Genomic DNA, 55,473 nt, shown 5'->3' on the forward strand with positions numbered 1-55,473 from the left:
GCAGCACGGATTGGTCACCGCTTGCGCGTAACCGACCGCCACCGCGGCGTCCACCGCGTTGCCGCCTTCCTTCAGGATGTCGACGCCGATTTGCGACGCGAAATGCTGCGAGGACACGACCATGCCGTTCTTCGCTTCAACCGCGGGGTCCGAAGCGGCGAACGCGCACACGCTCATGGCCGACAACAGGGTGAGTACTACGAGCCGCCTCATGACGGAATCCTCCAGACAAATAAACCGGGCCAGGCCGGGATGCGCCGCCGCGTCATCGCGTGCCGGCGCTGCCAATCCGGCATGTAATAAACAATACATTCCGGCGAGGCCGCGATCATAGCACTCGCTTTTTTGCGCTAAAACCTAGGGTAATCACTGAATATAAGGCAGTTGTTCCCGGGGAGGCTTTTCGATGTATGTTTGTTTTATTACATAGACAGACGCATCCGGCGATCGAATGATGCGTCCCTCTAATTTCGAGCCGCAGGCGGCCTGCCGTACGTCGATCGGCTAACATGCATGAAGTCGCCGGCAGACACCCGTCTGCCGTTTGTCATTCAGATCAGAAAGCTGGAGTGCCCGATGGGGACGAGCATCAGGGCGTTGCTGTTATCCCAGATGGATAGCTTCACGCCGTCGGAACAGAAGGTCGCGCAGGCGTTGCTGGATCGTTATCCCAGTCTCGGGCTCGGGCCCATCGCCCAGTTTGCGAAGCAGGCGGAAGTCAGCGACCCGACCGTGTTCCGCTTCGTCGTCCGGATCGGGTTTCCCAACTACTCGTCGTTCCAGCAGGCGCTGTATGGCGAGATCGACACCGCGATGAATTCGCCGCTCGCGCGCATGGATGCATTCCACTCGGAAATGGGCATGCGCGACAGCCATGCGGCGATTTTCCAGCGGCTGTCCGAGTCGCTCGCGACCACGATCGACGGGCTCGATGCGGCCGCATTCGACGCGGCCGTGGCGCTGCTGGCCGATCCGGATGTGCGTGTCTTTTGCGGCGGCGGGCGTTACACGGCGCCGCTCGCGTCTCTGTTTTCGTTCACGCTCGCCTACGCGCGGCCACATGTTCAGTATATCGAACCGAATGTGAATCTCGCGTCGGTCTCGCTGGCGGACATGGGACCCGGCGACGTGCTCGTCATCTTCGATTTTCGCCGCTATCAACGGGACAGTATTCGGTTTGCGCAGGCCGCGCATCGGCTCGGCACGCGCGTGCTGCTGATCACGGACGAATGGCACTCGCCTATCGGCGAGTTCGCGGAGATCGTGCTACGCATCCGGGGGCAGCCGTTCGCGATGCTACAGACCAACGTGCCGGCGCTCGCGCTCGCTGAGGCGCTCGTGATCGGCGTGACGAACCAGCTGCCGGAACTGGCGCGGCAGCGGATGGAGAAGATCGAGCATCTCAATTCGGGGGGAAACGAGCCGGATATCAGTCAGCGGGATTTGCCGGAGTGAGGGGTGGTTAAGCTGGGGCCGACACGGGTAGGCCGCCTCACCAAGCAGAAGAAAGATTGGTCGCTCCGCCTAACAAGCGGCAATCCTTCACGGCATGTCGAGTGACGAAGTCGGTGCACTCACTCCACACAAAAGCTGTCATCCCCTTCGATCAACACGCCACCGTGACTCGTTCGGTCACCCACTCGGGCAGCTTGTCGGTCGCCCAAATCGAAAGACGACGCGCCGCTGGTAATCACCGCGCCACAACTAATCAAGTCGCCTACGCCCGCCGCAGCCCGGCCGTTGATGATCATCCCCGTCGAACCGCTCACGACAACACCCTCGCCGTGCTCCGGGCACATGTGCCGATGGCCAACCAAAACTATTGCTCTCATCGTAGCTCCGTTGAATGATGTTTGAGGCTGTGTTGTTGACTTCAGTTAGCGTCGGTTGCCAATTCGTGGCATGTTGATTCTGCAGGGGCCGTTCGTGATTCGATGTCCATTTCCGTAGGCCATTTCACTTTTGGGGCCAGCAGGTACGCTATGTTCAATGTGCGCTCGTCGTCGTTGTCACGCGGCTGGTAGTCAGGTGATGGCAGCGCACCCGGACCTTCTTGCATGTACGTACAGATATAGGCCCAGGTTGCTTCACCGTCTCCTTTGGCCCTCAACTGGAATCGGTCGATCACCTCGTTGGTGCCGGGTTTGACTACCGACAGCACCACGCCCCACTTCATTACGTGGCCACCATTGATTGCGCCTTGTTGCAGCCAAGCTTCGGCTCGAACATCGTCCCAATCGTAGGCAACCGCCCGGACCGGCCAGCGGATGAACGGGTTCCACCACACCGCATCGATTTCGTACGCGTACATCCTTCGGCGCAAGCGATTGAACCGTAGTGGAAGATCCCGCGGGGGAGAGATATCTGAGCGAAGAGTGAATAGCACTACCCAAATACAAATCAAAGCCGTCAAGATCACCACGAAAAATATCGCTCCCCTTCCCCACAAACCACTGATTCCAAAAAATGAATCAAACAGCATTGGCGCAAAAAATATATTCACCCAAAAAAAACAAGCCTCTGATTTTCATATAGGATCGAGGTAGTTCCAAATACACATCATCAAGATGATTTGGCGTGCAGTCATCCAGACTCGGCTCGTCGTTCGGAGAAGCGTTCGGCGCGGGCAAATCCGCCTGCCAGCCACGCGTGGGAGGATTCAATTTCGGTCGAATCATCGTGACAGTCAATCTCGAGAGAAACAAACCATGTTCGATAATGCATTTGGTTCGACTGCCATCGTCATGCCTCGCCAGCAATCGATGCACGACCGGTCGAATCTGCCGGGGCCGTCCGCGATTCGATATCCATCTCGGCAGGCCATTTCACCTTTGGGGCCAGCATGTACGCTATGTTCAATCTGTGTTCGTCCTCACTGTCGCGCGACGGATAATCTGGCGGCGGTAGCGAGTTCGGGCATTCTTGCATGTAGGTACAGATATAGGCCCACGCTGCCTCAGCATCACTTTTCGCCTCCAGTTGGAATCTGTCGATCACTTCGTTGGTGCCAGGTTTGACAACTGATAGCACCACGCCCCACTTCATCACGTGGCCACCATTGATTGCGCCTTGCTGTAACCATGCTTCGGCCCGAACATCGGCCCAGTCATAGGCAATCGCCCGAATCGGCCAACGGATGAACGGGTTCCACCAAACCACGTCGATCTCGTATACGTACATCTTTCGACGTAGGCGATTGAATCGCAATGGCAAATCGCGAGGAGGAGATATATCCAAGCGTAGCATTAGCATCACAGACCAAATGCACACCACGAAGAAAGCCCCAGAAATCAAGAAAGACTCAACATCAACCAATGTTAAATTAAATAAAACAAAAATAGAAAACAATGCAGAACCCAAACCCAACCACAACAAAACTCCCTGCACCCGCAAATAAGATCGAGGCAACTCCAGATAAACATCACTTAGTTGGTTCGGCACATAACCATCCAACACCGGCTCCTCGTTTGGAACAGCATTCGGTTCCGGCAGATCAGCCTGCCAGCCACGCGTGGGAGGATTCAACTTCGGTCGAGTCATCGTGACAGTCGCTCCCGAGAGAAACGAGCCAAGCCCGATAAAGCATTTGGTTCGACCGCCATCGTCATGCCCCACCAGCAGTCGATGCACGACAAGCCGAATCCGCAGGAGCCGTCCGCGATTCGATATCCATTGCGACAGGCCATTTCACCTTCGGAGCAAGCAGACGCGCAATATTAAATGTCCGCTCGTTGTTGTAGTCGCGCGCCAGATAGTCAGATTGAGGCAACGAACCCGGGCCCTCTTGCATATACGTACAAATATAGGCCCATGCCGCTTCGCCGTCTCCTTTGGCCCCCAACTGGAATCGGTCGACCACCTCGTTGGTGCCAGGTTTGACTACCGACAGCACTACGCCCCACTTCATCACGTACCCGATCCGCCTTGCCACTGTTTAGGTGCAAGACGTTGAACGATCGTGTCGCGCTCGGCGACGACCGCGTTGCCCGCCTGCTGCGCACTGGTGAAATAGACGCCTCGAAGGCTCGAATGAAGCTGCGTGCTGTCATAGCGCGAATCAAGGAACACACGCTCGATCAGGTCGACCAGCGGCTCGATCAGCGCAGAGAACTCCTTCGGCAACAGGATGAGCCGGCGATTCTTCCTGGCCTCGTCTTCGTCCTGAAGACGCGTATGAACCGCGCTCGACAACTGGCCTGCCAGTTGAGTCAATTCATCGCGGCAACGCGCGCGCAAACCTTCCTTCGCAATCGCCCCATTGCTCTGCGGAAGCGTAAAGCCCCATGCCTGTGCGCGGCTCTCGGCCGTCAACGCACCGAAATACTCGGGAAATCCCGGCAGGCGATCCATCTTGGTCACGAGCAGGTAGACGGGGAAGCTGATCCCCAGCTCCTGGCGCAATTCAGCCAGGCGCGCCCGCAGCGCGGCCGCTTCGGCAATGCGCGCCTGCTCGTCCGCGCTCGCCAGCGCGGTCAGCTCGATGGTCAGCAGCGCACCGTTGATGGGGGCACGAGGCCGATGCCTGCGCAACATTCCGAGAAAGCCCAGCCACTCGGCGCTGTCGAGCGATTCGCGCCATTCGCGCGTATCGGTCCGAAACTGAAAGACATTTCCGTTCGACGCCGCCCCTGCAGCGGCCTGCACGGTCGACGCCTTGCCTTCTCCGGCCGTTTTTGTCCCGTCACCGTCCTTGACCGCCCGTGGATCCGGCAGATCGAGCGGAGCGTCCAGCTCCGTTGCCAGCGATGTACCGTGACGCGTGTAGTAACCGGTCGTATCGATCAGCACCGCTTCATTGGTAAACCACCAATCCACGGCATTCGCGTCCCCCGCGGAAGCAGCGGCCGAACGTTGCATCTGTTCCGCGATCGGGAACGACAAGCCGCCATTGAGCAACGCACTCGTCTTCCCCGTCCCTCCGGAGCCCAGCGTGATGTACCACGGCAATTCGTAGAGGTAACGCTTTCCCTGAAACAGCTTGCCCGGCCCTCTTGCACCGGTGCGCATCGACTTCAGTCGTACCATCGCACTCGTGACGATGGCGTCGACCTTCTGCAGCCGTCGCGCGGCAGGCGACTGCGCCTTCTTGCGGCCGAAGTGCAGCATCTTCTGCAGGAATGCCTCGTCCTCCTGCGCGCGCTGCCAGAACCGGAACAGCCGGTAGACAACGAAGACTGAAACCACCACCGCAATCGCAACCAGCCGTACGGAAGCCGGTTCGAACGGCGAGGTTTGACCGAATGACAGCAACGGCGACGCGTACCAGATCAACAGACACGACAGTGCAACGAATACGATGCGCGTCGACCGATCCGCAAGCCAGAGCAATACGCCGACGAGCAGCAAGCTGATCAGCAGCACACGCATGCCGGCGCCGGCCAGCGGCTTGAGGCCGCCGAACGAAATGAACGGCCCGACGAACCAGATGACCAGCGCCGCGACAACCAGCGCGAGCAACCCGAGAAACTGCCGGGATGCGAGAAACAAACGAAACTTCTTCATATGCGTTTCCGGAAGCGGACCCTGCGCTATTGCGCGACGACGATCTCGACGCGCCGGTTCTGCGCGCGCCCCTGGGCTGTACGGTTGTCGCCGGTTGGATCGGTATCACCCTTGCCGACCGCTTCGAGGCGACCGGGGGGGACGCCCGCCGACTGCAACATCTGCATGACCTGCGTTGCCCGCTCCTCCGACAACACTTCGTTCGACGGGAACTGACGGCTACGGATCGGCACGTTGTCCGTGTAGCCAAGCACGGTGACCTTGCCCGGCACCTTCACGATTTCACCGGCGATCTTCGCGACCAGCGGTGCCATGGCGCTTTTTATCGTGACGCCTCCCGGCTGGAACATCGCATCTCCCCTGAACGTCACCGCGCTGTGACGTGCATCCTCGTCGACACTGACCGTGCCCGCGGCAATCTCGTCCTTGAGGAGCTGTTTCAGATGCAATTTCGGCGGTGCGGGCGGCGGTGTCAGTCGACCGATCTCGGCGATCTGCTTCTGTACCGAGGCGCTCCGGCTCATCAGCTCATATTTGAACCAGCCGAAGATCGCGAGCAGGATCACCGACAGGAACGCGACACTGATCCATACCGGAAAATCGTGGAAAGACAGTCGCTTGCCTTTCGCGTCCGACTGCCAATGCGGCGACAGCTTCGCGGGCGCCGAGCCGCGCCGCACGGTGATCTCGTTGTAGAGTCGCTGACGAATCACTTCATGCTTGCGTTTGCCGTTCGCTTCGTGCCGGTAACGTCCCTCGAAGCCGAGACTAAGAATCTCGTAGACGACTTCCAGGAGATACAGATGCTCACCGGGCTCACTGAGCAGTCGGGCGATCAACAGATAGACCTTGTCTCCGCCATCGCGATCCTCATGGAACGTCGTGGCGAGCCCGTCCTGGATCCACTGGATGCCGAACGAACCTTCTTTCCCCCACTCGGTCCGCCCGGCAGCCTCGTCGAGCGCCGTGCAAAGGCAATACCGGGCACCGATCACATGATCGCGACGAACGTTGGCTTGCTCGCAAAGCCTCTGGAAGGTACGCACCTCCTGCGTGAGCAGATCGTGCAGCATGAACGTTTCACCCGCATCGAGGTGATTCGGCATCTCGGCAAGTGCTCGAAGAAGAGGCCATGCCGCTTCGCGCAGTGGATTCGATGCCTGCTCGACGGCACTCAGGCGTTCGCGGAAAGGAATACCCGATCCGATGAACGCATTCGATTCCCGAGCGATGGAATCGGGTGCCGCTCCATTCTCGGACTGGCCCGCTCCGGTAGATTGATTGCTCATGGCGATACGTCGCTGATCGCGATTCCGGAATTCAGGGAGAGCCGTTCGGTATTCACGCGCGCACACCCCACAGTTCAAGCTTGAGCGACGGGAAGTCGCCCGCTACGTGCAATGCGATCCCCCCGTGACGTACCACCTCCTCCCACAGCCCCCCGCCCTGCATCAGCTCGTAATAGATATATCCGGCGTTGAACGGAATCTGCCGCGGCGGCACCGGAAGGACCTGCATGCCGATACCCGGCAGATGACTGCGCACCAGGCTTGGCAACTTCTCCGACGGCCCCGCCTTCGCCTGCGCGAGAAACTGCTGACGCAGCGCATCGGGGGGCATCGCCGCATGCACAGCCAGCACCAGCGAAGCAAAGCCCTGCATATCCACCGGATCGACCACCGCATTGCGCATGCCATGCCCCTGATCCTCGAGCACGATGCTCTGCGCGCTCCGCACCAGTACGGCGTTGAGCAGACGATGCGTATCGTCGACCACCGGCTTCAGGCAGAGATGCGGGGTCGTATGCCGATAAGGCGGATGCGTATCGAGCGGACGACGCGTGTTCGTGCGCAAATGAGTCGACAGCTCGCCCGCCATCGCGATCAGCAGCGTGTACACGTCGGCAGGCGACGTGGTCGGCACGCGCAGCATGTGTTGCAGCAACGGCTCGTACCGGTTCAGGATCTGCAACAGCAGGTAGTCCGTGACGGTCGCCGCACTCGCGGTCGTATCGTCGGTACCGGCCAGCCGTTGCGACAACGCATTCGCGCGCAGGTGAGCGAGATCGTGGATCTTCGTGACCCAGCTCGTCAGCAGATCGCTCGCGCCATAGCCGGACACGGGCGGCACGATCGTGTCGTCCAGTTCGATGCTGCCGTCCGCACGGATGGTCTTCACACACGTCAGCGCAAGGCCGATCCATGCATCGCCCAGCTCCTTCTCGGGCACGAGGCGCAGCCGCAGGTTCGACAGCTGTACGGATTCGGGCGCAAGGCCGACCGAATTCGAATCGCGCAGTTCGGTGTCGAACACCTGATAACGCGCCATCGAATCCGCCGTGTTGGCGAACGTCGTTTCCTCGCAGTTCGGCAAGCGCACCGGCACCGCCAGATAGATCACCTGGTCGAGGTGTTCCGGACGGATCGTCAACGGCGGTGGCAACGGCGTATTGCCCGGCGCATCGAACGGCGTGCCGTCGGCGAACACGCCGGCGGCCGACTTGACGATCACCTTCCCGAGCGCGAGCGACTCCAGATCGAGCCCGTAATGCGCGAAGCCGAAGAAAAACGGCGACAGCGGCGCCGCACGCAAGTGTGCGTACTTCTCGAAGTAGCGTTCCTGTTGCTGGAACAGTTGCGGTCTGAAAAACAACCCTTCCTGCCAGGCGACCTTGGCGTACCAGCTCATACGTATCGTCCGTTGTGTTGCGCGACGTGTTTCATTTCTTCTTCGCTTCGTCGATCCTGACGGCCTTGGCCTCGAGATCGACAGTCAGTTTCACCTTGGGTGTGAAGCGGTACCACGCCTTGTCGGGCGCGGCCGGCATCGTGTAGACCGACCGCCACACCGCGTTCGGCAGGTCTCGATAGGCCGCGATCACGCCGATGGCGGTCGTTTCCGGATCGGGCCGCCTGACGACTTTCCGTTGCTCGCCGGGCCGCAACTGGAACTCGTCGCGCTTGACGACATCGTCGGCCAGCACGGTCTTCTCCTGGTTCTCCAGCGTGAAGAAATCCGCCGCCTCGAACGCGTTGTCGCTCTTCAGCTCGTAGATGCGGACCACGATCGGCGCTGCGCGCCCGCGATCGTCCGGATTGACGTCGGATGCCGCCTTGACGGCCAGTTCGAGCCGAACCGGCTCCTTCGGCTTCGGTTCACCGCTCGCGCAGGCCGAGAGCAGCACGACACCGGCGAGCGACGCGGCAGTCAGAATCGAACGCATGCAGAATTCACCTCGATGAAGCGCGAAATGCGCCGCGCGCGGAGAGCACGAACACTCGGCCGCACGCGGCACCCCGCACTTACGCTTCCTTGTTGCCCTTGATGTCGAAGCTCGCCGTGACGGCACCGCCGCTGCCGCCCTGCGCGTTCTGCACGACGTACTCCTGCTTGACCTTCGAGAACGACAGCGACACCGTCTCGCGGCTCTTCTCTTCGCCGACCTTGCTGCCGGACGGCTTCACGCGCGTGACGATCACGTCGCTCATCGTGAGCTTCAGGTATTCGAGCGGATTGCCGCCGGCCTTGCGCATCACCAGCACAGCCTGGTCGATGTGCTTGCCCGTCAGCGCGTACTTCATCAGGTTCGGGCTCGCGCGATCGATGTTGTGTTCGAACGTGAGATCCTTGACCGTTGCCTTCCCGGCACCGCCGCCGCTACCCGAATGCATCGACGATTCCTGCTGGATCTCCCAGTCCCAGTTCAGGATCTCGATTTCGTCCTTGTGCTTGTCGTCGAGCGATTCGCCGTTGATGCCGTCGATCTTCAGAAAAATGTCCTGTGCCATGTGTAGTACTCCTTTTATTTAACGATTTGAAACTGGCCGATCGTCGGTTGCCAAATCAAGCCGATGTCCGGCCCTACGGGACCTACCGTGCGGTCAAGCGGCTTCCTTGATCGACGGCAGCTTCGTCACGAGCCGCAGCGAAACGGTCAACCCTTCGAGCTGGAAGTGCGGGCGCAGGAAGAACTTCGCCTGGTAGTAGCCGGGATTGCCTTCCACTTCCTCGACGAGCACCTCCGCCGCCGCGAGCGGCCGGCGCGCCTTCGTGTCCTGCGACGAGTTCGCGGGATCGGCGTCGACGTAATGCATGATCCATTCGTTGAGCCAGCGCTGCATGTCCTCGCGCTCCTTGAACGCGCCGATCTTGTCGCGCACGATGCACTTCAGGTAATGCGCGAAGCGCGAGCACGCGAACAGATACGGCAGGCGCGCGGACAGATTCGCGTTGGCGGTTGCGTCGGGATCGTGATACTCGGCCGGCTTCTGCAGCGACTGGGCGCCGATGAAAGTCGCGTGATCGGTGTTCTTGCGATGCACGAGCGGGATGAAACCGTTCTTCGACAACTCGGCCTCGCGGCGATCCGAAATCGCGATCTCGGTCGGGCACTTCATGTCGACCCCGCCGTCGTCCGTCGGGAACGTATGGCACGGCAGGTTCTCGACCGTACCGCCGGATTCGACGCCACGAATCAGCGAGCACCAGCCGTACTGCTTGAACGAGCGATTGATGTTGACGCCCATCGCGTAGGCCGCGTTGGCCCAGCCATAGCGGCTGTGGTTCGAGCCGTTGGTGTCTTCCTCGAAATCGAACTGGTCGACCGGATTGGTCTTCGCGCCGTACGGCAGCCGCGCCAGGAAGCGCGGCATCGCGAGACCGACGTAGCGCGCATCCTCGGTATTGCGCAGCGAATTCCACGCGGTGTATTCGAGGTTCTGCGTGAAGATCTTCGTCAGGTCGCGCGGGTTGGCCAGTTCCTGCCAGGACTCCATCTGCAGCACCGACGGAGCCGCACCGGTCACGAACGGCGTGTGCGAAGCCGCCGCCACCTTCGCGATCGAGCCCAGCAGGTCGACGTCCGGCGGCGTATGGTCGAAGTAATAGTCGGCCACGATGCAGCCGTATGGCTCACCGCCCAGCTGACCATACTCCTGCTCGTAGATCTGCTTGAAGAGCGGGCTCTGGTCCCACGCCAGCCCCTTGTAGCGGCGCATCGAGCGATGCAGCTCGGTCTTCGAGACGTCCATCACGCGGATCTTCAGGTGTTCGTCCGTCTCGGTGTTCGACACGAGGTGGTTCAAGCCGCGCCATGCGGATTCAAGCGCCTGGTAGTCGTCGTGATGCAGGATCAGGTTGATCTGCTCGGAAAGCTTGTGATCGATCTGCGCGATGATGGCCGCGATGCTCTTGTAGGCGTCGTCGCTGATCGTGATCGATTGCGTGAGCGCCTGCTCCGCGAGCGTCTGCACCGCATGTTCGACCGCCGCGCGGGCCTGGTCCGTTTTCGGCCGGAATTCCCGCTCCAGCAGCTGCGTAAAGTCGGACTGGGTGGTCGCCTGGGCCTCGACGGCCTGTGCTTGCTGTTTTGCCATGATGGTCATCCTGGATCGGTTGGTCGGTCAGCTCGCGTCGCCCGAATCGGCCGCGCCTTCTTCTTGCGACTCGAGCCGCGGCGCCGCGGCCAGCGACTTCAGCAGGGCCGGGTCCTGCAGCAACTGGGTGACGAGCGCTTCGGCCCCCGACTTGCCGTCCATGTACGTCTGCAGGTTCGCCAGTTGCGTACGCGCCTGAAGCAAGCGGCGCAGCGGCTCCACCTTGTCGGCGATCGCGGCCGGCGAGAAGTCCTCCATGCTTTCGAAGGTCATGTCGACCATCATCTGGCCTTCGCCCGTCAGCGTATTCGGCACGGCAAACGCAACGCGCGGCCGGATCGCCTTCATGCGCTCGTCGAAGTTGTCGATATCGATTTCCAGGAACTGGCGATCCGATACCGCGGGCAGCGGTTCGACCGGATGCTTGCCGGACAGGTCGGCAAGCACGCCCATCACGAACGGAAGCTCGATTTTCTTCTCCGAGCCATACACTTCGACGTCGTATTCGATCTGCACGCGCGGCGCACGATTGCGCGCGATGAACTTCTGCGAACTGCTAGCGGACATGAACAGTCTCCTGACAGTGGTTGACGGATGTCGAGCTCAACGGCACGGCTCGACACGATGAGAAGGGGTCGCCTCGAACGTCAGCGCCTGGGCAGGCGATGCGGAGGCATCGGCCACGCCGATCGCGATGCGCGCGAGCGGCGCGCGTGATGCAAACGCGTCGAGCCAGAGCGCGGAAAGGCGTGGCAGCACGTGTTGTTCGATGAAGCCGATGAGCACGCGCGCACCAGTCTCCTGAACCAGGCAACGGCCGACGATGTAGTTCACGAGCGTGTCGTCGTAGACAAGCGGGATGTCGTGGCTGTCCGCCACGCGCTTCACGACGCGATCCAGATGCAGGCAAACGATGCTGGCAAGCGCGTTGTCGGCAAGCGGCCGGTACGGCACGACCGTCACACGCCCCACGAACGCCGCCGGAAATGCCTTCAGCAATTCCGGGGCAAGCGCGGCCCGCAGGCCGTCGAGATCGGGCGACAGTGCCGGATCCGCGCATAGGCTCGCGCTCAGGTCGGCACCGACGTTGCTCGTCAGCAGGATGGTGGTATTGCGGAAATCGATATGGCGGCCGTCGCCGTCTTCCATGTATCCCTTGTCGAACACCTGGAAGAACATTTCGTGCACGTCGCGATGCGCCTTCTCGATCTCGTCGAGCAACACGACCGCGTAGGGACGACGACGCACGGCTTCGGTCAGCACACCGCCCTCGCCGTAGCCGACATAGCCGGGCGGCGCGCCTTTCAGGCCCGACACGGTGTGCGCTTCCTGATACTCGCTCATGTTGATCGTGATCAGGTTCTGTTCGCCCCCGTATAGCGCCTCCGCAAGCGCCAGCGCGGTCTCGGTCTTGCCGACGCCGGACGGGCCGGCAAGCAGGAACACACCCAGCGGCTTCTTGGGATCGGTCAGACCCGACCGCGCGGTCTGCACGCGTTCGCCGATCAGGTGCAGCGCGTCGCGTTGCCCGATCACGCGCATGCCCAGCGTTTCCGGCAAGCGGCGAACGGCGGCGATCTCGTCGGTGACCATGCGGCCGACCGGGATACCGGTCCAGTCCGAGACGATTTCGGCGACGATGGCTTCGTCGACCTCGGGGAAAACGAGCGGCACATCGCCCTGCAGCGTGGCCAGCGCACGTTCAAGTTCGCGCAGTTGATCGACCGACACCGGCGAATCCTCCGCGTCCGCGATCGCGGCGTCTCTTCCTGCGAGCAACGCCTGGGCGGCCGACACCTGCTCGCGCCAGCGAGCCGTGAGCGCCGCCTCCTCCTCCGCCAGCGCGTCGATGCGCGTACGCACGCGATTCAACGCCTTGTCCGCATCGAGACCGATACGGGCCTCCTGCAGCAGCAGTGTCTCTTCGGCACGCGCGGCTGCCACGCGCTGCCGCACGTCGTCGAGCTCGCGCGGCGTCGTGTGCTGCGACAGCGCGACGCGCGCACACGCGGTGTCGAGCAGGCTGATCGCCTTGTCGGGCAACTGGCGAGACGGAATATAGCGATGCGACAGCGTCACTGCGGCACGGATCGCTTCGTCCCGCACGACGACGCCGTGATGCGACGAGAACGTCGGCACGAGCCCGCGCACCATGTCGGTCGCGGCCACCTCGGACGGCTCCGCGACCTGCAACACCTGAAAGCGCCGGGTCAGCGCCGGGTCCTTCTCGATATGCCGCTTGTATTCGGCCCAGGTCGTCGCACCGATCGTGCGGATCGTGCCGCGCGCGAGCGCAGGTTTCAGGAGGTTGGCGGCATCGCCGGTGCCGGCCTGCCCGCCCGCGCCGATCAGCGTATGGATTTCGTCGACGAACAGGATGACGGGCGCCGCCGATCTTGCCGCCGCCTCGAGCACGCCCTTCAGGCGAGCCTCGAACTCCCCCTTCATGCTCGCCCCTGCGAGAAGCGCGCCGACATCGAGGCTCAGCAATCGTACGTCCGCAAGATTCGGCGGCACGTTGCCCGATGCGATCGCACGCGCCAGCCCCTCCACCACGGCCGTCTTGCCGACGCCGGCCTCGCCGGTGACCAGCGGGTTGTTCTGCCGCCGACGCATCAGCACGTCGATCATGGTGCGGATCTCGAGCTCGCGGCCGATGACGGGATCGATTTCGCCGGCGCGGGCCCGCGCGGTGAGATCCAGGCAGTACTGCTCGAGCGAATTGCCTTTCGACGTGACCGGCAGCGCACCCGAGGTCTCGCCCGGCAGCGCCGGCGCGAGTTCACTGTGATCGTACGGCCCGTCGGCGGCTTCCGGTGACCCGTCGATCCACGCGGGAAGCACATTGCCAAGATCTTCCACTGAAATCTTGCCGAATTCCGGGGAAATGGCGAGAAGTACACGCCGCAGTTCGGGGGTCGACACGAGCGCCGCAACCAGCCATGCACCGCGCACGCGACAATCGCCATGACCGAGCGTTGCCAACACCCAGCCGCGTTCAATAGCCGCTTCGATATGCCAGGAAAAGTCGCTGATCGAACTCGCGCCGGCCGGCAACGCAGCCAGCGCCCGCGCAAGATCGCGCTCGAGCGCATCGTGATCGATCTCCGCATGGCGAACGATCCGCTGCAAATCGCCGTCCGGCTGCTGGAGCAGTTGGTGCAGCCAATGGACGAGTTCGACGAACGGGTTCCCGCGCAGTTTGCAGAAACTCGTTGCCGACTCGATTCCTCGGTAAAGCTCGACCCCGAGCTTGCCGAACAAGGTCTGGCGTGAAATGTTCATGGTGGTCTTGTTCTGTTCGTTAGCGCGCTGCGGACGATTCCGTCACGGCAATCAGGAGTCCTTGATGGATGCCTTGCCAGACAGGACCTCGAATATTCGAAACACGCCTCTCTCTCCGATTCGGAAAATACGGCCACCCCGAATCATGAGCCGAATTATCGACACGAAACAATAATTACGTCAATGCATTAATTTTCAATTCACCTGAAATGAAAAATTCAGACAAGTCCTATTTCGCACTGTATCGAAATCCATGCAAACGGCGCCGGCCAACCTTGCACAAGTCACGGACGACCCATCAACCACCCACCCTCAAGTCATTGTTATTTCGAGATAAATTGAGAATCAAAACAACCTTAAATGCAAACAAACGACCTCACCCCATTGATTGGAATCATATTTTTATTTAACCGTTGCAATTTTTTACAATCACTCCCCCATCTATTTCCTGACATTTATTGTCAGAGTGCTTTTTCGAGATGAAAGATTCATCGATACTCGCGTTTGATTTTCAGATCTTTCGCTATCGAACCTACTCATGCGCCCCCTTCGCCTGCCCTGGCGTCGTCAGTCGAACACCTCGCTCTTCGCGCCCGCACCGGAGGACGCACGCTCGCAGCCCGTTGCCGACACGCTGCCGCGGGACGACGCCTTCGGCCCCGCTCGCCTCGACGACGACATGCTCGGCCTCCTCGGTATCGGCACCCGTGACGGTGCTGCAGCCTATCCGCATGCCGCAGCGGACACGACCGGCATCGACGCCGACCACACCGATGCACTGATCGATGCGCTTCATGCGCAGTACTGGCGCGCCCTGACCGACCCCGGCGCGCCGATCGCTTCGGCATGGGCCCCATCGGTAGACGACACGCTCCCGCACGAGATCACGTCGGATCACCCGCACGACGCACATGCCGACGAAACGACCGGGCGTTCGGATTCGATCGAGACACTCCTGTCCGGCAATCGCACGATCGAGGATGCCTTCGGTCATCTGGGCGGCCATGCGGAACCGGCGCCCGATGGCGAATCCGTTCCGGAGATCCTGCAACTGTTCGCGCCGCCCGAATTTCATGCCGAGTCTGCGCGCCGCGCCCCCGCGCCGCCTCCGCTGCTTACCCGGCGCGAGCACCATGCGCTGTCCGTGGACAGTCCGCTGACAGCGCCCTTGCGCAAGGACCAACCATGACCAGGCTAACCACCACCGATACGCCCTCCGCGCAGCGTGCGAACGGCCTCCCGCTCGTCGATCAGATCGCACGTATCGAAGCACGCATCCGCTCGCAGCCGACGACCGCCTCCCATCGCTGGGCGCTGTTCCAGCTGCTGTGTATCGTCGGCGAGTGGTCACGCGCGATCCAGCAACTGCAGGTTTGGGCAAAGCTCGACCCGGGTCAGGCCCGAACCGCGCAGATGTATCGCGACCTGATCCGTGCCGAACGGTGGCGTGCAAAGGTGGTCGAGGGCCGGGAGCGCCCGGGTGTCGTCCTTGCATCACCGCCCTGGATCGATACGCTGCTGGACGCGATTCGCCACGCGACCGACGGGCAGGTCGAACAGGCCGACACCCTCCGCGATGCGGCATTCCGGGCCGCGCCGGACGTTCCGCTCGTCGCGCCGCAGGGCCATGCCGCATGGATCTCGGATAGCGACGCCCGCTTCGGCCCGGTCTGCGAAGTCATCACGGCCGGACACTATCGCTGGGTGCCGTTCGCCGATCTCGCTGGATGGCGCGTGTCGCAGCCGGCCCAACCGATCGATCTGGTCTGGGCGCCCTGCACACTCACGCTCGTCGACGGCGGCCTCGTCCACGGCTTCATGCCGGCTCGCTATCCGGGTTCGGAAACCGACAGCGACGCCGTGCGCCTTGGACGCGAAACCTTCTGGCGCGACATCGGCCGCACGGGTGTCGTCGCGCTCGGGCAGAAAACCTGGGCAACGGACCTGGGCGACTTCAGCCTGTTCGAGCTGGCTCACGCGGAGTTCGGCTCGCGCGCGACGCCTGCTGCGATCGACGCGGATCGAGCCCATGACTGAGCGCCGGAAACACCAGCCGGGTGCCGACGCGCCGACCACACGTACGCCGCGACGAGCCAGCTCGCATCTGATGCCGACCCTGCTCGATCGCCTGCGCGACGATGCACCGCATCGGCAGACCGAGACCCCGGAGGAATACACAGTCACGCGCAAACAGATGCGCGACATCGTGCAGCGCGATCTCGCCTATCTGCTCAACACGACGAGTATCGAGGACCGGATCGACCGCAATCGCCATCCGCAAGCGGCGGCATCGACCGTGAATTTCGGCGTACCACCGCTCGCCGGCACCTTTATCGCATCGCGTCAGTGGAACGACGTCGAAAAGATGATCAGCCGGGCCATCGGCGATTTCGAGCCGCGCCTGATTCCGAATTCGCTGGTGGTAGCGCCCCGTACCCACGCCGATACCGATTCCGCAGGCGAACATCACAATGTGCTCGCCTTCGAAGTCCGCGGCCTGATTCACATGGATCCGTATCCACTCGAATTCATGGTGCAAAGCTCGCTGGATCTCGAAACGAGCGAAATCCGGATCACGGGCATGCGCGCCGGCTGAGCGCGGCGCACACAACGACCACAACGAGGCCTCTCCGATGGACCCGCGACTGCTCGACTATTACAACCAGGAACTGATTTACATGCGCGAGCTCGCTGCCGAGTTCGCGCATGCACATCCGAAGATCGCGCGCCGGCTCGGCATGCAGGCCGGCGAAGTGGCGGACCCTTATGTCGAGCGCCTGATCGAATCGTTCAGCTTCATGGCCGCGCGCATGCAGATCAAGCTCGATGCGGAGTTTCCGCGCTTCACGGAACGGTTGCTCGAGGTCATCTATCCGAACTACGTCGCGCCGACCCCGTCGATCTCGATCGCCCGTCTGTACCCCGGGAAGTCCGAAGGCAGTCTCGCCGACGGCTATCGCCTCCCGCGCGGGACCGCGTTCACCGCGAAGGTTCCCGATGGAGAGCGCACGGCATGCCAGTTCACGAGCGGGCAGGACGTCACGCTGTGGCCGCTCACGATCACCGAAGCGCGGCTGACCGGCATTCCACCGGACATCCCGGCGCTGGAGCGCTATAGCCCGCCCGACAAGCAAGTGCGCGGCGCGCTGCGGATCAGACTCGCGACCACGGGGAACATGCGGATCGCCGACCTGAAAGGACTCGAGCGGCTTCCGGTGTATCTGGCAGGCGACGAACAGGTCGCGTCGCACCTGTTCGAATTGCTGCATGCAGGCGGCATTGCCTCCGTGATCGGTGCTCCCGGGGAATTCGGCACACCGGGCCGCTCGCTCGCTGCCGTCATGGAAAACGCGATCGAACACGAAGGATTGGGTATCGACCAAAGCCTGCTGCCGCTCAACTGGGCCAAATTCCACGGGCACAACCTGCTGCATGAATACTTCGCGTGCCCCGCGCGGTTCTGGTTCTTTGCTTTGAACGGCCTTGCCGAAGGCCTTTCGCGGGTCAACGGCAGAGAGGTCGAAATCGTCGTGCTGCTCGACCGGGTGCCCGGTCCTCTCGCCAATCTCGTCGATGTATCGCGCTTCGCGCTCTTCTGCACGCCCGTCATCAATCTGTTCCGCAAACATACCGACCGGGTCGAGATCTCGCCGCGCGACACCGAATTCCATCTGGTGCCGGCGAGACTCACGCCACTCGACTATGAAGTGTTCTCGGTCCGCACCGTCTACGGGCAGGTCGCCGCGACGACTTCCGAACTCGAATTCCGGCCGCTCTATCAGACGCTGAACAATGACGAAGGCAATCACGGTCGTTATTTTTCGGTGCGGCGCGAGCGGCGCCTGCTGTCCGATTCGGCACGCCGCTACGGTACGCGCACGCCTTACGTCGGGACGGAGGTGTTTCTCTCGCTCGTCGACCAGGCAGAAGCGCCGTACGGCGAAAACATTCGCTTCCTGTCGGTCGACGCACTGTTGACGAACCGGGATCTCGCCACGCTCGTGCCGCGCAACGGCGTGCACGACCTGGAAACCGCGCAGTCCGCGCCAGTCGACTGCATCGGCCTGATTCGCCCGCCGAGCGCACCGTTACCGCCGTATGCCGAGCGGGAGATGGCGTGGCGCCTGATCCGCCAGCTGAACTTCAACTATCTGCCGCTCGAAGCACTCGATCACCGGGAAGGCGGTCAAGGCCTGCGCGACCTGCTGCGTCTGTACCTCGTGGATGGCGACTCAGGGCAAGGCCGCCAGGTCGAGAGCCTCGTGGGTGCGAAAACGCGCCCCGTCACGCGCAAGCTGCCGGGAACCGGCCCGATGACCTTCGGCCGCGGCATCGAATGTGCGCTGACGGTCGACGAGACGGGCTTCTCGGGCGTGAGCCCCTATCTCTTCGGGGCGATCCTCGAGCATTGGCTCGCGCGGCACGTCTCGATCAACAGCTTCACGCAGACGGAGTTGCACTCGATGCAACGCGGCCGGATCGCGCGATGGCCGGCGCGCACGGGCACGCGCGGAGCACTGTGATGAAGCGCGCCACACTACCCGCGCTGTCGCCCGAATTGCTCGCATCCCTGCAGGCCGAACCCTGGCGCTTCGGATTCCTGTCGATGTTAAGGCGGATCGGTGCGAACCCGGCGGTCGACCCGATCGGCAGCGCACGCCGGCCACGGGCCGAGCCGTTCAGGCTCGGTCAACAGCCGAGCCTGGCCTTCCCGCCGAGTGAAATCGCGAGCGCACACGAGACGGCCGGGCGACTCAAGATGCGGCTGTTCGGCCTCGGCATGCTGGGACCCAACGGTCCATTACCGATCCACGTTACCGAGATCGCGAAGGACCGGGAAAGCAGTCGCCGCGACACCACCACCGTCGACTTCTTCGACATCTTCCATCATCGGTTCTTCACCCTGTTCTATCGAGCGTGGGCTTCCGCGCAGGCGGCTGCGGGCCTCGACCGAAAACACGACGAGCAATTCTCGTTCTATATCGCAAGCCTCGCAGGACAAGCGGTCGGCGAAATCGACCGGTGCCCGCTTCCGTCGCATGCGCGCCTGGCCGCCTCGTCCCATCTCGTCCGCGAATCGCGCAATCCGGACGGGCTGCGCGCCACGCTCGAACATTACTTCGGCGTTCCGGTCACCCTCGAGGAAAACGTCTTTCACTGGATCGAAATCGATCCGGCCGACTGCGGGCGCATCGGGTACCCGGGTGCTGCCGCGACGATGGGCCGGGGCGCCGTGCTCGGGCGTGTCGCACCGGACCGTCAGCACCGGTTCCGCATCGTGATCGGCCCCGTCGATCTGGATGCCTACCTGCGCTTCACGCCGCAAGGCGAAGACCTGCCGCGACTCGTCGAATGGGTTCGGGCATTCGTCGGCCACGAGCTCGAATGGGAACTGGAGCTTCGCATCAAGCCTGAGAGCGCGCCGCCGGCCGTCATGGGCGGCCAGCAGCGCATGGGCTGGTCTGGCTGGCTGGGCCGCCCCGCATCCGACAAGCCGATCACCGGCATGCGCTTCGAGCCGGAACGCCATGCACGCCAATTCAATCGTCGCGCCCCTGCCTCCGAACATCAACCATGAGCAAGAAATCATCTCCCGCCCCAAACAAGCCTGGCCGTGCGCCCGTCGCAGATACGCCGCATGACGACTGGCTGGCGCCGTTGAACGGTACGGAACCGTGCGGCCCGGATCTCGAATACGACCATGATTTCGTGGTGCTGTTTGCCGGCACCGCACCCCGACAGGATGTGCAATACGGCACATTCGTCGATTCGCCCGGACCGCTCAACTGGAGCGAGACCGAGCGAGACTGCCGGCGGTTGATGACGCGCACGAAGGACATACGCGTTGCCGTGCTGCATACGCGCTGTCGCACGCGCCTGGACGGCGCGGCAGGCCTGTCGGAAGGAACGCGGTTACTGGCGGCGTGGTTGCAGGCGTTTCCGGACCAGGTCCATCCGCAGGCCGATGCCGACAACGATCGCCATGCCGCGCTGGAAATGCGAATGAACGCGCTGCAGGTGCTGTCGGATCCGGAAGGGTTGCTGGCCGATGTGCGGGAGATCGTATTGACACGATCGACTGCCACCCGGTTGCAGGTTCGTGACGTCGAGCGCGCGTTCGCGCATCCGCGCCCGGTCGATGCGCTCGCGCCCGATTCGGTCACCCTGCAATTGCAGAACCTGCGGGAACAGCAGCCGTCAACGATGACGGCCTTCGACGACGCGATCTCGAGCCTCTCCGCCATCGATTCGTGGTGCACGACGCACCTCGAGACGTACCTGCCGGATTTTTCCCCGTTGCTCCGCCTGCTCAAGCTCTTTCAGGCGAGCGAGCCGCAGGTCGATAGCCGATCCGGCACGTTGCGTGCGGTCGAACACGAGGAACGCGATACGCCGGTGTTGGCCGCACTCGACGAAACGGCCACTGCGCCGGCGCGTCCGGATGACGCGGAGGCGGCCTCTCCAACCCCGACGTCCATGGTCGCGACCGCTCCCCGTGCGCCAACGGACCGGCAGGCGGCGTTGGCGCTGATCTGCGCGGCACGCCGGTGGTTCGAGACGAACGAACCGAGCAGCCCCATCCCGGTGCTGCTCAACCGCGCCGAACAGTTCGTCGGAAAGCGCTACGTCGATGTCGTCAGGGCCATTCCGCCGGAGCTTCTCGCGCAATGGGAAGAGGCAGACGGTTCATGATGGTATCCCGTCACGGTCGTGCGTGACGGGATACCATGCGCACTCGACGATCAGCTCTCGACATCCTCGAGGCTGAACACCTCGGTCTTGTCGTTGTACGAGAAGACTTCGCCGTAACGGCCCCAGTCGATCACCGCGTCGAGCGTTTCCTCGGCCGCTTCGTCGGACAGAAAATCCTCCAGCTCCTGCTCGAAGCGCACGCGCGGCGCACGGTGGCCCGGACGCTCGTTCAGCACCTTGCGGATCCGCGCGGCCAGCGGCACGTGCTTCAGCAGGTGATCCGCGAACATCAGCTTGCGCTCCTGCGTGCCGAATTCCGCGAACACGCGCGCGGGCGGCGTGAGGAACACGTCCCCTTCCCGCACGTCCGCGAAACCGAGGTACTGCAGCACTTCGGCGATCGGGAACAGTTCGTCGACCTCCAGATGCAGCGTGCGCGCGATTTCCGGCATGTCCGCGCGGCCGTGGTACGGCGCCATCGCGAGCGTCTCGATCAGGCCGGACATCAGGTTGGTCGACACGCGCGGCAGCCAGCTGCCGAGCTCGAGCCCCTTCTTCGTCGCCTCGTTGGTCGCACGCGCGGTCATCTTCGCGTAGATGTCGTCGACCAGCTTGCGGAAATCGGTGTCGAGCCGGTTGCGCGGATGCTTGAACGGCACCTTGATCTCGGCGATCACGCGGCCCGGGTTCGACGACAGCACGAGGATCCGGTCGCACATGAACACCGCTTCCTCGATGTTGTGCGTGACGATCAGCACCGACTTGATCGGCATGCGGCCCTGCGTCCACAGGTCGAGCAGGTCGGTACGCAGCGTCTCGGCGGTCAGCACGTCGAGTGCCGAGAACGGCTCGTCCATCAGCAGGATCGTCGGATCGACGACGAGCGCGCGCGCAAAGCCCACGCGCTGACGCATGCCGCCCGACAGCTCGCGCGGGTACGCGTTCTCGAAGCCGTCGAGACCGATCAGATCGATCGCGGCCAGCGCACGCTCGCGCCGCTGGCGTGCGTCGACACCGAGCGCCTCGAGACCGGCTTCCACGTTCTGCAGCACGGTGAGCCACGGGAACAGCGCGAAGGTCTGGAACACCATCGCGACACCTTCGGCGGGACCGTCAAGGGGCTTGCCCAGATAGGACACCTCGCCGCCGGTCGGCTCGATCAGCCCGGCGATGATCCGCAGCAGCGTCGACTTGCCCGAGCCGGAACGGCCGAGCAGGCCGACGATCTCGCCTTCGCGCAGCGACAGGTTCGCATCGTCGAGCACCAGCAGCTCGCCCTGCGACTTGTTGAAACCGCGGCTGACATGCTCGACGCGCAGGATTTCTTCGCCGAGACGCGGCGGCTGGGCCGCCTGGTTCGTCTGGACGGGGGCATTCACAACATTCGGATTTTGCATCGCGCTTACTCTCAATCGAGACGGAGCCGGGCTTCCGCATAGGCGTACATCGGACGCCACAGCAGACGGTTGAACAGGGTGACGAACAGGGACATCACGGCAATGCCCAGGATGATCTTCGGGAAATCGCCGGCGGCGGTCGTCTGCGCGATGTACGCTCCGAGGCCATGCGCGACGACCTTCGTATCGCCCCACTGCACGAATTCGGACACGATGCTCGCGTTCCACGCGCCGCCCGATGCGGTGATCGCACCGGTCACGTAGTACGGGAAGATGCCGGGCAGGATCGCCTGCCGCCACCACTGCTTGCCGCGGATATGGAAGTTCTTCGTCACTTCCTTGTAGTCGTTCGGATAGGACATCGCGCCGGCGATCACGTTGAACAGGATGTACCACTGCGTGCCGAGCACGATCAGCGGCGACAGCCAGATGTCCGCATTCAGGTGAAAGCGGACGATCACGATCACGAACACCGGGAACAGCAGGTTCGCCGGGAATGCGGCGAGGAACTGCGCGAGCGGCTGGATCTTCTCGGCCAGCGCCGGACGCAACCCGATCCACACGCCGAGCGGCACCCAGATCACCGATGCGATCAGGATCAGCAGCAGCACGCGCAGCAGCGTGATCAGGCCGAGCACGAGCACATGACCGACCTCGGCCATCGTCACGCCGGTCGCGACGAAAGTCACGACGCGCCACACGACATACACCGTCAACAGGACCACCAACACGCCCCACACGACGTCACCGATCCGCGACGACCGTTTGCTCGATACGACGCGCGCACCCACGCCCTTGAATGACGGGACGCGCAGCGGCACGCGGGCAGCCTGCGACAGCAGCCAGCCGGCCGGCACGAGCAACTGGTGAATCAGGTGCGTACGACGCATCATGTCGAGCAGCCAGGATTGCGGCGCGTCGCCCGACGCCGTGTTCTCCATCCGGAACTTGTCGGACCACGCGACGAGCGGGCGGAACAGCAACTGATCGTACGCGAGGATCACGACCGTCATCGCGACGATCACCCAGCCGACCGCGCCGAGGTTCTTGTCCGAGATCGCCTGTGCGAGATACGCGCCGATGCCCGGCAGCGTGATGGTCTGGTTGCCGACGGTGATCGCCTCCGACGCGACGACGAAGAACCAGCCGCCCGACATCGACATCATCATGTTCCAGATCAGCCCCGGCATCGAGAACGGCACTTCGAGCTTCCAGAAGCGCTGCCAGGCCGTCAGGTGAAAGCCGCGCGACACTTCATGCAGATCGCGCGGCACCGTGCGCAGCGACTGGTAGAAGCTGAACGTCATGTTCCACGCCTGGCTCGTGAAGATCGCGAAGATCGCCGCGAGCTCCGCGCCGAGCACGCGGCCCGGGAACAGCGCGATGAAGAACGTGACGGTAAACGAGATGTAGCCGAGCACCGGCACCGACTGCAGGATGTCGAGGATCGGGATCAGCACCATGCCCGCACGGCGGCTTTTCGCGGCGAGCGTGCCGTAGACGAGCGTGAACACGAGCGACGCGACCATCGCGGCGAGCATCCGCAGCGTGGTGCGCAGCGCGTATTCAGGCAGGTTCGACGGATCGAGCGTGATCTTCTGCGTCTGCAGCACGCCGATCGGCGCCATCGTCTGGTGAAAGCCGATGATCGTCATCGCGAGCAGGCAGATGATCAGCGGAAACGCGACGGCATCCCAGCGGTTGGGCATCACGCGCCACGCCGAAGCGTTCGCGGTGCGGTTCGGATCGAAACTGATATCCATCGGTAGCGTCTTGTGTTGAATTGAAAATCGATGGGACCGGCTGCGCGTGACGCAGCCGGACGTCGCGCCCCCCGGCGCGGGTCAGAACAGTCCGTGCAGCGCCCAGTACAGGACGGCCGACAGTGCGATCGAAGCGGGTAGCGTGAGCACCCACGCGAGCACCAGGTTGCGCACGGTATCCCAGCGCAGGCCCGAGCCGCTCGCCGTCATCGTGCCGGCCACGCCCGACGCGAGCACGTGCGTCGTCGACACCGGCAGCCCGTATGCGTCGGCCATCCCGATCGTCAGCATCGCGACGGCCTCGGCCGATGCACCCTGCCCGTATGTGAGATGCGACTTGCCGATCTTCTCGCCGACCGTCACGACGATCCGCTTCCAGCCGACCATCGTGCCGAGGCCGAGCGCGATCGCGACCGCGACCTTCACCCAGGTCGGGATGAATTTCGTCGCGCGGTCCATCTGCTTCTTGAACGCTTCGAGCGCGCTCGCGTCCTCGACCGAGAACGCCGGCGCCTTCGCCTTCTCCATCAGCCGGATCGCCTCGGACGCGACATACATGCTGTTGCGCACGTTGTCGACGAGGTTCTGCGGCACGCTCGAGATGCCGCCGGCCTGCGCGACCTGGTCGGCGATCGTGTCGGTGAGCTTGCCCAACGCGGGAATCGTCGCGGGCGACAGCTTGTGCGTGCGCACGTACGCCTCGACGTCGGCGCGCGGGTCGGCCGACTGCGCGGCCGGATCCGCATACTTGACGAGCGTCGTCGACGCGTGGCGCGCCACCGCGACGAACGTGCTCGTCTGGTCGGGCGTCACGGCCTTGTTCAGCGCGTAGGCGGTCGGCATCACGCCGATCAGGATCAGCATGATCAGCCCCATGCCCTTCTGCCCGTCGTTCGAGCCGTGCGCGAACGACACGCCCGTGCAGGTGAGGATCAGCAGCAGGCGGATCCAGAACGGCGGCGGCTTGTTGCCCTTCGGTTCCTGGTACAGCGCCGGCACGCGCACGAGCGCCTTCAACAGCAGCAGCACGAGCGCGGACAGCACGAAGCCGATCAGCGGCGAGAACAGCAGCGCCTTGCCGACGCCGAGCGCCTGGTTCCAGTCGACGCCGCTCGTGCCCGACGGGCCGCTGACGATCTGGTTCATCAGCCCGACGCCGATGATCGAGCCGACGAGCGTGTGCGAACTCGACGACGGCAGCCCGAAGTACCAGGTCGCGAGGTTCCACGTGACGGCCGCGATCAGCAGCGAGAACACCATCGCGAACCCCGAGCCGCTGCCCACCTGCAGGATCAGCTCGACCGGCAGCAACTGCAGGATGCCGAACGCGACGGCGCCGCTCGACACGAGCACGCCGCACAGGTTCCAGAGGCCCGACCAGACGACCGCCAGGTGCGGGTCGAGCGAATGCGTGTAGATGACGGTCGCGACCGCGTTCGCGGTGTCGTGGAAGCCGTTGACGAATTCGAAGCCGAGCGCGATCAGCAGCGCGACGATCAGCAGCAGGAACGGGAGGACCGAGCTTTCCTTGACGGGACTGAGATCGGCGCTGAGATGCACACCGACATAGACGATGCCGCAGGCAATGATCAGAAAAAACAGCGCGAGGCTGAGGGTGCGCGTGCGATTGCTGACCGCACCGCTGGTTTCCGTTGCCGCGAGATTCGGCATGAAGGGGGCTCCGGAGAGGTGACTCGGAGTGGCAGGCTATCGATCGGTCGTGACGCAAATGTGACGTGTCACTTACAAGACATTGACAGACCATCTGTCAGGAATCGCGCCGCGCCGCGCAAGCCGCGAACACGGGGGGTCCACCTTGTAACGCACGGGAATAAATCCTCGCTCGGGAATAAATCCGCCACTGCGCCGGTATGGCACACGAAGGCGCCGGTTTATTCCAGGACGATCCGGCCGTCCGGTTTCGTCACACGAATGCGAGGCTCACATGTCTTCATCGACCCCCACCAACCCGTCGCGACGCAAGGCCCTGCAGTGCATGGCCTTCGGCGGCCTCGGCACGCTGTTTACGTTGTCGGGCGGCATCCTGACGCCGTTCGACCTGGCGCTCGCGCAGACCGGCGACGCGCTCCCGGCCAACGCGGGCCGCCCGCTGTTCGTGCAGATCAGCGACACGCACATCGGCTTCAACAAGGAGGCGAATCCCGACGTGTCGGCCACGCTGAAGCAGACGATCGACCTCGTCAACGGCATGCCGGCGATGCCCGCGCTGGCCATCCATACCGGCGACATCACGCACCTGTCCAAGCCCGAGGAGTTCGACCACGCGTCGCAACTGCTGTCGGCGCTGCGCGTGCCGGAACTGCATACGGTGCCCGGCGAGCACGACGTCACCGATGGTTCCGGCGCCGAATATTTCGGCCGGTTCGGCAAGGCGTCGGACAACCGCGGGTATTACAGCTTCGATCACGCGGGCGTGCACTTCATCGGCCTCGTCAACGTGATGCATTTCAAGCCGAACGGGCTCGGCAGCTTCGGCGACGACCAGCTCGCGTGGCTCGAGCAGGATCTCAAGGGCCGCTCGTCGAGCACGCCGATCGTCGTGTTCTCGCACATGCCGATGTGGACCATCTACGAGCCGTGGGGCTGGGGCACCGGCGACGCGCCGCAGACGATGGCGCTGCTGCGCCGCTTCGGCTCGGTCACCGTGCTGAACGGGCACATCCACCAGATCGTGTCGAAGGTCGAAGGCAACGTGACGTTCCACACCGCGCGCTCCACCGCGTTCCCGCAGCCGACGGCCGGCAACGGCCCGGGCCCCGTGCCGCTCACCGTGCCGCGCGACCGGCTGCCGTCGATGCTCGGCGTGACGACCGTCGAATTCGCGGGCCATCCGGTCACATCGTCGCTGCACGATGCGACGCTGGCGTGACGCACCGAACCGCAAGGAGACCGACATGAACCGCTTCAAGCCATCCAGCGTCGTCGCCGCGCTGATCCTGTGCGCCGCCGCCCCGCTTTCCGCGTTCGCGCAAGGCCCGGACAGCACGCTCGTGACGATCCACAACTTCATGTTTTCGCCGATGTCGACCACGATCAAGGCCGGCACGACGATCACGTGGAAGAACCTCGACGCGGAGCCGCACACCGTCGTCAACGACGCCGGCATCTTTCATTCGAAGGCGCTCGACCAGGACGAAACGTACTCGTTCCGCTTCGACAAGCCGGGCGTCTACAAGGTGTTCTGCGGGATACACCCGTACATGAAGGAGACCATCACGGTCGAATGACGCGACGCACCACGACACGCGCGGACGCATGGCGGGCGACGGCGCCTACAATGCCCCCAACCCATTCGCCCGCGTGGCCGACGGAGCCGCCCATGCCCAGGATCGACCTCAGCGCCGTACCCGAACGCCGCGGCAGCGGCTATCCGCGGCCGTTCGACGCGCCGTGCGCGCAGCGCATCCGCCAGCGCGTCGGCAACGCCGGCGGGCTGCGCGATTTCGGCGTCAACCTGATGCGCGTGCCGCCGGGCGGCTGGTCGAGCCAGCGCCACTGGCATTCCGACGAGGACGAATTCGTCTACGTGCTCGAAGGCGAACTCGTGATGATCGAGGACGGCGGCGAAACCGTGCTGCGTGCCGGCGACTGCGCGGCGTTTCCGAAAGGCTCGGGCAACGGCCATCACCTGTTGACATCCTCCCCCGCCTGAAGACGGGGGATTCCTACCGCGTCTGAAACGATAATTCTTATCTCAGATCGCCTCGGCAGGTTCCTGCTTCACGGAGCGGCCCGACTTCACCGGCTCTCCACAGGCTGCAACGCGGTGTCCCCGCGCCAGAATGTTCAGAGCGCCGACGACATCGGCGTTCTCCTCGTAACTGCATTCGACACAGGTGAATTTTTTCTGCGTGGTCCGGTTATCCGCACTCACGTATCCACAAGCCGGACACGTCCGGCTTGTATTCGCGGGCGGCACCGCCACCAGCCAGCCGCCATTCCAGGCCAGCTTGTATTCCAACTGCCGCCTGAACTCGAACCACCCTTGGTCGAGGATGGCCTTATTCAGACCGGACTTGGCCCGAACGTTCTTGCCAGGCGCATCTGTGCTGCCTGCCGCCGACCTGGACATATTCCGAACCTGCAAGTCCTCGATACACACCATCGCGTGGTTTTTGCTGATCGTGGTCGTGGCCTTGTGCAGGTAGTCGCGGCGAGCATTGCCGATGCGCGTATGGATACGCTGGACTCTGGCCTTGGCTTTTTTCCAGTTATTGCTGAACTTGACCTTGCGACTCATCGCACGTTGGCATCGACGCAGACGAGCTTCATGTTTCTTGAAACTGTTGAGCGGTGTGAGAAACGTGCCGTCGCTCATCGTGGCGAAGCGGGCAATGCCCACATCGATGCCGATCACGCTGGTGGCATGGGGCACCGGCTGCTCGACCTCCCGCTCGGTCTGGATCGAGACACACCACTTGCCCGCGTTGAAGCTGACCGTTGCGTTGCGCAGTTCGCCCAGCACGGGACGCGACAGCCTTAGCCGCATCCAGCCCAACTTAGGCAGGAAAATGCGCCCATTGGGCTGGTCGAGCTTGAATTGCTTGGGGTCCGGGTAGCGAAAACTGTCGCGCTGGCCGCGCTTCTTGAACTTCGGAAACGCCGCCCGCTTGGCAAAGAAGTTCTTGTAGGCTCGCTCCATGTCCTTGAGGGCCTGTTGCAACGGGTGAACGGGGGCATCCTTGAGCCATGGCGTTTCGCCTCCGTTACGCCACTCCGTCAGATGCTTGGCCATTGCTACGTAGCCAATGAACTTGCCGCCCGCCTCGTAGTTCTCCTTCTGCAACGCCAGTGCCTTGTTGTAGACGAACCGGCACGATCCGGCGAAGCGGCGCATATCGCGCTGCTGCTCGCCGTTCGGCATCAGTTCGAACTTGAAAGCCTGGAGTCGTCGCATTGGGCCATTGTATGTGTGGCCTACAAGCGAGAGTCAAGCCATTCAACGCGGTCGCTATTACGTCTTTCTCATGCATGTGCACTTGGTCGTCGTGACCGAATACCGGTGCGACGAGTTCATCATGGAAATCCTTGACGACATGCGTGGCATCTTTTCAGGCGTATGCCGCGACTTCGAAGCCGAACGTGCGGAGTTCGACGACGAGGACGATCACGTTTACCTGCTGGTGGACTATCAGCCCAAGGTTGCCAGTGAACGGATTCAGGGGCGTCTCAAGTCGCATGATCCGACAGAAGTGCTGCTCCAGCATTCGCAAAAAAAGTTGTGGAGCGGTGCGCTGTGGTCTCGGTCTTACTTTGCCGGAAGTTCTGGCGGAGCACCTATCGAAATCGTTCGCAAATACATCGAACAACAGAAATCGCCCCCCCTAGCCGCCGGAAAGGACGCCTACGGCTTCCGCGCTATCCTCCCCCGCCCTGAAGGATGAGGTTTGACGCGCATTCAGATCAACCGGTCGGATGCGGTTGCGGTCTATCTCGAGGTCGGCTCACGCTCGCCGGACGACGTGATCACCTGCCCGGACATCGACATGATGAGCCCGAGCCGCGACGGGGGGTTCCTGCACAAGGACGGCACGCCGTACCCGGACGCGTGACACCGGCTGTGCGCGACTACGGATGCGCGGACAAAATCGGCGAGAACTGCGGCTCGCGAACGCACCACCGCGAATGCACTTGAGGGTCGGATGCGACTGGCAACGCAGACGCGGCCGCCGGTTGCACGTGGGGGCGGTCCCCCGCCGCCGATCGCCTAAACTGAATCGAACCGTTCGGATCCGACCCACCGTCACACGCAGCGAGGCAAGCCATGACCGCGAGCCAGCCGGCACGCATGGACATCCCCGGGCAAGTCGTGCTCGTGCTCCAGGGCGGCGGCGCACTGGGCGCGTTCCAGCTCGGCGTCTTTCAGGCAATGGACGAAGCCGGTATCCGGCCCGACTGGGTGATCGGGACGTCGATCGGTGCGATCAACGCGGCGCTGATCGCCGGAAATCCGCCGGAGCAGCGCTACGACAAGCTCTCGGCGTTCTGGCGCCGCGTGACCGAACGAACGCGTTTCGACGCCGCGCCGCTGCTGCCCGGCTGGGACCGGACGCTGGCCGAGCTGATGATCATCGGCGGCGGCATCGCGGGCTTCTTCCAGCCCAATCCGGCATCGTGGCTCGGGCCGATGGCCCGCCTCGGCGTCGATCGCGCATCGTATTACCGGATCGCGCCGCTGCGCGACACGCTCACATCGCTGATCGATCCCGACCTGCTGAACGCGGGCCACCCGCGCCTGACCGTCAGCGCGGTCAATGCGTGCACGGGCACGATGCGCTATTTCGACTCGCGCGATACACGGCTCGGGATCGAGCACATCATGAGCTCGGGCGCGTTGCCGCCCGCGTTCCCGGCGATACGGATCGACGGCGAACCGTACTGGGACGGCGGCGTGTATTCGAACACGCCGGTCGAGGTCGTGCTCGACGACAACCCGCGCCGCAGCTCGATCATCTTCTCCGTCCAGATGTGGAATCCGGCCGGCCCCGAGCCCGAGAGCATCTGGCAGGTGTCGGAGCGGCAGAAGGACATCCAGTATGCAAGCCGCACCGACAGCCACATCGCGCGCCAGCAGCAGATCCACCGGCTGCGCCACGTGATCCGCGAACTGGCCCGGCACGTGCCGGAAGCCGAACGCGCGTCGCCGGCCGTGCGCCGGCTCGCCGCGTGGGGATGCGAAACCACGATGCACCTGGTCAAGCTCGCGGCGCCGCGACTCGCCGGCGACAATCAGCTCAAGGACATCGATTTCACGCCGGACGGCATCGCGGCCCGCCGGCAGGCCGGCTACGAGGCGGCGCAACGGGCCATCGCGGCACGTCCGTGGGATATGCCGACGGACCCGACGGAAGGCCTGACGGTATTCGATGCAAGCGCGCCGCCCGGCACTGAAAAAACGGCATGACGCGCGGCGCCGCAATCGCGCGCCGATCGCATCGCGCGATCGGCCTGAACACGGGCGCGACCGACAGGGAAACGCGTCGATCCGGCCGGTTCATGGATTTTCCGATCGGCCGATGCCGGCCGGCGCGGATCTCGCCCGCCCGCCTACGGCAATGTCGCGCGCACGCCCGGCGCGGTGCCGGCGACGACCGGGCACGAGGACGGCAACGCCTGGTCGAACAGCACGGCCAGCCCGCAGGCGGACGTAAACATGCCGAGATTGTCGTGCCCGACGCCAGGCACTTCGACGACCTGCTGGGCGAGATCGGCCGGGTGCCGCTTCTTCAGGTAGTCGAAATACGCGAGCCCGCGCGCGAGACGGTACGGGCCTTGCGCCATGGCCGCGCACGAACGGTCGATGAAATGCGTGTACGGGTTCGTGTCGGCCTGGCCGAGCAGGTACACGACATGACGCGCGACGTAGCGCGCTTCGAGATCGCGCGCGTCCTGCGACGCGACATAGGGCGGCGCCGACTCCAACCCGTATTTCCATTGCGTCGCGCGCGGGCAGGTTCCGCCTGCGATCGCCTGGCCGTCCGGCCGTGCGTCGTCGAAATACAGGTAGCTCGACGGGTTCGCGACCACATAGCGCACGGCGATGCCGGCCCGCTCTAGCGCATCGCCCTCGTGCCCGGCCACCGCATAGCGCTGCAGCAACTGCGCACCGGCGGAATGGCCGATCACGACCACGCTCGACAACGCGGGATACAGGCTGCGGTCGGCGAAATGCGCCAGCAAGGCGTCGAGTGCGGCGAACGAGCTGACCGGCCCCGGCTGACGGGCCGCGTCGCCGCCCTTCCATCCTTCCTGCGTCCACGCCAGCGTCTGCGCGGGCAACGAAAACGCGCGCGTATCGGCGCGCGTCAGGAACTGCGGCGCGACGACCATCGTGCCCGTGCCGGCCGCACCGGCTTTCTCGACGACCTTGAGCCCCGACGCGTAATACGCGTCGGCATTGCGCAGCGTGCCGTGAATCACGACGAAGACGCGTGTGACATCGGGCGCGGCCTGGTCGAGCGGACGATCCGCGTAAACGGGCAGCACCGCGTTGCCCTGCGGCGTCTCGACGGCCACGCGCTGGCCGGCGACGGCCTTGACCGGCGCATCGAGGCGTTCGCGCTGCGTGGCGGCTTCGGCCGGACGCGCGCCGCACGGCACGCCAAGCACCGCACCGGCGGCCCCGAGCAAAATGGCGTATGACAGCGTTCGGGCGGCCGGCAGCACGCGCGCGAACCTAAGGCGGGCGAAGACGACGGAAATGAGTGGCATGGTGACGGCTCAGGTGGCGGGTATGACTTTAACGGCGATGGTCGCAGAATCCGTCGCGCGCTGCCGAACTGTTGCGGAAAGCGATTCAGCCGGCCGGTTCTGATTCGCGTTCGGCCGCGCGCGCCTCCCCCGATCACGACGTCGACCAGCGCTTGATTACGCGGCCAACGACCGAATGCGAATTTTACGCAACGGTATTCTCTTTCGATTACAAATTCGGCATATTTAAAATAGAAATCAGAATAAATTATTTACACCAGATCAAACTTTAAAAATCCATCACATACAATACAACCGCCGATCCGGACAATTAAGACATTACTGCTTCGGCATCCCGTTTCAATTATCGACATTGTTTCAACAATAGATAAGGAGAAGCGATCATGGCTCAAGTTACGTTGTGGGGTAGCGTTCAGGGTAACGGTACGGTCGTGGATGGTTCGGGTGGATTCGCCGTGAAACGTGAAAGCACGGGCACGTATCAGCTCTCGTTCAGCACCGCCTTCACCAAGACGCCGGCGATTATCGGGTCGCAATGGGGGTACGGCGGCGGACAAAGCACGCTGGACAACGTGATCTTCCCTGCGCTTTCCGGCAGCGGCGCCACGATTCAAACCGGCGACTCATATGGCAAATACAGCGACCGGAATTTCAGCTTCGTCGTGATCGGTTCGATCAGCTGACACGCGATCCAGGCTACATTTATTCCGAAAACCGGGATTTAAAGAAAATGATATTTCCTGAATCCTGAGCGAAATGCAGCCTCAATGGGTTCGTCAACTCGACGAACCCGGGATGCCGGGATGAAGCATGCGAAATCGCCATTTCGCGGACACCGATTCCCGGCATCCATCATCGGACCTGCCAGCCGCCGGCAGGGCGATCGCACTGGCCTGGAAGCTGACCGCCGGGATCGTCGACATCAGGCGATCGACAGGCCGACGTCGCCCAGGATCGTGGCGCGGCCACGGCCATGGCGGCGCAGCCAGGCGTCAGCCCGATGCTTCGGACGGATCGCGCCCCATCCGTTGCACGATCGCATCCAGTTCGCCGATATGCGTGGCCACCGCCTGCTTGCCCGCGCGTGCCCATCCGTCGAACGACGTCATCCCGCTCACCGCGCCGACGAACGCCACACCGGCACGCTCGGCCGCCTGCGCGTCCACCGCGTGGTCGCCCACGTAGATCGCCGAACGGGCCGGCACGCCCAGCCGCGCCAGCGCCAGCACGAGCCCTTCGGGATCGGGCTTGTGACGCTGCACGTCTTCCCCGCCGATCAGCACGTCGACGAGCGATTGCAATTCGTTCAGCGCTAGGATCGCCTCGATCCGGTAGCGAAACTTCGACGAAACGATCGCGACCGCGAGACCCTGCTCGCGCAGACGCGCGAGCAGCGACGGAACCTCGGGATAGATGCGCGTGCCGTGCACCATGATCTCGTCGGCGCGCGCCACGAAGTGACGCGCGAACGCGTCAGCTCGTGCCGGCTCGGTTTCCCCCGTCAGCGAGCGGAACATCTCGTGCAGCGGCAGCCCGATCACGGCGCCGATCTGCGCCGGCGTCGCGGCGGCGGCATCCAGCCGATGCAACGCATACTCCGTGCACGCGATGATCGCGGCCGACGAATCCGCCAGCGTCAGATCGAAATCGAAGAGGACGGCTCGAACAGACATGAAAGGACTCCGAAAAAAATTGGCTCGCACACGATGCGCGAACCGACATGACGTGGCGATTCACACCCGCGTGTCAAGCGATCAGCGCGCCTGACCGGATTGCTCGCGATCGGCCGCGTCGAACCCGTCGGGGTCGCGCTTCGCCCATTGCTTTGCCCACCCCAGCAACGGCTGCAATGCCGCCTCGAGCCGCCGGCCTTCGGCGGTCATGCAGTAGCCGCCCTCGCCATGCTCGACGAGGCCCGACGCCTTGAGCTCCGCCAACCGCGTGTTGAGCAGGCGTGCGTTCGTTTCGCAGGCTTCCTGCAGCGCACGGAATGTGAGCGGCTCGCCGCGCAGCTCCCACAGGATGCGCAGCGTGGTGCGTCGCCCGAGCAGATCCAACACGACCATGATGGGTCGTCCGGTCTTCGATCCGCGAACGCGTTGTCCGATTTTGGGTGTCGTCATGCTGTACTTTTTAAAGCAAACGCCGCGTGGCGTCAATGAATCGATACGATGGCGCGCGCATGCCGCATGGCCCTGCCGACGTTTTTTCTTCCCACTTGCTTTACTTTTTAAAGCACGCAACCTACGCTACCGGCTCAGCCATCGGCGAATGCGCGTGTTCACACGCAACCGCCACGAGCACGAAGGAGTTCACATGACTCAGCGTATCGCATGCGCAGTGCCGCCGTTCGCCCCCGACATTGCCGCGTCGCTCGACCGGATCATGCGGGGCCGCCCGCCGTTGCGCCTCTTCACCACGCTGGCGCGCGACGCGCGCCTGTTCACGAAGTTCTTCGCCGCCGGGCTGCTGGACAAGGGCCACCTCGATATCCGGCAACGCGAGATCGTCATCGATCGCACGACAGCACTTTGCCGTTCCGAATACGAATGGGGGGTGCATGTCTCGGTGTTTTCGCCGGCCGCGGAGTTGACCGGCGAGCAGCTTCACTCGCTGGCCCGCGGCGGCGCCGAGGATGCATGCTGGAGCGAGGCGGACCGGTTGCTGATCCGGCTGTGCGACGCGCTGCATCGGCATTGCGACATCGACGACGACCTGTGGCACGCGCTGCGCCCGCATTTCAGCGACGAGGCGCTGCTCGAACTGCTGATGCTCGCGGGCTTCTACCGGACCGTCAGCTACCTCACGAACGGGCTGCGCCTGCCGCCGGAAGCCGGCGCCGCGCGATTTCCGACATGAGTCGTGAACCGGCAGCGCGACGCGGATGCGCACGTTACGATTCGCTGCGCCGCGCGCGCGTCTTCTCGAGTCGCCAGTGCATGATCTCGTCCGCGCCGGGCCCTGCCTCCACGCGCAAGTCCGGCAGGTCGATCGGGCTGCCCGTCTCGGCATCGACCAACGCCAGCCGCACCGCATGCCCCGAGCGCGCCTCCATGAAACGGAGCGGCGGCGCCTTCGATTCCGCCTGCCCCCAGGCATCGCCGACCTGCGCGAGCGCCATCAGCACGATGCCGATGTCGCGACCGCGCGGCGTCAGATGGTATTCGTACCGGTCGGGGCGCGACTGATACAGCCGGCGCTCGATCAGCCCGCTGCCTTCGAGCGCCTTCAACCGATCCGACAGCGTCGCATGGGTCACGCCCGTGGACTGGCGCAGATCGTCGTAACGCGCCAGCCCGAGCGCCAGATCGCGCACGATCAGCGTGCTCCATCGATCGCCGAGCGCATCGAGCACGCTGGCGATCGAGCAGATCATGCCGTCAAAACTCTTGGATTTCATCGCAACTCACCTTTCCTGACTTCGATGCGCAGCCCATGCCGGTGCGCGCACGGTGGTAATCGTATCGCATCGCATCCGGCAGCACTTGACGGCGTGTCGCCCCCCACTTACTCTAATAATAAGAGTTACAGGAAAGCTTGTCAGTCCAGCCCTTTGGAGGTTTGAACATGAAGCAAGAAGATCGAGGTGTGATGGTCGTAACCGGTGCGTCGTCGGGGATCGGCGCGGTCTATGCGGATCGTCTCGCTGCTCGCGGATACGATCTGATCCTGGTTGCGCGCCGGCACGAGCGGCTCGCGGCGCTCGCCGACCGGCTGCGGTCCGCATACGGCTGCGATGCGCAGGCCGTCGTCGCCGACCTGTCGAGCCCCGACGGCGTCACGCAGGTCGAGGCGCTGATCGACGGCACCGCCGATTTCACCGGCATCGTCAATGCGGCCGGCCTCGGCGCACTGGGCCTGTCGGTATCGGTCGACCCGGCCGCCGTCGACGCGATGATCCGGGTCAACGTGCTCGCGCTGACACGGCTGTCGCTCGCGGCCGCGCGCCGCTGCAGTGCTGCTGGACGCGGCATGATCGTCAACATCGGATCGATCGTCACGCTGATGCCGGTGCCCGGTGCGGGCGGATACAGCGGCTCGAAAGCGTATGTGCTCAACTTCACGCGCTCGCTGCACGCCGAGCTTGCGCCGCGCGGCGTCGCCGTCCAGGCCGTGATGCCGGGGCCGGTGCGCACCGAGTTTTTCGGCAATGCGTCCGCGCCATTCCCCGATTCGCTGTTCATGACGCCGGAAACGCTCGTCGACACCGCGTTGCACGCACTGGATCACGAGGAATCGGTGTGCTTTCCGACGCTCCACGATCTCGGCGCATGGCAGCAGTTCGACGGCGCGCGCGGCACCCTCCTTCATGCCGTCACGCGGGATGGCCAGCCCGCCACGCGCTACAGCGCAATCTGACACGACACCTGCTCTCTCTCACGAACCGGGGAACACACATGCCGCTCTGGAACATCTACCATCCCGAACACACCTATTCCGATACCGACAAACTGGAGATCGCCGAGCGCATCGTCGGCTTCTACGACGGGTTTCTGCCGCGCTTCTACGTGAACGTGCTGTTCCAGCCGCTGCCCCCCGCGTCGTTCCTGATCGGCGGCCAGCCGACCGACGACTTCGTGCGGATCCGGGTCGACCACATCGCGCGGCAGATCGAGGATCCCGCCGAACAGGCACGGTTCATGCACCATGTCGGCAAACGCCTGGCGCCGTTCATCGGCGAGCGCGGCTTGCGCTGGGAAATCCACATCGGCGAAACGCCGTTCGGGCTGTGGACGATCGAGGGGCTGCGCCCGCCGCGGCCGGGCACGCCGGCCGATCTCAAGTGGCGCACGGAGAACCGGCCGTCGCCGTACTGAACGACACTGCCTCCCGGGGGCTGTCGTCCGACTCGAACGCCCCCGGAGGCATCGCCGCCGCATCCCCACGATTCGCGAATGGAGGCACTGCCGTGATCACCGAAATCGTCTTCTTCAAGCTGCAGCCCGACGTCGACCTGCCCACGCTGCGGAACCGCTATGAAACGACCGCCGTGAAGTGGGCGCTGAACCCGGACTTGCTGCACAAGTGGTACTTCTACGACGCGGCCACGCATGAAGGCGGCGGCGTGTACGTGTGGCGCACGCGCGAAGCCGCCGCGCACTGGCACGGCGACGAATACAAGGCGATGGTCGAGCGCGTGTACGGCTTTCCGCCCGTGATACGCGTGCTCGATACGATCGCGCATGTCGATGCGACGCAGGGGCGGTATGAGATCGTCGGCCTGCCGGGCTGAAGCCGACGTGCATGGAGGCGGGGCTCGTCAGTCGAAACGAACCCGCCCACCTGGATCGTCAGTCCAGAACATCTTCTTCATGCACTTCCATATGGATACCTTAATGATTCAACCATACCCGCTTCAGGAATGTGTCCATATGCTCAGCTATCGCTGAGAAATCGCCCCAGGCCGCTGTACGCAGAAGGCCGCGCACGTCGCAGCCAGACCGCGAAGCCGGCACCCGCGACAGCAACCGCCGGCGTCGTCCACGGCAGAAGCGAAACGACGGTCGACGCCGTGCCTGCCATCAGCGATACGTTGCCGATCATTGCGTACAGGAAGTAAGCGAATCCGGCAAAGCTCAACGCCGGAAACACGGCCCACCGGATGAACCGCGTTTTGCGCGCGCGGCGGGCCGCGAAGAAGCGGATGACCGCCAGCGCGGTCAACGCCTGAACGCAAACGATCCCGATCGCGGCCGGAATGCTGAGATACGGTGCAATCACCATCACCGGATCGACGCGATAGGCGGCAAACAACGCGATCAGCGTGACCATGAGCACGGACTGCAGGTTCGCGGCTCGGACGGGCAGGCCCTTCTTCTCGCTCAATTGCGCGAGCCGCTTGAACGCAATGCCGTCGCGGCCGAGCGAATACCAGTAACGCACGGTCGCATTGTTGAAACTGATGATCGCCGCGAGCATGCTGGTGATCAGCAGTGCGTTGGTGACCACCACCATCTGCTTGCCGAGCACCCGCTCCGTCACCGCGAACCACAGATCCGCGGGAGACTTCTCCGCCAGCGCGACGACTTCGGCATAGCCGAACGCATTGGACATCTGCACCGTCGACACGACATAGATCGCCATGATGACCGCGACGCTGACGTAGGTGGCGACCGGAATGGAGCGGCCCGGATTCCGGACGTCGTTCGCATAGATCACCGTCGTCTCGAAGCCCATGTAGGCGACCACGACGAACACCAGCGATGTGCCGAACTTTCCGGTGAACACGTTCGCAGGATGCAGCGGCGCGAGGCTGAAGTGCTCGACCCCACCGCCCGTGGCCGCGACCTTGAGGTTGAAGGCGACGATCAGCGCGATCTCGACGATCATCAGCAGGAACAGCACGGCGCCGTTGAACTGGACGTTGTTGATCGCGAACGCATGCACGACGGCTGCCGCGCAGAGTGTACTGACCCACCACGGCACGACCAGGCCGGTGAGGTTGTTGATGAAATAGCTGATATAGAACCCGAGCAACGCGTAACACGCGAGCGTGATCACGAAATACGACGCGACCGCCATGAACGCGGCGCCGACACCCGCCGGCCGGCCGAGCCCTTGCCCGACGTAGGCATACAGCGCGCCCGCATTGCCCACGTGACGGCTCATCGCCGTGAAGCCGACGGCGAAACACAGGTAGATCAGGCCGACGCACAGGTAGGAACCTGCGATGCCAATGCCGTTGCCATACGCAACGCCGTACGGCACGCATCCGATCAGACTGGTGAGGGGCCCGTTGGTGGCCAGGACGAAAAACACGATCGCGACCCAGTTCAGGGGGCGCGTGGATGAGGATTCCGGGGTTACCGCTGACGTCTCCATGTCTGCTCCTTGTCGATGATGTGTGTGTCACGCGCCCGCACACGCGGCGAACAGCGCCCGCCGGCGCTCGGCATCCGGATCCGCCTCGACGCGGCAGACCCGGTCGAAAATCCGTGTCGCACGCGCGTCCGGTGTGTAGCGCGGCCATACCGACACGTCGCTGGCGGACGGATCGCCGTATCGGGCGAAATCGGCCCACGCACGCTGCACGCGTGCAGCCAGGTCGAACCGCTCGCCAAGCGTGTCGGCCGAATACCGTGCGTTCGGGAGATCGGCGTCATCCCAGGCCGGCAATGGGTAGTCGAGCATGCCGAACACGAACGGGATTTCGGCGCCGTGAATCGAGTAATGGCCGCCGCAGCACGGGAATGCCCAGTCGAACCGGTACATGAACGTGTTCGCATGCCGGCTGTTGCGTTCCGCCAGCGCGACCGCGGGCATCCAGAACAGGACGTCGGTCAGGTCCCTGCCGATCGAGCGAGGCGGTATCGCACACGTACGCCCTGCGGCGTCAGCCGTTGCCCTCGCATCGTCCGGGCCGATGCTGAACGGCCTCAGGCCGTCCTCCAGCGCATCGCGGTAGCCGGCCGGCTCGAGCGGGCCGTGCGCAAGCAGCCGCGGCGCGAGGAAGTACGCCGACTCGTGCCGGGTCGTGCCGATCATCATCGGTACCGATGCGCGCGGGATTCTCGACGCATCGATGACGACACCATCGTCGACGGGCCAGAACGCGGTATAGCCATACCGGTCGATCAGGCGCCGCGCGGCCGCAAGCGCCTGTTCGTCGCTGATCGTATCGAGTGCGCGGATGTCGGCGCCAAGCATCGACAGGAATTCGTCGGCCCTGACCTTTGCCTGCGCTCGCGTCAGCAGGGTGAGAAAGGCCCCGCTCTGGACGATCGCCTTGTGAAACAGGCCATCGGCCGACGGCATCATCGTGAGCGCGCAGATCTTCCCGCCACCGCCCGATTCACCGAACAGCGTCACGTTGCCTGCATCGCCGCCGAACGCGCCGATGTGTGCCGCAATCCATTCGAGCGCCAGCACGATATCCTGCTGCCCCACGTTCGCGGCAATCGAACGGCTGTCGCCCCGATCGCCGAAGTGCAGGTAACCGAAGGCGTTGAGGCGATGGTTGATCGACACGACCACCACCTGCTCCCTCTCGGCGAGCACGCGTCCGTCGTACAGGGACAGGTTGGCGGACCCGGACAGATAGGCGCCGCCATGCAACCACACCATCACCGGCAAGCGATCGCCGGGCGCCGCCGACGCCGGCGTCCAGACGTTGAGATTGAGACAATCCGCCGAGTGATCTCCATCGAACTGCCATGCGGGCAAGTCGTCGTTGACCTGCGGACACGCATCGCCGTAGCGGCGGCAATCGCGGATTCCGTCCCATGCCGGCGCCGGCACGGGCGGCCTGAACCGCAAGTCGCCGACCGCAGCCTTTCCGTAAGGAATGCCAAGAAATTGACAGACGCCATCCTTGCAGCTGCCGCGGATACTGCCCTGCGGAAGCGTCAGCACGCCGTCGCGGCGCTCGGTGCAGTCGTCGATCGTGGAGAGGCTTGCCTGTTCGTTCATCGTGCTTTCAATGCCCGGGTAGATGGGTTCGAGGTTCGTTGACGCGAAGTGTACCGTCCAGCCGGTACAGTACCGAACTCAAAAAAAATGGCAAAGGGAATTTGTATAATGCACCGTCCAGCCGGTACGGCTTATTTCGGTGCATTTTCCGCGCAATTCCCGATGAACGAGAATATCGATAGCGAAATTGGCGACACCAAGAGAAAAATATTCGAAGCCTCACGAAAAATCCTGCAGGACAAAGGCATCCTGGGATTAACCCTTGCCGAGGCCGCCTCGGTTGCGGGCATCAGCAAGGGGGGGCTGCTCTATCACTTCTCGAGCAAGTCGGAACTCCTCGCAGGGCTGCTGCATTTCGAAGCGACCACCTTCGAGCAGGCCGTGACCGACGCCGCGCTGGCGGACGGCCAGCCCGGCGCCTGGACCCGCGCGTACATCATCGCAAGCTCCGAGCAGGCGCTCCAGGGCAGGAGCTTGTCGGCCGTGATCGGCAGCCTGCTCCTGGAGCCGAGCCTGCTCCCCGTCTATGCGGGCCACGCTGCCCGCTGGACGGAATTGCTGAGCCGGGACGCGTTGCCGGAACGGACCGCGCGGATCATCCGCTTTGCCGTCGAAGGATTGTGGTTCGATGAAGTGTGCGGGGTACGTCCGCTGGACCCGACGCAGCGCCAGGCATTCATCGACGAATTGCTGGCGATGACACGCCCGAACGACTGAAGCCCGCCAACGTGCGGCGGGTGCCTGCCGAGCCTGCGTCCGATTTGGTCTGAAGCAGCTTCCGCGCCCGTAGTCGGCGGCGGCTACGCCTCACGCCCCCTCGTGAGCGGCTCGGGCGTCAGACAGCCCAGCCCAGCCAGCCTTGAAGCGCCTCAATAGCAGTTCGCTATCAACCCCATTGCCAGCAATGCTTTCAAACATATCGCCAAGTTACGATATAAGATTCGCCCATCGACGATGCCCCATTGCCTGACCGAAACGCCAAACCCATCCATGCCGACCGAACTCGACATCGAAGCGATCCTGAAAGCGCTCTCGAACCCCGTGCGCCGGGAAATTCTCGTCTGGCTGAAAACGCCGGACGTGCATTTCCCGAACCAGACGCTGCCGTACGAACACGGCGTCTGCGCGGGCCAGATCGACGCGCGCTGCGGGCTGTCGCAATCGACCGTCTCCGCGCACCTCGCGACGTTGCAGCGCGCGGGGCTCGTGACGTCGACACGGATCGGCCAATGGGCGTTTTTCCAGCGCAACGAGGCCGTCATCGACGCATTTCACGACGCCCTGCGCCGCGAACTCTAGCCAACACGGCCGAACCGGCCATCCGGGTTGCGGTCGCCGATGACGCGACGGTTGCCCGCCTTTCGTGAAGAGGTTATTTGCCATGCCCACACTGTTCGATCCCGTCACCCTCGGCGACCTGACCCTGCCGAACCGCATCGTGATGGCCCCGCTCACCCGCTCCCGCGCGGGCGCGGCACGCGTGCCGAACGCACTGATGGCCCGCTACTACACCGAGCGCGCCACGGCCGGCCTGATCATTACCGAGGCAACGTCGGTCACGCCGCAGGGCGTCGGCTATGCGGATACGCCCGGCATCTGGTCCGACGAGCAGGTCGAGGGCTGGAAACAGGTGACGCAGGCCGTGCATGCGGCCGGTGGGCGCATCGTGCTGCAGCTCTGGCACGTCGGCCGGATCTCCGACCCGGTGTTCCTGAACGGCGACCTGCCGGTCGCGCCGAGCGCGATTGCCGCGGGTGGCCACGTGAGCCTCGTGCGTCCGCAGCGCCCGTACGTGACGCCGCGCGCACTCGAGCTCGACGAAATCCCGGGCATCGTCGCCGCTTACCGCAAGGGCGCCGAGAATGCGAAGGCCGCCGGCTTCGACGGTGTCGAGATCCACGGCGCGAACGGCTACCTGCTCGACCAGTTCCTGCAGGACAGCACCAATCGCCGCACCGATGCATACGGTGGCCCGATCGAGAACCGCGCACGCCTGCTGCTCGAAGTGGTCGACGCCGCGATCGACGTGTGGGGCGCCGGCCGTGTCGGCGTGCACCTTGCACCGCGCGGCGACGCGCATACGATGGGCGATTCCGATCCGGCGGCAACGTTCGGCTATGTCGCGCGCGAGCTCGGCCGCCGCAAGATCGCGTTCATCTTCACGCGCGAATCGTATTCGGGCGACCACTTGAGCCCGCGCCTGAAGGAAGCGTTCGGCGGCCCGCTGATCGCGAACGAGCAGTTCACGCTCGACACCGCGCAGGCCGCACTCGCGAACGGCAGCGCCGACGCGATCGCATGGGGCAAGCTGTTCATCGCGAACCCCGACCTGCCGCGCCGCCTCGAACTCGGCGCAGCGCTCAACAAGCCGGTGCCGGAGACGTTCTACGCGGAAGGCGAAACGGGTTATACCGATTACCCGGCGCTGAGCGACGCGGCCTGATCGCGCAGCGAGCCATGCGCGACGAATGGACCGGCCTCGCCCGTCCGTTCGTCGCGCACACCACCGGGCGGGCATGCAATGCGCTCGCCCTTCCCGCTCACCGCCTGCCGTCCACGGCGGGCGCGTCCACGAACAACGCCAGACCGACCAGGCTCGCCGCGCTACATCCCAGCACATACCACGCAGGGGCGTAAAAACTGCCGGTCGCGCGCCACATCGCACCGACGATCAGTTGGGCGAACCCGCCGAAAATCGTCACACCGAGCGCATAGATCATCCCGAGCGACATCGCCCGCACTTCGGGCCGAAATGCATCGAGAATCATCACGAAGCCGGCGGGACTCGACAGCGTCATCAAGCCGATCAGCACGATCACGACCGCGACCGCGGTGACCACCGACGGCCACATGCTCATCGCGTAAAACGCCGGCAGCACGAGCACGGCCGACGCGACACACGTCACGCCCACCAGCCGCTTGCGACGACGCACGCGATCCGCGAGCCGTCCCGCGAGCGGCGAACCAATCAGCAGCACGACGCCCGCCGCGCAGCCCGACAGCAGCGACACCGACGCCGGCATGCCGACGGTCAGCGTCAGGAACGATGGCAGGAAAAATACGATCGTATAGGTGGTCGACGTGCCGCCGATCACGAGCAGCGTACCGGCCACGACCTGCCGCCACGGAATGCGTGCACGCTCACGCGGTGCGCCGGCCGCCGCGTGCGGCAGCGTATCGTCGAGGTGACGCCGCAGATAGAAGCCGACCGGGCCGATCAGCAGACCGAGCACGAACGGTACGCGCCATCCCCACGCGTGCAATGCTTCGGGCGACAGTGCGCGCGACAGCGTCAGCGCGACGAACGCGCCGACCAGCGTCGCGCCGCCCTGGCTCGCCATCTGCCAGCTCACCCGCTCGCCGCGCCGGCCGGTGTCGCCCGACTCCATCAGCAGGGTCGTCGCAGCGCCGACTTCGCCCCCCGCCGAAAAGCCCTGCAGCAAGCGCCCGATGACGATCAGCAGCGGCGCGGCGATGCCGATCTGCGCATAGGTCGGCGCGAAGCCGATGATCCCGGTGCCGAGCGCCATCAACGCGACCGTCAGCACGAGTGCCGGCTTGCGCCCGGCACGGTCCGCATAGGCGCCGATCGCGACGCTGCCGAGCGGCCGCGCGACGAACCCGACGCCGAACGTCGCGAGCGACAGCATCAGCGCGCCGACGTCGCTCGACGCGGGAAAGAACAGTTTGCCGATCAGGGCGGCGAAAAAACTGTAGACGGTGAAGTCGAAGAACTCGAGTCCGTTGCCGAGTGCGGCCGCAACGACCGTGCGGCGCGTCACGCGCGGCGCGGCATCGACCGGCGCAGCAGCCGTGCGATTCAGGGTATGCATCGGAAAATTCCCGTTCAGAAGTTGTGATACATGCCGAGCGACAGCGTCACGGGGGTCGTCCCGGTGCGTGGTGCGGTGCCGCCCGGCTCGGTCGGCAGCGGGTTGCCGTTCAGCAACACGGTCGAGATGCCGTAATTGCGGATGAACCCCGCACGCGCATAGAGGCCCGTGCGTTTCGACAGCAGGTAGTCGTAGCCGAGCATCGCACCGAGCGCCGAGTCCTTGGCCGGCTGGCCGGCCGCGTCGCGTACGCCCGACGTATCGCGATAGACGACCGACGCGCGAATCGCATTGACGCCGAACGGCACGATCGCGCCGACCGTGTAGACGCGCGCGATGCCGTCGCCGGCCAGCTTCGGCGCGTACTGGTTGAACGATGCGGACAGCACGATCCGCCCCGTGTCATAGACGGCGCCGAGCCCGTACAGGTCGTTGCGCACGGTGCTCGCCCCGTTGACGCCCCACACCTGGTTGTAGCTCGCGGCCAGATAGGTCGTGCCGTTGTACCACTGCAGCAGCGCACCTTGCGCGGACGCCGCGGGCGCGCGCCCGGCAACGTTGCTCGGCGCATACATCAGCATCAGCGACGTGGTGCCCGCGACGATCGGCGTACGGTACGTGATGGCGTTGTCGACGCGCGCCGGCAATTGCGTCGCCCCTGGCCCGAGGTCCGAGTTGTAGCCGACGCCGCGGCTCGTCTGCACGGCTGCCGCGCCCAGCCACGTATAGACCGAGTTCGTGCCCACCGTGCCGAACACGTCGATGAACAGCGGCAGCGCCGTGCCGATCTGCTTGCCGAGACGCAGCCGCCCGAAGCTGTCCGACGACAGGCCGACCCACGACTGCCGGTTGTAGGTCGACTGCTTGTCCTGCTGCGCGCCGTTGTTCGCGAGAAAACCGCTTTCAAGGTTGAACTCGGCACGCCAGCCGCCGCCGAGGTTCTCACGGCCGAAGAAGCCGAATTTGGAGGTCCACTCGCCGCCGCTCTGCGTCTGCCACAGCGAATGGCCGCCGACCGTCTGGTAGTTGATCCCCATGTCGACCGAACCATACAGCGCGACGCCCTCCGTCAGTCGACCGTTGTACTCGGGCACCGCCGCCAGCAACACGTCCTGATAGGGCACGGCGCGCGCGTTGCCGGCGCCGAGCGCGAGACAGGCCGCGCCAAGTGCAAATCGCTTCTTCATTCGTTATCCTTATCGTCAAGTCAATCCATGTCCGGCCGGCGCGTCTCCGGTGCGCCGTCGTCAGCCCGCCTTCAGGAAGCGTTCGGCGATACCGGCGAAATAGGCCGCCCCCCAGCTCAGCGCGGTGTCGTTGAAGTCGTAACCCGGGTTGTGCACCGAACACCCGCCCCGGGAATCGACGCCGTTACCGATCAGCACGTAGCAGCCTGGTACGCATTCGGTCATCCACGAGAAATCCTCGCTGCCCATCACGCCGTCGGGTAACAGCATGAGCGCGCCTTCGCCGGCCAGCGCCGCGATCGTCTCGACCGCGAGATCCGACGCCGCGCGGTCGTTGTCCACGACACGCGAGATCGAGTGGTATTCGATCTGCGCGGTCATCCCGTAAGCCTGCGCCTGTGCGTCGACGATCCGGCGGATCCGCGCCTCGATTTCGTCGCGCGTGGCCGCATCGAGCGCACGCACGGACAACTGCAGCGTCGCGGTTTCCGGAATCACGTTCGGCGCGGTGCCCGCATGGAACGTGCCGACGGTCACGACGGCCGGTTTCAGCGGATCGACGTTGCGGGAGACGATCGATTGCAGCGCGGTCACGATTTGCGCGCCCGCGACGATCGGGTCGCTCGCGAGCTGCGGCATCGCACCGTGCCCGCCCTTGCCCGTCACGGTGATCGTCACCGAATCGGATGAGGCCATCATCGGCCCGTAGCGCAACGCGAAATGGCCGACCGGCACGCCCGGCGCGTTGTGCAGCGCGTACACGCGTTCACACGGGAAACGTTCGAACAGGCCATCGTCGATCATCCGCTTTGCGCCACCGAGCCCTTCCTCGGCTGGCTGGAAAATCACGTTGAGCGTGCCGTCGAATCGGCCCTGTTCGGCCAGATAGTGCGCGGCGGCGAGCAAGATCGCCGTATGGCCGTCGTGTCCGCACGCGTGCATCGTGCGCGCAACCGTGCTCGCATACGGCAGCCCCGTCGCCTCCTCGATCGGCAGCGCGTCCATGTCGGCGCGCAGGCCGAGCGTGCGCGCCGACGCGCCGCGCCGCAATTGGCCGACGACACCCGTGCCGCCCACGCCCGTCGTCACGTCGTAACCCCATGCGGCCAGCTGTTCGGCAACGAGCTGCGCGGTGCGGGTCTCGGCGAAACCGAGCTCGGGATGGGCGTGGATGTCGCGGCGGATCGCCACGAATCGGGACTCCGACTCGCGAATCGCCGCGAGTACGTGAGCAAGGTTCTGCGTCATGAATGGCTCCGTGGAATCGGCCGCGTCGCGACCGTCTCGGCCAAGCATAGAGACGCGTTTCGGGTCAAAAAACTCACGAATTTTGATGCGGATAACTTTTGGTAATATCTTCCGCATCATGAAAATCCATCAATTGCGCGCGCTCGTCGCGGTCACGACGGCCGGCAGCATCAAGGCCGCCGCCCGGACCCTGCACGTCACGCAGCCGGCCATCAGCAAGGCGATCCAGGAACTGGAGAACGAGTTCGGCTTACCGCTCCTCGAGCGCAAGCCGTGGGGCGTCGCGCCGACGCCGGAAGGCGACGCGCTGCTGGGGCGCGCGCAGGCTGTCGTGCGCGAGCTCGAACGGGCGAGCGAGGACATGGCGCACATGAAGGGGCTGCGAGACGGGCGGCTCGTGATCGGCTTCACGCCGATCGTCGCGGTGACGGGCTTTGCGGAGGCCTACGCCGCGTTCCGCCGCCACTGGCCGAACGTCGAGTGCGAACTGCGTGAACTGACGTTCAACCTGCTCTCGGAACAGTTGCGCAATCGCACGCTCGATCTCGCCTTCGTCGCCGTCACGGGCCCCATTGCCGAGTCGGTCGACATCAAGGCGATCCGCACGTTCGACACCGCGTTCGTCACCCGTGAGAACGGACGCTTTGCGGGCGCGACATCGCTCGACGCGCTGCGCGACGCGGAATGGATCCACGCCGATGCGAGCGACAACTTCCCTACGTATATCCGTGACCTGCACGCGCACGCGGGCCTGCCCCCGCCGCGCTGCATCACGCGCTGCACGTCGTATGCGCTGTTCTACAGCCTGATGATGACCAACGATGCGATTTTCTCGTGGACCCGGCTCTCGCTCGCGGAAACCGTGTTCGGCCAGAAGCTGACGCCGCTGCCGTTACCGATGTCGCCGCCACCGCTGCAGTTGTACCGGCTCACGCCGCCGGGGCTGCAACTGACGCGGCCCGCGTCCGACTTTCTTGCACACGTGGAAGCCGCGTTCGCGTCGCTGCCGCTTACCGGAAACCAGGCATTGCGCTGATACCGGATCGTGACGCAGACGGCACCCTCACTCGCCGGAACTGCGTCAGCCCGGAACGCGCATCCGCATGAACACGCGCTGTGTCTCGTCGAGCCCGAGCGCGACGTGGTGCGCGCGGATCGCACGCAGCGTGTCGTCGAGCGTGGCGTCGTCGACGATGCTGAAACCCAGCCGCGCGTAGTACGGCGCATTCCACGGCGCGTCGCGAAACGTGGACAGCACGACCTCCGCGATGCCTTCCTGCGCCGCGCGCGCAGTCACCTGTTCGATCAGCCGCGCGCCGATTCGCTGTCCGGCATGCGACGGTGCGACATCCAGTTCTTCCAGATAAAGCCGCTGCGCATCGAGCAGCCGGTAGAACGCAAACCCGACGCACGCCCCGCGCGCATCGACTGCCACATAGGCCCGGCCGCCATCGATGCGTACGAGCACGGCGGTCGTATCGGTCGGCTCGGCTTCCGCGATGTGGGTCATGCCGATTTCGCGAAACCGCTGCGCGGCAGCGACTTCGACAGCGGCCATCGCGGCCGCGTCTTCCCGCGTGGCGGGACGGATCAGGATCGGTGCAGTCATGACGGCAATTCAGGCAGACAGTCTGGAACGGCCGTCACTATAATCGAAACTTCATACGTTTCGAACGCCCCGCCCACGAGGTCCGTCATGACGCTGTCCGCGCTCGCCGTCTTCGCTGCCACCCTGCTCGTCACCGCCGGCACGCCCGGGCCGAGCGTCGCCGCGCTGGTCGCGCGCGTGCTGACGAACGGCGTGCGGGACGTGCTGCCGTTCCTGGCGGCCATGTGGCTCGGCGAAGCGCTGTGGCTCACGCTCGCGGTCGCGGGGCTCTCCGCGTTCGCCCGCACGTTCGAGACGGGCCTGATCGTGCTGAAGCTGCTCGGCGTCGCGTACCTGCTGTTCCTCGCCTGGAAGATGTGGATTGCACCGACCGAGACCGGCACCGACGACCTGCCGCGCGGCCAGTCGCCGTGGCGCATGTTCGTCGCGGGCATGCTCGTCACGCTCGGCAACCCGAAGATCATGGTGTTCTATCTCGCGCTGCTGCCGACCATCGTCGATCTCACGCACGTCGGCGTAACCGCGTGGGCCGAACTGGTCGGCACGATGCTCGCGGTCCTGATCCTGGCCGACTGCTTCTGGTCGCTGCTTGCGTCGCGTGCACGGGCTTTCCTGACGTCGGCACGCGCGAAGCGGATCGCCAACCGCACGAGCGCGACCGCGATGGCCGGTGCAGCAGTAGCGATCGCAACGCGCTGAGCGGCGTCCGTCGCGCGCCACGTCGTCGCCAGTCGACCCGCCCGCCATGTCGCAACTCGGAGCCATGCCTCCCGCGCTCGCCGCCCAGTCGATTTCCCGTCGCGAAATCGTGCTGCCGCTTGCCGCCGCACTCGAATGCATCGACTTTTGCGAGTGCCATCGCATCCCGATCTACGGCTGGGAAGGCTGGGTCCTGACCATCGACGGTCGGGTTGGGCACGGTAGCGCGCCGCAAGGCACCGTCTGCCTCGCAGACTGGCCGCTCGAGGACGCCGCCGCGTTCTGCCGCCGCACGATGGTGTCCGACGCCGAAGCGTGGCAGACCGACAATCCCGGAACCACGGACAAGCTGCATTTCTGCATTACGATCGGCGACTCGCCCGAGTCGCCGCGCTCGCACAGCGGTAACTGACCAGCAAACCCGAACGGAAATCCGCTCACTGCACCGGAGGGGAATCGACATGAAAACCTGGCTATCGGCTGCCCTGCTCTGCCTGTCCGCCACGGTCGCGCACGCGGCCGGCGTCAAGTTCGCCAGCATCCCGGCCGACGCGGCCGGCCCCGAGCTGCGCGCGGCCATCTGGACGCCCTGCGCGACACCCGCGCAACCGCTCACGATCGGCCCGTTCCTGCTGAAAGGGCTGCGCGACTGCCCGACCGTCGGCGACAAGCTGCCGCTCGTCGTGATCTCACATGGCCACGCCGGCACGTACTTCGGGCATCACGATCTCGCCGAAACGCTTGCCGATGCGGGCTTCGTCGTCGCGGCGATCAACCATCCCGGCGACACGCATGCCGACACCAGCCACTCGGCCGACCTGAGGGAACTGGCCGAACGGCCGGTGGACATCAAGCGCCTGGTCGACTACATGCTGGCCAACGGGCCCGACGCCGCGCATATCGATCCCGCGCGGATCGGCTTCTTCGGCTTCTCGCGCGGCGGCTACACGGGCCTCGTGCTGGCCGGCGCCAATCCGGATTTCGTGCACGCGCACGTGGCCTGCCCCGACCCGACCTGGCTGATCTGCAAGCAGATCCGCGACCATGACCTGCCGCCCCAGCCGCTCACGCACGATCCGCGGATCAAGGCCTACGTCATCGCCGACCCGATGAACGAATTCCCGACCGCCGATACGCTGAAGGATGTGCACGCGCCGATCCAGCTCTGGGCGTCCGAAGCGGGCGGCGACGGCGTCGAGCCGGAAACAGTGCCCGCGCTGGCCGGCCTGCTGCCGCAACGGCCGGAATTCCACGTCGTGCCGAATTCCGCGCATTTCGCATTTCTCGCACCGTGCTCCGAGCAACTGACGCGCAACTCGCCCGAAGTCTGTACCGATGCAAACGGATTCGATCGCGCGGCATTCCACGACTCGCTCGACGCAAAGGCGCTCGCGTTCTTCAGCGCCCAGCTCCGCTAACAGCGAAACGTCTTGCGCCAGACGCCCGGCGCCGGCACATGATCGTTGCACGCGATCAGCGCGCGCACCAGCGCCCAGTCGTCGTCATCGCAGAAGTCGAGCAGCATCGCGCCGCACGGGCCGCGCTGCGCGCGCAGCCGTTCGGCCAGCCGCGCATGAATACCCTGCACCCTGCCGTCACCGTGCGCGACCACGGACGGATTCGCGCCCATCCCGGTCCCGCTGCAGAAGTTGATCGCCCAGCGGCCGCTGTCCGGCGACGGCAGGTCCGTCAGCAGCGCGTCGATCGCACGCCACTTCCAGCCGATCGACGCGGCCACCGGCACGCGATATTCGTCCTGGATCACGAACGCACCATCGGGATGATCGATCGTGAACGTCGCGTTGTCGGGCCATGCGGTCAGGTCGATGCCAAGCGGCCGGCTGCTGCGAAAGCGCCGCAGCAGCACGATCGCGCCACGCACGTCGCCGAGCGCCGGCAGCGGGCCGCCGGCATGCCAGCGCAGCCGCGGGTGCCGCGCGCGATGCGCATCGAACGTCGCATCGAAACTGCGCGTGCACGCGTGCGCCGGCCATTCGTCCTTCACCGACATCACGATGCATTCGCGCGGATGCGCATCGAGAAAACGCGCACAGGTTGCCAGCACGTCGTCGAACGTCATGCCGAGCGCGATGCCGCCGTGATGGATCGCGAACGCATCGCGCACGTGCCGGCAGCGGATGTCGAGCAACCGTACGCCATGCGCGAGCTGCGCGTCGAGCGGCGCACGCTGGGTGCGCACGAGCGGATCGTCGACGGTATACGCACAGGTGTCATGGCTGCCCGGTAGGGTCAGCGTATGCAGCAGCCGCGCGTCGTCGAGTGCCGACATCCAGTCGGCAGGCGGCGTGCACGTATCGTGGCTCGAAGGAATCATGAATCGATGAATGACAAGGAAAGAAAACCGTGGGTAACGGCGTCGGATGTCGCGGCACGCGCGGGCGTCTCGCGCTCCGCGGTGTCGCGTGCGTTCTCGCCGACGGCAAGCATCGCCCCGCAGACGCGTGAGCGCGTGATGGTCGCCGCGCGTGCGCTTGGCTACCAGGTCAACCTGATCGCGCGCGACATGATCACGCAGCGCAGCAGCATGATCGGCGTCGTGACGGCCGGGTTCGAGAATCCGTTCCGCGCGCGGCTGCTGTCGGACCTGATGGCCGCGCTCGGGCAGCGCGCGCTCACGCCGCTCGTGACCAATGCGGAAGATCCGCGCCAGGTCCGGCAATCGCTCGAACAGTTGCTCAGCTACCGGATCGCGGGCCTCGTGATGACGTCCGCGTCGCCGCCGCTGTCGGTCGCGCAGCAGTATCTCGAACACCGGATCCCGGTCGTGATGATCAACCGCGAGGCGAACCTGCCGGGCGCGGACATCGTCGTCAGCGACAACGCTGCGGGCGCCGTCCATGCGGCGCAGCGGCTCGTGCGGGCCGGCGCGCACCGGCTCGCGTTCGTCGGGCCGCGCGGCGCGAGCTACAGCGCGCAATCGCGTGCTGCCGCGTTCGAGCAGGCGATCGGGCGCGGCGACGCATTCGACGCGACGCTCGCGCACGTGCTCGACACACCGTCCGACACCCATGCGAGCGGCGTCGAAGCGGCGCGGCAACTGTTCGCGAACGGCAAGCGGCCCGACGGTGTGTTCTGCTCGTCGGACCTGCTCGCGCTCGGCGTGATCGACGTCGCGCGCGGCGAATTCGGGTTGCGCGTGCCGGACGACGTGCGCGTGATCGGCTTCGACGACATCCCGGCCGCCGAATACGACGCCTATCGGCTCACGACGCTCCGGCAGGACACGCGCGGCCTCGCGCAGGCGGCAGTCGACCTGCTCGCCGACCGGATGCAGACGTTCGACGGCCCGTCGCGCACGCGCGTCGTGCCGGTCACGCAGGTGGTGCGGGCCAGTTGCGAGTAACACGGGGAGATCGGGCGCGGCGCTGCCGCGCGTCACTTCAGCCCGCCCGCGAACCCGCGCAACAGGTAGCGCTGCACGTAGCCGGCCACGGCCAGGGTCGGTAGCGACGCCATCAGCCCCGCGCTCATCAGGTCGCCCCAGTCGATGCCGTTCTCCGTCACGTAGCCGGCAATCGCGAGCGGCAGCGTGAAGCGGCTCGGCGTCGACACGAACAGCAGCGCGATCAGGAATTCGTTCCACGCGGCGATGAACACGAAGATCGCGGTCGCGATCAGCCCCGGCGCGCACAACGGCAGCACGATCTGCACGAGCCGTCGCGCGAGCCCCGCGCCATCGATGCAGGCCGCTTCCTCGTATTCGATCGGCACGTCGCGCACGAATGCGAGCAGCATCCAGATCGCCATCGGCAACGCGTAGATCTGGTACGCGAGCACCAGGCCGAGCGTCGAATCGAGCAGGTGCAGCCGCTTCGCGAGCGCGAACAGCGGCACCGCGATCGTGATCGGCGGCATCAGCTTCAACGCGAGCACGAGCACCAAGAACAGCAGGTCGAGCCGCGCCGGAAACCGCAGCCGCACGAGCGCATACGCGGCCGGAAACGCGAGCGCCAGCGCGAGCAGCGTCGTGCCGAAGCCGACCAGCAATGAATTGAACAGCGGCACGCCGATGCCGTTGGACCAGACCGACGCGAAATGCTCGAAGGTCGGTGCGGCCGGCCAGATCCGCAACGGATGGTCGAGGCGTTCGAGCGTCGGCATGAACGCCGCGCCGGCCATCCACAGGCACGGCAGCAGCAACAGCGCGAGCGCTGCGATGCGCAGTGCCCACGGCAGCGCGCGACCGAAAGCGGCGCCCGTTCGTGCGCCCGTGATGCCCGCGGGTTGCGCCGTCATGCGCGCCGCTTGCGAACCGTCTGCCATACGTACCCCGAAACCAGCAGCGCGGACGCCGCGAGCATCAGCACCGACGCGGCACTCGCCGGCCCGACGTTGAAGAAGCGGAAGCCCGTGTCGTAGATATAGGTCGACAGCGTCTGCGTCGCGTTGCCGGGGCCGCCGCCCGTCAGCGCATAGACCTTGTCGAACAGCTTGAATGTATCGATCGAGCGCAGCAGCAGCGCGAGGCCGATCTGCGGTGCCGCGAGCGGCAGCGTGATGTCGCGCAGGCACTGCCACTCGCTCGCGCCGTCGGTGCGCGCGGCTTCGTACAGTTCCTGCGGGATCGACTGCAGCCCCGCGAGCACGATCAGGAACGCCATCGGCGTCCACTGCCATACGTCGACGAGCGCGAGCGACCACAGCGCGAGATGCGGATCGGACAGCCAGCGCACGCCTTCGATGCCGAACGCCGCGAGCAGCGCGTTCAGGAAGCCGTCGAAGTTGAGCCAGTTGCGCCAGATCGCCGAGCACACGAGCGTGGACAGCATCATCGGCAGGATCGCAAGCGGCAGCGCGATGCGCCGCCCCGGAAACGCACGCACGAACAGCAGCGCGAGGCCGAAACCCAGCGCGACTTCGGCGAGCGACGCGACGATCGTGAAGCGCAGCGTGTTGCCGAAGCCGGCCGTGAACGCGTCGTCGCCGAGCACCGCGCGATAGTTCGCGAGCCCGGCAAACGCACGCCGGCCGGCCGAGTAGTCGACCTGGCAGAACGAATCGATCAGCACCTGCGCGACCGGATACAGCGCGAGCGCGGCAAGCACCAGCAGCGCGGGCCCGAGCAGCGCGACGAACGGCAGGCTGCGGCCGAAGGCTTTCATGCGCGGTATCCCTTCGATGGTTCGAGGCGAGCCGTCACTTGCCGGCCGCGGCCGTCGCCTGTGCGATCTTCTGCTGCGCCTGACGCAGTGCGGCATCGGGTGCGGCCTGCCCCGTCAGCGCGAGCTGCAGCTGGTCGCCGAGAATGCTCTCGACCTGCTGCCAGTCCTTCACGCGCGGCCGCGCACGGCCGGCTTCGAGCGCCTTCAGTTGATCCGGATACCAGCGGTACAGGCGCACCAGCGCCGGATCGTTGAACACGCTGCGGCGGGTCGGCGGAATGCCGATGCCGGCAAGGCGCGTCTGCGTGTCGCGTGCGGTCAGGTACGCGAGGAAATCCTGCGCGAGCTTCGCGTGCGGCGCGTCCTTCGGAATACCCATTTGCCAGATGCCGAGCATCGGCGCCGGGCCCGCGGTCTGCCCCGGCGGCGGCTGCAGCGCGATCTGCCCGACCACGCGCGACTGCTTCGGATCGTCGAGCGCCGGCACCCACGCCGGCCACACCTCGATCGACTGCGCGGCCGTGCCGCGCTGCAGTGCATCGCGCACTTCCGCCGCGCCGTACACGTCGACGTCCTTCGGCGCGGACGCCTTCAGCGCGAGGAAGGTCTTCAGCGCGGCCTGCGCCTCGCGCGAATCGATCGTCACGTTGCCGGCATGGTCGAACACGTCGCCGCCGTAGGCCCACAGGATCGGCAGGAAGCCCGTCACGACCGGGTTGCCCTTCGTGCCGCGGAACACGACGCCCGACACGCTCTTGTCCGCGCCGCCGACGGTCTGCGCGATCTTCAGCACGTCGTCCCAGTTGCGCGGCGGCTGCAGCTTGTACTTCGCGAGCAGGTCCTTGCGGTACGCGAACATCTCGACGTTGCCGACGATCGGCAGCGCGTACAGCGCACCGGCCGCGTTGCGGCCGAGCGCGACGGCGGACGGCACGAGATCGGCATCCGCGAGCGACGCGGGCAGCGGCTTCAGCCAGCCGTTGCCGATGAATTCGGGTGCCCACGTGTCGTCCATCATCACGAGGTCGTATGCGCCGGTGCCTTCGCGCATCGACAGCTTGAGCTTCTGGTACAGGTTCGCGTTCGGCAGCTTGAGCAGCTCGATCTCGGTGCCCGGG

54 protein-coding genes and 3 pseudogenes (2 of these 57 running past the window's edge) are annotated in these 55,473 nt (G+C 64.7%); 26 read left to right on the forward strand and 31 right to left on the reverse strand.

All coding sequences use genetic code 11. The annotated features are described in order from the left end of the window. On the reverse strand, positions 1 to 213 hold the 5' end (the start) of the coding sequence (gene ggt, locus LGN19_RS06280) for a gamma-glutamyltransferase (protein WP_226213610.1). The gene continues 1,539 nt to the left of window position 1, outside the view; only the first 213 of its 1,752 coding nucleotides appear in the window; the start codon lies at positions 211 to 213; its stop codon lies beyond the left edge, outside the window. A gap of 363 nt (positions 214 to 576) precedes the next feature. Between ggt and LGN19_RS06285 the strand changes: the two genes are divergently transcribed. Beyond that, on the forward strand, positions 577 to 1,455 hold the full coding sequence (locus LGN19_RS06285; RefSeq protein WP_122947539.1) for a MurR/RpiR family transcriptional regulator: 879 nt from the start codon (positions 577 to 579) through the stop codon (positions 1,453 to 1,455). A 119-nt stretch (positions 1,456 to 1,574) separates the two neighbouring features. Here the strand turns inward: LGN19_RS06285 and LGN19_RS06290 are convergent, their stop codons facing one another. The 12 genes and pseudogenes from LGN19_RS06290 to tssH all read right to left on the reverse strand — a co-directional run bounded on the left by LGN19_RS06290 (position 1,575) and on the right by tssH (position 14,162). Then, on the reverse strand, positions 1,575 to 1,832 hold the full coding sequence (locus LGN19_RS06290; protein WP_226213611.1) for a PAAR domain-containing protein: 258 nt from the start codon (positions 1,830 to 1,832) through the stop codon (positions 1,575 to 1,577). 41 nt (positions 1,833 to 1,873) lie between these two features. Next, entirely contained in the window at positions 1,874 to 2,482 is a 609-nt protein-coding gene (locus tag LGN19_RS06295; RefSeq protein WP_319000632.1) for a DUF6708 domain-containing protein, read from the reverse strand. A 260-nt stretch (positions 2,483 to 2,742) separates the two neighbouring features. Then, positions 2,743 to 3,630: a DUF6708 domain-containing protein gene (locus tag LGN19_RS06300; RefSeq protein ID WP_226213613.1), complete on the reverse strand. Its 888-nt coding sequence runs from the start codon at positions 3,628 to 3,630 to the stop codon at positions 2,743 to 2,745. Further along, complete coding sequence (locus tag LGN19_RS06305) at positions 3,605 to 3,907, reverse strand: DUF6708 domain-containing protein (protein WP_319000633.1); 303 nt, start codon at positions 3,905 to 3,907, stop codon at positions 3,605 to 3,607. The genes LGN19_RS06300 and LGN19_RS06305 overlap by 26 nt, the downstream gene beginning before the upstream one ends. 5 nt (positions 3,908 to 3,912) lie before the next feature. Then, positions 3,913 to 5,502: pseudogene (locus LGN19_RS39530) on the reverse strand (type VI secretion protein IcmF/TssM N-terminal domain-containing protein); the annotation flags it as partial. Between the two features lie 26 nt (positions 5,503 to 5,528). Beyond that, positions 5,529 to 6,791, reverse strand: coding sequence for a type VI secretion system protein TssL, long form (gene tssL, locus LGN19_RS06320; RefSeq protein ID WP_226213615.1), 1,263 nt, complete (start codon positions 6,789 to 6,791; stop codon positions 5,529 to 5,531). Positions 6,792 to 6,843: 52 nt separating this feature from the next. Continuing rightward, positions 6,844 to 8,190: a type VI secretion system baseplate subunit TssK gene (gene tssK, locus LGN19_RS06325; protein WP_226213616.1), complete on the reverse strand. Its 1,347-nt coding sequence runs from the start codon at positions 8,188 to 8,190 to the stop codon at positions 6,844 to 6,846. A gap of 31 nt (positions 8,191 to 8,221) precedes the next feature. Next, positions 8,222 to 8,725 (reverse strand): type VI secretion system lipoprotein TssJ, encoded by a 504-nt coding sequence (tssJ, locus tag LGN19_RS06330; RefSeq protein WP_226213617.1) that lies wholly within the window; start codon positions 8,723 to 8,725, stop codon positions 8,222 to 8,224. Positions 8,726 to 8,804: 79 nt separating this feature from the next. Then, the gene (locus tag LGN19_RS06335) at positions 8,805 to 9,290 is read right to left on the reverse strand and encodes an Hcp family type VI secretion system effector (protein WP_175031026.1); all 486 of its coding nucleotides are present in this window, start codon (positions 9,288 to 9,290) and stop codon (positions 8,805 to 8,807) included. A gap of 93 nt (positions 9,291 to 9,383) precedes the next feature. Beyond that, the gene (tssC, locus tag LGN19_RS06340; protein ID WP_226213618.1) at positions 9,384 to 10,877 is read right to left on the reverse strand and encodes a type VI secretion system contractile sheath large subunit; all 1,494 of its coding nucleotides are present in this window, start codon (positions 10,875 to 10,877) and stop codon (positions 9,384 to 9,386) included. A gap of 27 nt (positions 10,878 to 10,904) precedes the next feature. After that, a complete protein-coding gene (gene tssB / locus LGN19_RS06345) occupies positions 10,905 to 11,444 on the reverse strand; it encodes a type VI secretion system contractile sheath small subunit (protein WP_226213619.1) in 540 nt (179 codons plus the stop codon). Between the two features lie 36 nt (positions 11,445 to 11,480). Continuing rightward, positions 11,481 to 14,162: a type VI secretion system ATPase TssH gene (gene tssH / locus LGN19_RS06350; protein WP_226213620.1), complete on the reverse strand. Its 2,682-nt coding sequence runs from the start codon at positions 14,160 to 14,162 to the stop codon at positions 11,481 to 11,483. 538 nt (positions 14,163 to 14,700) lie between these two features. Here tssH and LGN19_RS06355 point away from each other — a divergent pair. Genes LGN19_RS06355 through LGN19_RS06380 form a run of 6 tightly spaced genes read left to right on the forward strand, consistent with a single transcriptional unit; the run spans position 14,701 to position 20,855 of the window. After that, positions 14,701 to 15,351 (forward strand): TagK domain-containing protein, encoded by a 651-nt coding sequence (locus LGN19_RS06355; protein WP_226213621.1) that lies wholly within the window; start codon positions 14,701 to 14,703, stop codon positions 15,349 to 15,351. Continuing rightward, positions 15,348 to 16,199 (forward strand): type VI secretion system accessory protein TagJ, encoded by an 852-nt coding sequence (locus LGN19_RS06360; protein ID WP_226213622.1) that lies wholly within the window; start codon positions 15,348 to 15,350, stop codon positions 16,197 to 16,199. Before LGN19_RS06355 ends, LGN19_RS06360 begins: the two co-directional genes overlap by 4 nt. Continuing rightward, the gene (tssE, locus tag LGN19_RS06365; protein WP_226213623.1) at positions 16,192 to 16,758 is read left to right on the forward strand and encodes a type VI secretion system baseplate subunit TssE; all 567 of its coding nucleotides are present in this window, start codon (positions 16,192 to 16,194) and stop codon (positions 16,756 to 16,758) included. Before LGN19_RS06360 ends, tssE begins: the two co-directional genes overlap by 8 nt. A gap of 37 nt (positions 16,759 to 16,795) precedes the next feature. Further along, positions 16,796 to 18,685, forward strand: a complete 1,890-nt coding sequence (gene tssF, locus LGN19_RS06370) for a type VI secretion system baseplate subunit TssF (protein WP_226213624.1) — start codon at positions 16,796 to 16,798, stop codon at positions 18,683 to 18,685. Then, on the forward strand, positions 18,685 to 19,740 hold the full coding sequence (gene tssG / locus LGN19_RS06375; protein WP_226213625.1) for a type VI secretion system baseplate subunit TssG: 1,056 nt from the start codon (positions 18,685 to 18,687) through the stop codon (positions 19,738 to 19,740). The genes tssF and tssG overlap by 1 nt, the downstream gene beginning before the upstream one ends. Continuing rightward, positions 19,737 to 20,855 carry an ImpA family type VI secretion system protein gene (locus LGN19_RS06380; protein WP_226213626.1) on the forward strand — a complete coding sequence of 373 codons (1,119 nt, stop codon included), beginning with the start codon at positions 19,737 to 19,739 and terminating at the stop codon, positions 20,853 to 20,855. Before tssG ends, LGN19_RS06380 begins: the two co-directional genes overlap by 4 nt. Before the next feature lie 50 nt (positions 20,856 to 20,905). On the opposite strand, the gene LGN19_RS06385 is transcribed toward LGN19_RS06380, so the two are convergent. The 3 genes from LGN19_RS06385 to LGN19_RS06395 form a co-directional block, all read right to left on the reverse strand. Continuing rightward, positions 20,906 to 22,252 carry an AAA-associated domain-containing protein gene (locus tag LGN19_RS06385; RefSeq protein WP_122947542.1) on the reverse strand — a complete coding sequence of 449 codons (1,347 nt, stop codon included), beginning with the start codon at positions 22,250 to 22,252 and terminating at the stop codon, positions 20,906 to 20,908. Positions 22,253 to 22,263: 11 nt separating this feature from the next. Further along, entirely contained in the window at positions 22,264 to 24,015 is a 1,752-nt protein-coding gene (locus LGN19_RS06390) for an ABC transporter permease (RefSeq protein WP_226213627.1), read from the reverse strand. 81 nt (positions 24,016 to 24,096) lie between these two features. Then, positions 24,097 to 25,686 carry an inorganic phosphate transporter gene (locus tag LGN19_RS06395; RefSeq protein WP_226213628.1) on the reverse strand — a complete coding sequence of 530 codons (1,590 nt, stop codon included), beginning with the start codon at positions 25,684 to 25,686 and terminating at the stop codon, positions 24,097 to 24,099. 274 nt (positions 25,687 to 25,960) lie between these two features. Between LGN19_RS06395 and LGN19_RS06400 the strand changes: the two genes are divergently transcribed. From LGN19_RS06400 to LGN19_RS06410, 3 genes and pseudogenes are all read left to right on the forward strand, one after another. Continuing rightward, positions 25,961 to 26,905 (forward strand): metallophosphoesterase family protein, encoded by a 945-nt coding sequence (locus LGN19_RS06400; protein ID WP_122947545.1) that lies wholly within the window; start codon positions 25,961 to 25,963, stop codon positions 26,903 to 26,905. Between the two features lie 25 nt (positions 26,906 to 26,930). Continuing rightward, entirely contained in the window at positions 26,931 to 27,263 is a 333-nt protein-coding gene (locus tag LGN19_RS06405) for a cupredoxin family copper-binding protein (RefSeq protein ID WP_174960570.1), read from the forward strand. A gap of 92 nt (positions 27,264 to 27,355) precedes the next feature. Next, positions 27,356 to 27,685, forward strand: a pseudogene (locus LGN19_RS06410) (cupin domain-containing protein); the annotation flags it as partial. A gap of 45 nt (positions 27,686 to 27,730) precedes the next feature. On the opposite strand, the gene LGN19_RS06415 reads toward LGN19_RS06410, so the two are convergent. Beyond that, the gene (locus LGN19_RS06415) at positions 27,731 to 28,933 is read right to left on the reverse strand and encodes an RNA-guided endonuclease InsQ/TnpB family protein (protein WP_226213629.1); all 1,203 of its coding nucleotides are present in this window, start codon (positions 28,931 to 28,933) and stop codon (positions 27,731 to 27,733) included. Between the two features lie 70 nt (positions 28,934 to 29,003). Here LGN19_RS06415 and tnpA point away from each other — a divergent pair, with 70 nt between their 5' ends. From tnpA to LGN19_RS06430, 3 genes and pseudogenes are all read left to right on the forward strand, one after another. Beyond that, a complete protein-coding gene (gene tnpA, locus LGN19_RS06420; RefSeq protein ID WP_413227190.1) occupies positions 29,004 to 29,420 on the forward strand; it encodes an IS200/IS605 family transposase in 417 nt (138 codons plus the stop codon). An 18-nt stretch (positions 29,421 to 29,438) separates the two neighbouring features. Continuing rightward, positions 29,439 to 29,588, forward strand: a pseudogene (locus tag LGN19_RS06425) (transcriptional regulator); the annotation flags it as partial. Between the two features lie 212 nt (positions 29,589 to 29,800). Further along, on the forward strand, positions 29,801 to 30,940 hold the full coding sequence (locus LGN19_RS06430) for a patatin-like phospholipase family protein (protein WP_226213630.1): 1,140 nt from the start codon (positions 29,801 to 29,803) through the stop codon (positions 30,938 to 30,940). Between the two features lie 143 nt (positions 30,941 to 31,083). Here LGN19_RS06430 and LGN19_RS06435 read toward each other — a convergent pair whose 3' ends face one another. Then, entirely contained in the window at positions 31,084 to 32,247 is a 1,164-nt protein-coding gene (locus LGN19_RS06435; protein WP_226213631.1) for an alpha/beta fold hydrolase, read from the reverse strand. Positions 32,248 to 32,630: 383 nt separating this feature from the next. Between LGN19_RS06435 and LGN19_RS06440 the strand changes: the two genes are divergently transcribed. Beyond that, positions 32,631 to 32,930: a hypothetical protein gene (locus tag LGN19_RS06440; protein ID WP_226213632.1), complete on the forward strand. Its 300-nt coding sequence runs from the start codon at positions 32,631 to 32,633 to the stop codon at positions 32,928 to 32,930. 309 nt (positions 32,931 to 33,239) lie between these two features. On the opposite strand, the gene LGN19_RS06445 is transcribed toward LGN19_RS06440, so the two are convergent. Then, positions 33,240 to 33,920, reverse strand: coding sequence for an HAD family hydrolase (locus LGN19_RS06445; RefSeq protein ID WP_122947550.1), 681 nt, complete (start codon positions 33,918 to 33,920; stop codon positions 33,240 to 33,242). Positions 33,921 to 34,001: 81 nt separating this feature from the next. Then, positions 34,002 to 34,313, reverse strand: a complete 312-nt coding sequence (locus LGN19_RS06450) for a winged helix-turn-helix transcriptional regulator (RefSeq protein ID WP_226213633.1) — start codon at positions 34,311 to 34,313, stop codon at positions 34,002 to 34,004. Between LGN19_RS06450 and LGN19_RS06455 the strand changes: the two genes are divergently transcribed. Then, the gene (locus tag LGN19_RS06455) at positions 34,312 to 35,106 is read left to right on the forward strand and encodes a carboxymuconolactone decarboxylase family protein (protein WP_226213634.1); all 795 of its coding nucleotides are present in this window, start codon (positions 34,312 to 34,314) and stop codon (positions 35,104 to 35,106) included. The two genes, LGN19_RS06450 and LGN19_RS06455, sit on opposite strands and share 2 nt — an antisense overlap. Before the next feature lie 34 nt (positions 35,107 to 35,140). Here the strand turns inward: LGN19_RS06455 and LGN19_RS06460 are convergent, their stop codons facing one another. After that, the gene (locus LGN19_RS06460) at positions 35,141 to 35,647 is read right to left on the reverse strand and encodes a winged helix-turn-helix transcriptional regulator (RefSeq protein ID WP_226213635.1); all 507 of its coding nucleotides are present in this window, start codon (positions 35,645 to 35,647) and stop codon (positions 35,141 to 35,143) included. 167 nt (positions 35,648 to 35,814) lie between these two features. On the opposite strand from LGN19_RS06460, the gene LGN19_RS06465 reads away from it, so the two are divergent. The 3 genes from LGN19_RS06465 (at position 35,815) to LGN19_RS06475 (ending at position 37,480) form a co-directional block, all read left to right on the forward strand. Beyond that, complete coding sequence (locus tag LGN19_RS06465) at positions 35,815 to 36,606, forward strand: SDR family NAD(P)-dependent oxidoreductase (protein ID WP_122947554.1); 792 nt, start codon at positions 35,815 to 35,817, stop codon at positions 36,604 to 36,606. A 38-nt stretch (positions 36,607 to 36,644) separates the two neighbouring features. Further along, a complete protein-coding gene (locus LGN19_RS06470) occupies positions 36,645 to 37,064 on the forward strand; it encodes a tautomerase family protein (protein ID WP_122947555.1) in 420 nt (139 codons plus the stop codon). 92 nt (positions 37,065 to 37,156) lie between these two features. Further along, positions 37,157 to 37,480 carry a hypothetical protein gene (locus LGN19_RS06475; RefSeq protein ID WP_122947556.1) on the forward strand — a complete coding sequence of 108 codons (324 nt, stop codon included), beginning with the start codon at positions 37,157 to 37,159 and terminating at the stop codon, positions 37,478 to 37,480. Positions 37,481 to 37,623: 143 nt separating this feature from the next. On the opposite strand, the gene LGN19_RS06480 is transcribed toward LGN19_RS06475, so the two are convergent. Both LGN19_RS06480 and LGN19_RS06485 read right to left on the reverse strand, forming a co-directional pair. Then, on the reverse strand, positions 37,624 to 39,069 hold the full coding sequence (locus tag LGN19_RS06480) for an APC family permease (RefSeq protein WP_226213636.1): 1,446 nt from the start codon (positions 39,067 to 39,069) through the stop codon (positions 37,624 to 37,626). A gap of 27 nt (positions 39,070 to 39,096) precedes the next feature. Further along, positions 39,097 to 40,656: a carboxylesterase/lipase family protein gene (locus tag LGN19_RS06485; RefSeq protein ID WP_226213637.1), complete on the reverse strand. Its 1,560-nt coding sequence runs from the start codon at positions 40,654 to 40,656 to the stop codon at positions 39,097 to 39,099. 162 nt (positions 40,657 to 40,818) lie between these two features. Here LGN19_RS06485 and LGN19_RS06490 point away from each other — a divergent pair, with 162 nt between their 5' ends. The 3 genes from LGN19_RS06490 to LGN19_RS06500 all read left to right on the forward strand — a co-directional run bounded on the left by LGN19_RS06490 (position 40,819) and on the right by LGN19_RS06500 (position 43,099). After that, on the forward strand, positions 40,819 to 41,373 hold the full coding sequence (locus LGN19_RS06490; RefSeq protein ID WP_122947558.1) for a TetR/AcrR family transcriptional regulator: 555 nt from the start codon (positions 40,819 to 40,821) through the stop codon (positions 41,371 to 41,373). Between the two features lie 273 nt (positions 41,374 to 41,646). After that, positions 41,647 to 41,955, forward strand: coding sequence for an ArsR/SmtB family transcription factor (locus tag LGN19_RS06495; RefSeq protein WP_043179776.1), 309 nt, complete (start codon positions 41,647 to 41,649; stop codon positions 41,953 to 41,955). 82 nt (positions 41,956 to 42,037) lie between these two features. Continuing rightward, positions 42,038 to 43,099: an alkene reductase gene (locus LGN19_RS06500; RefSeq protein WP_226213638.1), complete on the forward strand. Its 1,062-nt coding sequence runs from the start codon at positions 42,038 to 42,040 to the stop codon at positions 43,097 to 43,099. Between the two features lie 97 nt (positions 43,100 to 43,196). Here LGN19_RS06500 and LGN19_RS06505 read toward each other — a convergent pair whose 3' ends face one another. Genes LGN19_RS06505 through LGN19_RS06515 form a run of 3 tightly spaced genes read right to left on the reverse strand, consistent with a single transcriptional unit; the run spans position 43,197 to position 46,924 of the window. Beyond that, the gene (locus LGN19_RS06505) at positions 43,197 to 44,489 is read right to left on the reverse strand and encodes an MFS transporter (RefSeq protein ID WP_175220269.1); all 1,293 of its coding nucleotides are present in this window, start codon (positions 44,487 to 44,489) and stop codon (positions 43,197 to 43,199) included. A gap of 14 nt (positions 44,490 to 44,503) precedes the next feature. After that, the gene (locus LGN19_RS06510; RefSeq protein ID WP_122947561.1) at positions 44,504 to 45,676 is read right to left on the reverse strand and encodes a porin; all 1,173 of its coding nucleotides are present in this window, start codon (positions 45,674 to 45,676) and stop codon (positions 44,504 to 44,506) included. Positions 45,677 to 45,736: 60 nt separating this feature from the next. Beyond that, the gene (locus tag LGN19_RS06515) at positions 45,737 to 46,924 is read right to left on the reverse strand and encodes a M20 aminoacylase family protein (protein ID WP_122947562.1); all 1,188 of its coding nucleotides are present in this window, start codon (positions 46,922 to 46,924) and stop codon (positions 45,737 to 45,739) included. On the opposite strand from LGN19_RS06515, the gene LGN19_RS06520 reads away from it, so the two are divergent. Continuing rightward, the gene (locus tag LGN19_RS06520) at positions 46,923 to 47,960 is read left to right on the forward strand and encodes a LysR family transcriptional regulator (protein ID WP_226213639.1); all 1,038 of its coding nucleotides are present in this window, start codon (positions 46,923 to 46,925) and stop codon (positions 47,958 to 47,960) included. The two genes, LGN19_RS06515 and LGN19_RS06520, sit on opposite strands and share 2 nt — an antisense overlap. Positions 47,961 to 48,005: 45 nt before the next feature. On the opposite strand, the gene LGN19_RS06525 is transcribed toward LGN19_RS06520, so the two are convergent. Further along, entirely contained in the window at positions 48,006 to 48,533 is a 528-nt protein-coding gene (locus LGN19_RS06525; RefSeq protein ID WP_226213640.1) for a GNAT family N-acetyltransferase, read from the reverse strand. An 87-nt stretch (positions 48,534 to 48,620) separates the two neighbouring features. Between LGN19_RS06525 and LGN19_RS06530 the strand changes: the two genes are divergently transcribed. Genes LGN19_RS06530 through LGN19_RS06540 form a run of 3 tightly spaced genes read left to right on the forward strand, consistent with a single transcriptional unit; the run spans position 48,621 to position 50,650 of the window. Beyond that, a complete protein-coding gene (locus LGN19_RS06530) occupies positions 48,621 to 49,232 on the forward strand; it encodes a LysE family translocator (RefSeq protein WP_226213641.1) in 612 nt (203 codons plus the stop codon). Positions 49,233 to 49,278: 46 nt separating this feature from the next. Further along, a complete protein-coding gene (locus tag LGN19_RS06535) occupies positions 49,279 to 49,644 on the forward strand; it encodes a hypothetical protein (RefSeq protein WP_226213642.1) in 366 nt (121 codons plus the stop codon). A 49-nt stretch (positions 49,645 to 49,693) separates the two neighbouring features. Continuing rightward, complete coding sequence (locus LGN19_RS06540) at positions 49,694 to 50,650, forward strand: alpha/beta hydrolase family protein (RefSeq protein WP_226213643.1); 957 nt, start codon at positions 49,694 to 49,696, stop codon at positions 50,648 to 50,650. Here LGN19_RS06540 and LGN19_RS06545 read toward each other — a convergent pair. Then, a complete protein-coding gene (locus LGN19_RS06545) occupies positions 50,647 to 51,567 on the reverse strand; it encodes a phosphatidylinositol-specific phospholipase C (RefSeq protein WP_226213644.1) in 921 nt (306 codons plus the stop codon). The genes LGN19_RS06540 and LGN19_RS06545 overlap by 4 nt on opposite strands. A 6-nt stretch (positions 51,568 to 51,573) precedes the next feature. On the opposite strand from LGN19_RS06545, the gene LGN19_RS06550 reads away from it, so the two are divergent. Further along, the gene (locus LGN19_RS06550; RefSeq protein ID WP_226213645.1) at positions 51,574 to 52,596 is read left to right on the forward strand and encodes a LacI family DNA-binding transcriptional regulator; all 1,023 of its coding nucleotides are present in this window, start codon (positions 51,574 to 51,576) and stop codon (positions 52,594 to 52,596) included. Between the two features lie 32 nt (positions 52,597 to 52,628). Here the strand turns inward: LGN19_RS06550 and LGN19_RS06555 are convergent, their stop codons facing one another. The 3 genes in view from LGN19_RS06555 to LGN19_RS06565 are tightly spaced (at most 34 nt apart) and all read right to left on the reverse strand, a layout consistent with a single transcriptional unit that may run on beyond the window. Continuing rightward, positions 52,629 to 53,489 carry a carbohydrate ABC transporter permease gene (locus tag LGN19_RS06555; protein WP_226213646.1) on the reverse strand — a complete coding sequence of 287 codons (861 nt, stop codon included), beginning with the start codon at positions 53,487 to 53,489 and terminating at the stop codon, positions 52,629 to 52,631. Beyond that, entirely contained in the window at positions 53,486 to 54,355 is an 870-nt protein-coding gene (locus LGN19_RS06560) for a carbohydrate ABC transporter permease (protein ID WP_043179796.1), read from the reverse strand. The genes LGN19_RS06555 and LGN19_RS06560 overlap by 4 nt, the downstream gene beginning before the upstream one ends. A 34-nt stretch (positions 54,356 to 54,389) precedes the next feature. Then, positions 54,390 to 55,473, reverse strand: partial view of an ABC transporter substrate-binding protein gene (locus tag LGN19_RS06565; RefSeq protein WP_226213647.1) — the 3' portion only. The gene runs 155 nt beyond the window's last position; only the last 1,084 of its 1,239 coding nucleotides appear in the window; its start codon lies beyond the right edge, outside the window — the gene reads right to left on this strand; it ends in the stop codon at positions 54,390 to 54,392.

Origin of the sequence: Burkholderia sp. AU30198 (genome assembly GCF_020419825.1) — a bacterium.
In the GTDB taxonomy this organism is placed as follows: domain Bacteria; phylum Pseudomonadota; class Gammaproteobacteria; order Burkholderiales; family Burkholderiaceae; genus Burkholderia.

Excerpts from the sequence above, each read along its gene's own strand:
- LGN19_RS06285 (WP_122947539.1), top strand. The coding sequence starts at position 577 with ATGGGGACGAGCATCAGGGCGTTGCTGTTATCCCAGATGGATAGCTTC.
- LGN19_RS06290 (WP_226213611.1), bottom strand. The coding sequence starts at position 1,832 with ATGAGAGCAATAGTTTTGGTTGGCCATCGGCACATGTGCCCGGAGCAC.
- LGN19_RS06295 (WP_319000632.1), bottom strand. The coding sequence starts at position 2,482 with ATGCTGTTTGATTCATTTTTTGGAATCAGTGGTTTGTGGGGAAGGGGA.
- LGN19_RS06305 (WP_319000633.1), bottom strand. The coding sequence starts at position 3,907 with ATGAAGTGGGGCGTAGTGCTGTCGGTAGTCAAACCTGGCACCAACGAG.
- tssL (WP_226213615.1), bottom strand. The coding sequence starts at position 6,791 with ATGAGCAATCAATCTACCGGAGCGGGCCAGTCCGAGAATGGAGCGGCA.
- tssK (WP_226213616.1), bottom strand. The coding sequence starts at position 8,190 with ATGAGCTGGTACGCCAAGGTCGCCTGGCAGGAAGGGTTGTTTTTCAGA.
- tssJ (WP_226213617.1), bottom strand. The coding sequence starts at position 8,725 with ATGCGTTCGATTCTGACTGCCGCGTCGCTCGCCGGTGTCGTGCTGCTC.
- LGN19_RS06335 (WP_175031026.1), bottom strand. The coding sequence starts at position 9,290 with ATGGCACAGGACATTTTTCTGAAGATCGACGGCATCAACGGCGAATCG.
- tssC (WP_226213618.1), bottom strand. The coding sequence starts at position 10,877 with ATGGCAAAACAGCAAGCACAGGCCGTCGAGGCCCAGGCGACCACCCAG.
- tssB (WP_226213619.1), bottom strand. The coding sequence starts at position 11,444 with ATGTCCGCTAGCAGTTCGCAGAAGTTCATCGCGCGCAATCGTGCGCCG.
- tssH (WP_226213620.1), bottom strand. The coding sequence starts at position 14,162 with ATGAACATTTCACGCCAGACCTTGTTCGGCAAGCTCGGGGTCGAGCTT.
- LGN19_RS06355 (WP_226213621.1), top strand. The coding sequence starts at position 14,701 with ATGCGCCCCCTTCGCCTGCCCTGGCGTCGTCAGTCGAACACCTCGCTC.
- LGN19_RS06360 (WP_226213622.1), top strand. The coding sequence starts at position 15,348 with ATGACCAGGCTAACCACCACCGATACGCCCTCCGCGCAGCGTGCGAAC.
- tssE (WP_226213623.1), top strand. The coding sequence starts at position 16,192 with ATGACTGAGCGCCGGAAACACCAGCCGGGTGCCGACGCGCCGACCACA.
- tssF (WP_226213624.1), top strand. The coding sequence starts at position 16,796 with ATGGACCCGCGACTGCTCGACTATTACAACCAGGAACTGATTTACATG.
- tssG (WP_226213625.1), top strand. The coding sequence starts at position 18,685 with ATGAAGCGCGCCACACTACCCGCGCTGTCGCCCGAATTGCTCGCATCC.
- LGN19_RS06380 (WP_226213626.1), top strand. The coding sequence starts at position 19,737 with ATGAGCAAGAAATCATCTCCCGCCCCAAACAAGCCTGGCCGTGCGCCC.
- LGN19_RS06385 (WP_122947542.1), bottom strand. The coding sequence starts at position 22,252 with ATGCAAAATCCGAATGTTGTGAATGCCCCCGTCCAGACGAACCAGGCG.
- LGN19_RS06390 (WP_226213627.1), bottom strand. The coding sequence starts at position 24,015 with ATGGATATCAGTTTCGATCCGAACCGCACCGCGAACGCTTCGGCGTGG.
- LGN19_RS06395 (WP_226213628.1), bottom strand. The coding sequence starts at position 25,686 with ATGCCGAATCTCGCGGCAACGGAAACCAGCGGTGCGGTCAGCAATCGC.
- LGN19_RS06400 (WP_122947545.1), top strand. The coding sequence starts at position 25,961 with ATGTCTTCATCGACCCCCACCAACCCGTCGCGACGCAAGGCCCTGCAG.
- LGN19_RS06405 (WP_174960570.1), top strand. The coding sequence starts at position 26,931 with ATGAACCGCTTCAAGCCATCCAGCGTCGTCGCCGCGCTGATCCTGTGC.
- LGN19_RS06415 (WP_226213629.1), bottom strand. The coding sequence starts at position 28,933 with ATGCGACGACTCCAGGCTTTCAAGTTCGAACTGATGCCGAACGGCGAG.
- tnpA (WP_413227190.1), top strand. The coding sequence starts at position 29,004 with ATGCATGTGCACTTGGTCGTCGTGACCGAATACCGGTGCGACGAGTTC.
- LGN19_RS06430 (WP_226213630.1), top strand. The coding sequence starts at position 29,801 with ATGACCGCGAGCCAGCCGGCACGCATGGACATCCCCGGGCAAGTCGTG.
- LGN19_RS06435 (WP_226213631.1), bottom strand. The coding sequence starts at position 32,247 with ATGCCACTCATTTCCGTCGTCTTCGCCCGCCTTAGGTTCGCGCGCGTG.
- LGN19_RS06440 (WP_226213632.1), top strand. The coding sequence starts at position 32,631 with ATGGCTCAAGTTACGTTGTGGGGTAGCGTTCAGGGTAACGGTACGGTC.
- LGN19_RS06445 (WP_122947550.1), bottom strand. The coding sequence starts at position 33,920 with ATGTCTGTTCGAGCCGTCCTCTTCGATTTCGATCTGACGCTGGCGGAT.
- LGN19_RS06455 (WP_226213634.1), top strand. The coding sequence starts at position 34,312 with ATGATGGGTCGTCCGGTCTTCGATCCGCGAACGCGTTGTCCGATTTTG.
- LGN19_RS06450 (WP_226213633.1), bottom strand. The coding sequence starts at position 34,313 with ATGGTCGTGTTGGATCTGCTCGGGCGACGCACCACGCTGCGCATCCTG.
- LGN19_RS06460 (WP_226213635.1), bottom strand. The coding sequence starts at position 35,647 with ATGAAATCCAAGAGTTTTGACGGCATGATCTGCTCGATCGCCAGCGTG.
- LGN19_RS06465 (WP_122947554.1), top strand. The coding sequence starts at position 35,815 with ATGAAGCAAGAAGATCGAGGTGTGATGGTCGTAACCGGTGCGTCGTCG.
- LGN19_RS06470 (WP_122947555.1), top strand. The coding sequence starts at position 36,645 with ATGCCGCTCTGGAACATCTACCATCCCGAACACACCTATTCCGATACC.
- LGN19_RS06480 (WP_226213636.1), bottom strand. The coding sequence starts at position 39,069 with ATGGAGACGTCAGCGGTAACCCCGGAATCCTCATCCACGCGCCCCCTG.
- LGN19_RS06485 (WP_226213637.1), bottom strand. The coding sequence starts at position 40,656 with ATGAACGAACAGGCAAGCCTCTCCACGATCGACGACTGCACCGAGCGC.
- LGN19_RS06490 (WP_122947558.1), top strand. The coding sequence starts at position 40,819 with ATGAACGAGAATATCGATAGCGAAATTGGCGACACCAAGAGAAAAATA.
- LGN19_RS06495 (WP_043179776.1), top strand. The coding sequence starts at position 41,647 with ATGCCGACCGAACTCGACATCGAAGCGATCCTGAAAGCGCTCTCGAAC.
- LGN19_RS06500 (WP_226213638.1), top strand. The coding sequence starts at position 42,038 with ATGCCCACACTGTTCGATCCCGTCACCCTCGGCGACCTGACCCTGCCG.
- LGN19_RS06505 (WP_175220269.1), bottom strand. The coding sequence starts at position 44,489 with ATGCATACCCTGAATCGCACGGCTGCTGCGCCGGTCGATGCCGCGCCG.
- LGN19_RS06510 (WP_122947561.1), bottom strand. The coding sequence starts at position 45,676 with ATGAAGAAGCGATTTGCACTTGGCGCGGCCTGTCTCGCGCTCGGCGCC.
- LGN19_RS06520 (WP_226213639.1), top strand. The coding sequence starts at position 46,923 with ATGAATGGCTCCGTGGAATCGGCCGCGTCGCGACCGTCTCGGCCAAGC.
- LGN19_RS06515 (WP_122947562.1), bottom strand. The coding sequence starts at position 46,924 with ATGACGCAGAACCTTGCTCACGTACTCGCGGCGATTCGCGAGTCGGAG.
- LGN19_RS06525 (WP_226213640.1), bottom strand. The coding sequence starts at position 48,533 with ATGACTGCACCGATCCTGATCCGTCCCGCCACGCGGGAAGACGCGGCC.
- LGN19_RS06530 (WP_226213641.1), top strand. The coding sequence starts at position 48,621 with ATGACGCTGTCCGCGCTCGCCGTCTTCGCTGCCACCCTGCTCGTCACC.
- LGN19_RS06535 (WP_226213642.1), top strand. The coding sequence starts at position 49,279 with ATGTCGCAACTCGGAGCCATGCCTCCCGCGCTCGCCGCCCAGTCGATT.
- LGN19_RS06540 (WP_226213643.1), top strand. The coding sequence starts at position 49,694 with ATGAAAACCTGGCTATCGGCTGCCCTGCTCTGCCTGTCCGCCACGGTC.
- LGN19_RS06545 (WP_226213644.1), bottom strand. The coding sequence starts at position 51,567 with ATGATTCCTTCGAGCCACGATACGTGCACGCCGCCTGCCGACTGGATG.
- LGN19_RS06550 (WP_226213645.1), top strand. The coding sequence starts at position 51,574 with ATGAATGACAAGGAAAGAAAACCGTGGGTAACGGCGTCGGATGTCGCG.
- LGN19_RS06555 (WP_226213646.1), bottom strand. The coding sequence starts at position 53,489 with ATGACGGCGCAACCCGCGGGCATCACGGGCGCACGAACGGGCGCCGCT.
- LGN19_RS06560 (WP_043179796.1), bottom strand. The coding sequence starts at position 54,355 with ATGAAAGCCTTCGGCCGCAGCCTGCCGTTCGTCGCGCTGCTCGGGCCC.